At 41.6% G+C, this 57,671-nt stretch carries 31 protein-coding genes and 1 pseudogene; 17 read left to right on the top strand and 15 right to left on the bottom strand.

The window, feature by feature from the left end:
• Nucleotides 1-142: 142 nt before the first annotated feature.
• A complete protein-coding gene (locus IM500_RS10705) occupies nt 143-295 on the bottom strand; it encodes a hypothetical protein (protein ID WP_287738354.1) in 153 nt (50 codons plus the stop codon).
• A gap of 129 nt (nt 296-424) precedes the next feature.
• Here IM500_RS10705 and kdpA point away from each other — a divergent pair, with 129 nt between their 5' ends.
• From kdpA to kdpC, 6 genes and pseudogenes are all read left to right on the top strand, one after another.
• Entirely contained in the window at nt 425-2,170 is a 1,746-nt protein-coding gene (kdpA, locus tag IM500_RS10700; RefSeq protein WP_190722333.1) for a potassium-transporting ATPase subunit KdpA, read from the top strand.
• 15 nt (nt 2,171-2,185) lie between these two features.
• Nucleotides 2,186-4,345 (top strand): potassium-transporting ATPase subunit KdpB, encoded by a 2,160-nt coding sequence (gene kdpB, locus IM500_RS10695; protein ID WP_287738351.1) that lies wholly within the window; start codon nt 2,186-2,188, stop codon nt 4,343-4,345.
• Nucleotides 4,345-4,569: pseudogene (locus tag IM500_RS10690) on the top strand (HindVP family restriction endonuclease); the annotation flags it as partial. The gene kdpB and the pseudogene IM500_RS10690, both read left to right, overlap by 1 nt.
• A gap of 60 nt (nt 4,570-4,629) precedes the next feature.
• Nucleotides 4,630-5,562 carry a DNA cytosine methyltransferase gene (locus tag IM500_RS10685; protein ID WP_287738362.1) on the top strand — a complete coding sequence of 311 codons (933 nt, stop codon included), beginning with the start codon at nt 4,630-4,632 and terminating at the stop codon, nt 5,560-5,562.
• 40 nt (nt 5,563-5,602) lie between these two features.
• Nucleotides 5,603-5,809: a potassium-transporting ATPase subunit F gene (locus IM500_RS10680; protein ID WP_190722330.1), complete on the top strand. Its 207-nt coding sequence runs from the start codon at nt 5,603-5,605 to the stop codon at nt 5,807-5,809.
• A 2-nt stretch (nt 5,810-5,811) separates the two neighbouring features.
• Nucleotides 5,812-6,456, top strand: a complete 645-nt coding sequence (gene kdpC, locus IM500_RS10675) for a K(+)-transporting ATPase subunit C (RefSeq protein ID WP_287738348.1) — start codon at nt 5,812-5,814, stop codon at nt 6,454-6,456.
• A 132-nt stretch (nt 6,457-6,588) separates the two neighbouring features.
• On the opposite strand, the gene IM500_RS10670 is transcribed toward kdpC, so the two are convergent.
• Together IM500_RS10670 and IM500_RS10665 are read right to left on the bottom strand one after the other, a co-directional pair.
• Complete coding sequence (locus IM500_RS10670) at nt 6,589-7,272, bottom strand: YdcF family protein (protein ID WP_190722328.1); 684 nt, start codon at nt 7,270-7,272, stop codon at nt 6,589-6,591.
• Between the two features lie 3 nt (nt 7,273-7,275).
• On the bottom strand, nt 7,276-9,909 hold the full coding sequence (locus tag IM500_RS10665; protein WP_287738346.1) for a DNA gyrase/topoisomerase IV subunit A: 2,634 nt from the start codon (nt 9,907-9,909) through the stop codon (nt 7,276-7,278).
• Nucleotides 9,910-9,991: 82 nt separating this feature from the next.
• Here IM500_RS10665 and IM500_RS10660 point away from each other — a divergent pair, with 82 nt between their 5' ends.
• Complete coding sequence (locus IM500_RS10660) at nt 9,992-10,396, top strand: response regulator (protein ID WP_190722326.1); 405 nt, start codon at nt 9,992-9,994, stop codon at nt 10,394-10,396.
• 250 nt (nt 10,397-10,646) lie between these two features.
• On the opposite strand, the gene IM500_RS10655 is transcribed toward IM500_RS10660, so the two are convergent.
• Together IM500_RS10655 and dndC are read right to left on the bottom strand one after the other, a co-directional pair.
• Nucleotides 10,647-11,339: a M15 family metallopeptidase gene (locus IM500_RS10655; RefSeq protein WP_287738345.1), complete on the bottom strand. Its 693-nt coding sequence runs from the start codon at nt 11,337-11,339 to the stop codon at nt 10,647-10,649.
• A gap of 70 nt (nt 11,340-11,409) precedes the next feature.
• Nucleotides 11,410-12,999, bottom strand: a complete 1,590-nt coding sequence (gene dndC, locus IM500_RS10650; RefSeq protein ID WP_190722324.1) for a DNA phosphorothioation system sulfurtransferase DndC — start codon at nt 12,997-12,999, stop codon at nt 11,410-11,412.
• Between the two features lie 227 nt (nt 13,000-13,226).
• Between dndC and IM500_RS10645 the strand changes: the two genes are divergently transcribed.
• Nucleotides 13,227-14,435 carry a DNA sulfur modification protein DndB gene (locus IM500_RS10645; protein ID WP_052278590.1) on the top strand — a complete coding sequence of 403 codons (1,209 nt, stop codon included), beginning with the start codon at nt 13,227-13,229 and terminating at the stop codon, nt 14,433-14,435.
• Between the two features lie 158 nt (nt 14,436-14,593).
• On the opposite strand, the gene IM500_RS10640 is transcribed toward IM500_RS10645, so the two are convergent.
• On the bottom strand, nt 14,594-15,328 hold the full coding sequence (locus IM500_RS10640) for an SDR family oxidoreductase (protein ID WP_079206637.1): 735 nt from the start codon (nt 15,326-15,328) through the stop codon (nt 14,594-14,596).
• A gap of 38 nt (nt 15,329-15,366) precedes the next feature.
• A complete protein-coding gene (locus IM500_RS10635; protein WP_190722322.1) occupies nt 15,367-16,155 on the bottom strand; it encodes a class I SAM-dependent methyltransferase in 789 nt (262 codons plus the stop codon).
• Nucleotides 16,156-16,531: 376 nt separating this feature from the next.
• On the opposite strand from IM500_RS10635, the gene IM500_RS10630 reads away from it, so the two are divergent.
• Together IM500_RS10630 and IM500_RS10625 are read left to right on the top strand one after the other, a co-directional pair.
• The gene (locus IM500_RS10630; RefSeq protein ID WP_052278278.1) at nt 16,532-16,858 is read left to right on the top strand and encodes a mannose-binding lectin; all 327 of its coding nucleotides are present in this window, start codon (nt 16,532-16,534) and stop codon (nt 16,856-16,858) included.
• A 185-nt stretch (nt 16,859-17,043) separates the two neighbouring features.
• Nucleotides 17,044-17,202, top strand: coding sequence for a microviridin/marinostatin family tricyclic proteinase inhibitor (locus tag IM500_RS10625; RefSeq protein WP_002750786.1), 159 nt, complete (start codon nt 17,044-17,046; stop codon nt 17,200-17,202).
• A gap of 164 nt (nt 17,203-17,366) precedes the next feature.
• Here the strand turns inward: IM500_RS10625 and IM500_RS10620 are convergent, their stop codons facing one another.
• From IM500_RS10620 to IM500_RS10600, 5 genes are all read right to left on the bottom strand, one after another.
• Nucleotides 17,367-17,846 (bottom strand): hypothetical protein, encoded by a 480-nt coding sequence (locus IM500_RS10620; RefSeq protein ID WP_079207068.1) that lies wholly within the window; start codon nt 17,844-17,846, stop codon nt 17,367-17,369.
• Between the two features lie 277 nt (nt 17,847-18,123).
• The gene (locus IM500_RS10615) at nt 18,124-22,380 is read right to left on the bottom strand and encodes a non-ribosomal peptide synthetase (RefSeq protein ID WP_287738340.1); all 4,257 of its coding nucleotides are present in this window, start codon (nt 22,378-22,380) and stop codon (nt 18,124-18,126) included.
• Between the two features lie 165 nt (nt 22,381-22,545).
• Entirely contained in the window at nt 22,546-37,815 is a 15,270-nt protein-coding gene (locus IM500_RS10610) for a non-ribosomal peptide synthetase (protein WP_287738338.1), read from the bottom strand.
• Entirely contained in the window at nt 37,812-44,210 is a 6,399-nt protein-coding gene (locus tag IM500_RS10605; protein ID WP_199328817.1) for a non-ribosomal peptide synthetase, read from the bottom strand. The genes IM500_RS10610 and IM500_RS10605 overlap by 4 nt, the downstream gene beginning before the upstream one ends.
• Nucleotides 44,211-44,297: 87 nt before the next feature.
• Nucleotides 44,298-44,951, bottom strand: coding sequence for a sulfotransferase family 2 domain-containing protein (locus IM500_RS10600; protein WP_190722319.1), 654 nt, complete (start codon nt 44,949-44,951; stop codon nt 44,298-44,300).
• A 462-nt stretch (nt 44,952-45,413) separates the two neighbouring features.
• Here IM500_RS10600 and IM500_RS10595 point away from each other — a divergent pair, with 462 nt between their 5' ends.
• The 5 genes from IM500_RS10595 (at nt 45,414) to IM500_RS10575 (ending at nt 53,465) form a co-directional block, all read left to right on the top strand.
• Nucleotides 45,414-47,483, top strand: a complete 2,070-nt coding sequence (locus IM500_RS10595) for an ABC transporter ATP-binding protein/permease (protein ID WP_287738334.1) — start codon at nt 45,414-45,416, stop codon at nt 47,481-47,483.
• 61 nt (nt 47,484-47,544) lie between these two features.
• The gene (locus tag IM500_RS10590; protein ID WP_190722317.1) at nt 47,545-48,714 is read left to right on the top strand and encodes a DUF6014 family protein; all 1,170 of its coding nucleotides are present in this window, start codon (nt 47,545-47,547) and stop codon (nt 48,712-48,714) included.
• A 428-nt stretch (nt 48,715-49,142) separates the two neighbouring features.
• Nucleotides 49,143-51,155 carry a phospholipase effector Tle1 domain-containing protein gene (locus IM500_RS10585; RefSeq protein WP_190722316.1) on the top strand — a complete coding sequence of 671 codons (2,013 nt, stop codon included), beginning with the start codon at nt 49,143-49,145 and terminating at the stop codon, nt 51,153-51,155.
• Nucleotides 51,156-51,206: 51 nt separating this feature from the next.
• Nucleotides 51,207-51,692, top strand: a complete 486-nt coding sequence (locus tag IM500_RS10580; RefSeq protein ID WP_041804435.1) for a hypothetical protein — start codon at nt 51,207-51,209, stop codon at nt 51,690-51,692.
• Between the two features lie 111 nt (nt 51,693-51,803).
• A complete protein-coding gene (locus IM500_RS10575) occupies nt 51,804-53,465 on the top strand; it encodes a GUN4 domain-containing protein (RefSeq protein WP_287738332.1) in 1,662 nt (553 codons plus the stop codon).
• A gap of 600 nt (nt 53,466-54,065) precedes the next feature.
• Here the strand turns inward: IM500_RS10575 and IM500_RS10570 are convergent.
• Together IM500_RS10570 and IM500_RS10565 are read right to left on the bottom strand one after the other, a co-directional pair.
• Nucleotides 54,066-54,530 (bottom strand): helix-turn-helix domain-containing protein, encoded by a 465-nt coding sequence (locus tag IM500_RS10570; RefSeq protein ID WP_002799684.1) that lies wholly within the window; start codon nt 54,528-54,530, stop codon nt 54,066-54,068.
• Nucleotides 54,531-54,748: 218 nt separating this feature from the next.
• On the bottom strand, nt 54,749-55,498 hold the full coding sequence (locus tag IM500_RS10565; RefSeq protein WP_190722315.1) for an SIMPL domain-containing protein: 750 nt from the start codon (nt 55,496-55,498) through the stop codon (nt 54,749-54,751).
• A gap of 573 nt (nt 55,499-56,071) precedes the next feature.
• Between IM500_RS10565 and IM500_RS10560 the strand changes: the two genes are divergently transcribed.
• Entirely contained in the window at nt 56,072-56,377 is a 306-nt protein-coding gene (locus IM500_RS10560) for a DUF433 domain-containing protein (RefSeq protein ID WP_190722314.1), read from the top strand.
• Between the two features lie 2 nt (nt 56,378-56,379).
• Nucleotides 56,380-56,730 carry a DUF5615 family PIN-like protein gene (locus IM500_RS10555; RefSeq protein WP_190722313.1) on the top strand — a complete coding sequence of 117 codons (351 nt, stop codon included), beginning with the start codon at nt 56,380-56,382 and terminating at the stop codon, nt 56,728-56,730.
• Between the two features lie 491 nt (nt 56,731-57,221).
• Here the strand turns inward: IM500_RS10555 and IM500_RS10550 are convergent.
• Nucleotides 57,222-57,671: DUF5615 family PIN-like protein (locus IM500_RS10550; RefSeq protein ID WP_287738331.1), on the bottom strand; the 450-nt coding region annotated here is incomplete at its 5' end.

Below are 57,671 nucleotides of genomic sequence, written 5' to 3'. Positions count from 1 at the left end.
TTGTCAAATTTTATGTTAAGAAATATGTGACTAATGGATAGGCTTTTAGCGACGGGAGTGTCAATCAGCAATCTCTGATTACAAATTGCGATGGGGTTTGCATAATTATTCCCGTTTGTTCAGCCACTTGTGACCTAACATCTTAAGAGTCACTGATAATTGCTGATTGTCGGTATTGCCGCATAAGTGCGTAAAAGCTGATAGGACAACGAACGGAAAAAATATAGATTGTCAAGGTGCGACAAATCGCTATAATCGTTCCAGCAGAGGCGATAATAATCCCTCGATCATCCATTTGTTAATGATCGCTAATGATGAGACAAACTCGGTTTTCAGCAAGCGGTTTCGAGACAGCGAACCCGTGAGTTTCCCGGTTGATCGTTGATCGAGCCTCGACGGGCCTTTTTTTGGAGTTGATCGAACCATGTTGCAAGGATGGATTCAAATCGCGCTCACGATCCTGATAATCGTGGCGATCACCCCCTTTTTCGGGCGGTATATGGCTAGGGTGTTCATGGAACGGAGAACCCTACTCGACCCACTGTGCGATCGAGTCGAGAGTCTTCTTTACACCTTCGTCGGAGTGAAAGGGAAAGAGAATATGACTGGCTGGCAGTACGCCCGCGCCGTTCTCTACAGTAACGCGGTAATAGCAATTCTGGTTTTTTCCCTGATTGCCGGCCAAGGAGTCCTTCCCCTCAACCCGACGGGGATCCCCGCCCCTTCTTGGGACACCACCCTACATACGACGATTTCCTTTATCACCAACAGCGACCAACAGCATTATTCCGGAGAAACCACCCTCAGCTACGGGAGTCAGCTCTGGGGTCTCGGCTACCAGATGTTCACCTCGGCCGGAACCGGTCTAGCGGTGGGGATCGCCTTTATTCGGGGATTGACGGGGCGACCGTTGGGCAATTTCTACGTGGATCTGATCCGAGCGATCACCCGTATCCTCTTACCGATCTCGATCGTGGGGGCAATTGCCCTGATCATCGCCGGAGTCCCGGAAACCCTCGCGGGCCCGGCGATCTTGCCGACGCTAGAAAACCCCAACCTGAGTCAGGCGATCGCCCGCGGTCCGGTGGCCCACTTCGAGATTATTAAGGAATTGGGAGAAAACGGCGGTGGCTTTTTTGCCAGCAACTCGGCCCACCCCTTTGAAAACCCGAACGGATTCGTCAATCTGGTGCAGTTGGTAGCGATTCTCTCGATTCCCACCTCCCTGATCTATACCTACGGGGTTTTCGCCGATAATCTCAAGCAAGCTCGGTTAATCTATCTAATTCCCCTCGGTATCTTCATCGGCTTGACGATCATCACAGCGATCGGGGAATATAACGGCAACCAGGCGGTTAACTCCCTGCTAGGGGTGGAGCGAGCGGTTAACTTCGAGGGCAAAGAAGTACGCTTCGGTTGGGCGCAATCGGCCCTGTACGCGGTAACTACCACGGCCACCATGTGCGGTGCGGTGATCGCCATGCACGATTCCTTGATGCCGAACGGCGGCTTCGCCACCCTCTCGAATCTGTTCCTGCAAATCGTTTTCGGCGGCCAGGGAACCGGCACCGCCTACCTGTTTGCCTATCTGATCCTGGCGGTATTCGTCACCGGGCTAATGGTGGGGCGAACCCCCGAATTCCTCGGGCGCAAAATCGAGAAACGGGAAGTGGTGTTAGCGAGTTTTTTAATTCTGCTGGTTCACCCGATCGCCATCCTCATCCCTGGAGCGATCGCCCTTGCCTTTCCCGACTTTCAGGGCATCAGTAACCCCGGCTTTCACGGATTATCTCAAGTTATCTACGAGTACGCTTCCGCCGCTGCCAATAACGGGTCGGGATTCGAGGGACTAGGGGATTCCCAACCTGCGCCGCTTGCGATTGCGGCTGGTGCCAAACCGACGATTACCGCTCTCTGGTGGAATCTAAGCGCCTCCTTCAGTTTACTCGCCGGACGGTATATCCCGATCGCCGCCCTGCTCTTGTTAGCCGATGGGATGTCCCGCAAACAACCAGTTCCCGCCACCACCGGAACCCTCCGCACCGATACCGGACTCTTTACCAGCGTGACGGCGGGGGTGATTTTAATTCTCGGTGCGCTGACTTTCTTGCCGATATTAGCCCTCGGGCCGATCGCGGAAGCCTTTCAAATCACCCGGATGATCGGCTAGGAGTTTGGATAATTTATGAGAACGAACAAAGGAAATTCTAAATCCTCCCGCCCGTTGCGAGTGCCGAGAGGTCGCAGGGACGACCGCCGCCACACCCCCAAGGTAAACCGGACAGGTCTCTATCAACGCGCGATCCGGCAGTCCTTCCTCAAACTCGACCCGCGCATCGCCGTGCGTAACCCGGTCCTGTTCGTGGTCTGGTTAGGAACGATCGTCACGGCCCTGGTGACGATCGACCCGCATCTATTCGGCACGATCGCCGGGGATAGGGGACAACAACGGCTACTTAACGGCATCATCACCCTGATCCTCTTCTTCACGGTGCTGTTCGCCAACTTCGCCGAGGCGATCGCCGAGGGACGGGGAAAAGCCCAGGCCGATGCCCTGCGCTCCACCCGCAGCGACACGATCGCCCGAAAAATCCTGGCCGACGGATTGATCGAGTCGGTCAGTTCCACGGCCTTGGGTCGGGGCGATCGGGTAAAACTGGTGGCCGGGGACGTGATTCCCGCCGACGGGGAAGTGATCGAGGGAATCGGTTCGGTGGATGAATCGGCGATCACCGGAGAATCGGCCCCCGTCCTCAAACAACCCGGAACCGACATCGCCAGTTCCGTCACTGGCGGCACCAGGCTTCTCTCGGACGAGTTGACAGTGCGGATCACTCAAGATCCCGGCCAGGGTTTTATCGATCGCATGATCTCCCTCGTGGAAGGGGCCGAGCGCACGAAAACCCCCAACGAGATCGCGCTGACGGTACTTCTGGCCGTGTTAACCCAAGTCTTTCTAATTGTCGTGGCCACGATTCCGCCGATCGGGAACTATATCGCCGGTTTCCTGGAAACGAGCCTCGGGCCGGCGGTCGCGGATACCTTTCGGGCCGGTTCCAGTATCGCCATCTTGATCTCGCTCCTCGTCGCCCTCATTCCCACGACGATCGGCGGTTTATTGAGCGCGATCGGCATCGCCGGCATGGATCGTGTGGCTCAGTTTAACGTCATCGCCACCTCCGGGCGCGCGGTGGAAGCCTGCGGCGACGTGAATACCCTCCTTCTCGACAAAACGGGAACGATCACCCTCGGCAACCGACTGGCTGACGAATTTATCCCCGTGAACGGTCATAACCTCGAGGAATTAGCCCGCATCTGTCTAGCGGCCAGCCTTTTCGACGAAACCCCGGAAGGACGCTCGATCGTTGCCTTAGCCCGGAATTTGGGCGCGAACCTCGATATCGATGGCCAACCCGGCGAGGGAATCGAATTCTCCGCTCGTACCCGCATGAGCGGCACCGATAGGGCCGGCGAGGAATACCGTAAGGGAGCCGTAGACGCGATTAAAGGTTTCGTCCGTTCCCGCGGTGGTTCCGTTCCCGAGACCCTCGATGAGGCACAGGAAAGGGTTTCCCGTTTGGGGGGGACTCCCCTGGCCGTCTGTCGGGGTAACGATATCTACGGGGTGATCTATCTCAAGGACATCGTGAAGCCAGGATTAAAAGAGCGTTTCGACCAATTACGGCGCATGGGTGTGAGAACGATCATGCTCACCGGCGACAACCAGATCACGGCGGCGGTGATCGCGGCGGAGGCGGGGGTGGATGATTTTATCGCCGAGGCCACCCCAGAAGATAAGATCGAGGTGATCCGTCGCGAGCAAGCCAAGGGCAAGTTAGTTGCCATGACGGGAGACGGAACCAACGACGCACCCGCACTGGCCCAGGCTAATGTCGGTGTGGCGATGAACTCCGGAACCCAAGCGGCGAAGGAGGCGGCCAATATGGTGGATCTCGATTCCGACCCGACCAAGCTGATCGATTTAGTGACCATCGGCAAACAGTTACTCATTACCCGCGGCGCCCTAACCACGTTTTCGGTAGCCAACGATATCGCCAAGTATTTCGCCATTATCCCGACGATTTTCGCCGCTGCCGGGATCGGTGCTTTAAACATCATGGGTTTGAAAAGCGCTCAATCGGCGATCGTCTCAGCCCTGATCTACAATGCCCTGATTATCCCCGTTTTGATTCCCCTAGCACTTAAAGGCGTTCAATTTCGCCCGCTCACTGCTGACCAACTATTGCGGCGCAATATCCTCATCTACGGCGTGGGAGGCATGATTGCGCCGTTTATTGCTATTAAGATTATTGATGAGATAATTTCAGCGATCGGGTTGAGGTAATGGGAAAATCGGCAATATTTAAGCCTAGTTTATTCGGATTGAAGCACTTGAATCGGGATTTTAGCCAAAAAGAAACATGGGGTAAAAATCAATTTAACTCCTCATTTCCAGCTTCTTTGTGCGCTTACTTGGATGGGAAAGGACTGAAAAATGTCTATCTGAAACTTGACGAAAATTTAAAAATTCAACCTGCGGAGTTAAGTACAAAAGAGTTATACGGTCTAGCTCCCGATTCCGATAATTTATTTTATGCTTTCGAGAGTCAATTTAGAGGAGGGAGCAAAATGATCACAATCGATTTATTCGCTGGTTGTGGTGGTTTATCTTTAGGTTTCCAGAAAGCGGGGTTTACTATTGTGGCCGCATTTGATAATTGGATACCTGCTATAGATGTCTATAGAAATAACTTTAGTCATCCGATATTTAATGTCGATTTATCTAGAGAATCTAGCCAAGAAATATTTGCTCAATATAATCCTGAGATTATTGTCGGCAGCCCTCCTTGTCAAGACTTTTCCAGTGCTGGGAAGAGAGACGAGGGTTTAGGACGAGCGAATCTAACGCTCACATTCGCCGAAATTGTAACTGGAGTAAGTCCGCAATGGTTTGTTATGGAAAATGTGGATAGAATTGAGAAAAGTAAAATACTCACTCAAGCAAAACAAATTTTTAAAAGCCATGGTTATGGTTTAACTGAAAAAGTTATCAATTCTTGTTACTGCGGAGTTCCTCAAACTAGAAAAAGATATTTTCTGATCGGTAAAATGAAGGAAGAAGATGATTTTTTAATCGATGAGATCAATGAAAATCTATCAAGTCAACCTCTGACTGTATTTGACTATATGGGCAAAGAATTAGATATAGAATACTATTATAGACATCCTAGAAGCTATCAAAGAAGGGCGATATTCAGTATTTATGAACCTAGCCCTACTATTCGAGGAGTAAATCGACCAGTTCCCAAAACCTATCGACAACATCCCGGGGATGCTTGTCATCTTAAGGAAAAATTAAGACCGCTAACAACGAGGGAGCGAAGCTATATTCAAACTTTTCCTAAAGACTTTATTTTTACAGGAACAAAATCTAATCTAGAACAAATGATTGGCAATGCTGTTCCTATTAATTTGGCTAGATATGTAGGCCAATGTATTCTTAACTATGAATTGAAAAAGGAGAACAAGACAACCTATCGACAACTACAGCTATTTTCTTGATTTACTGGCAAAAACAAATCTCCAAAAAACTCTAATTCTTATGAAAGCAGCCCCTAGAAAATACCGATTTTTCTGGTATATTTTCTTAAATTTCTGTCTAACAATTCTTTTCTCCTCCATCGTTCAAGCTTCTACGGGAAGCACTATCGATAGGGGGCAAGCCTTCGCATTAACCCTTTTAGGATTAGTCGCTTTTGCTTTATTTATCTACCTATTCCTTGTCATCTTTATACCGGAGAGGTTTTAATCATGAGTTTTGCACGCGATGCCGGTAGAGCCATCCGTTCTACCCTAGTTCTCTGGGTAATTACTGCCCTGATCTATCCTTTCTCGATGATCGCCATCGGTCAAATTCTTTTTCCCTGGCAAGCGAACGGGAGTTTAATTACCAATAATCAAGGTCAAGTGGTGGGTTCGGCTCTAATTGGGCAACCTTTCACCAGCGATCGCTATTTTAATAGTCGTCCGAGTACCACCAACTACAGTACGGCCGATCCGAAAAACGATCCTAACAAAGTCCTGCAAACCGGAATTTCGGGGGCGAGTAACCTAGCTCCCAGTAACCCCCTGTTGATCGAGCGAATTAAAGGAAAACCCGATCCCGACCCGAAAAAAGCACTGGAGGGGGAGATTCCCCGATTAGAGAAGACGGGAATTAAACCCACCGCAGCTCTGGTGTACACCTCCGGATCGAGTCTCGATCCCCATATCACCCCGGAAGCCGCCAGAGCGCAGATCGAGCGGGTGGCGAGGGTGCGGGGATTACCGACGAATCAAGTGGAGATCCTCGTTACCAAAAACACCGATGATCGCTTTCTCGGCATCTTCGGCGAACCGGGGGTTAACCTGCTGAAACTGAATTTGGCTCTAGATGCGATCGCAAATTCCCGATAGGGTTTCTGATGCTAAATCCTGTTTAAAAGGTATAGGAAAGTGGGAAGAGAGAGTTTGCCTTTAAAAACCCCAAGTTAGTAGATTTACAAAAATGGGATGCAGCCGCTAAAAAACTAACTGGGAGATTATTGTTTAGCTGATCTTACCTTGAGATTCACATTGAAAACCTTCATCTTGCCAAGCTTCCAAATCAACGGAATTTAAGGGAATGACTTGCCAACAGGGGGGATGGATTAATTGTCCCACAAAAGCCCAAATTATACTTCTAGTCAGATCTAACCCAGTTTTTAGCTTTGATTCGTGATTACCGGGGATACCAATTTCTCGGACTGCATCGATTTCTACTGCTATACCGTGGGATTGCAAGTGAATTTCTGCTAACCATTTAGCGCGGGGTAAATGAGTAGGAGAGGTGACAACTTTTACTTTATGTACTCCCCATTGTTTTAAAATTGGCACGGCAAAGAAAAAATTGCCGAAGGTAGAATCAGCACACTTTTCTAACCAGACGTTAGTTTTTGGCGCTTTTGCCCGTTCAAATAGTAATAAAATACAGGGGTCTTTCGAGCCTTCGGAAATCAAAATCGGTATATTGGGGTATTGCAGGGCCAGATTAGCTGCATAAATTTCCCGACGAATGCTGCCCCCCAAAACTAAGATGGCATCAATGGGTTTTTGTTGATTAATTGGCAAGCGGACGGCTAAATTAATCGCTAGATTAAGGATAATAAACCCAAAAACCAGAATCAGAGTTAGTTTTAACCATCTTTGCCAATTTCGGTGTTTACGCACAAAATTTTTCGATTTTTTCCCCATTGTTTAGAGATGGTGTAACAATTGTGCTTTGATAATTTTTTCTGCGGGGTTGAGTTTGACTAATTGTGAACCTGTCCCGTCTTTACCCGTAACTGTCACAGTCTCTACCTCTAAGGGTAGTTTTCGATTCTGATTGGTACTTAATAACACTATACTCCCCTCCCGGGCCGCTACCATGGCCGCTAAACTATCCTGTTTGTTAACGAATTGTAAAGCGGGTGAACCAAGATCGCCTAATTGTGATAAGCGTAAATTCTCGATCGCCAGTCTTTTCCCGTAACCTAATCCCGAAATCAGCAGCAGATTTTGCCGATGAGGGAGAGAAACACAGCCGGCTAGATGTTCCCCGTAGCGCAACCGCAAAATTGCTAAACCCTGGGCAGATTTACCCATCATTGGCAATAATTCCTCGCGCACGGGATAACGCAACACCCGACCGCTACTGGTGGCGATCACTAAGTCCAGACCCTCGTGAGTAAAAACAGCGCCATACAGGCGATCGTCTTCTTTCAATTTCATGAGGGACAAACCCCGACTACCAACCCCCTCTAATTCATCGATGTGAAGCCGCTTTATTCGCCCCTGTTGACTCAGTAAAAGCAATTCTTGACTTTTTTGAGGTTCCGTCAAGAAAAATTGATTTAACACGGCTTCTGAATCTTTTTGGGCGGTTTTGGTCAGCAGACTGGAGATTAACACCGGTTGATTGTCTTTTGGAGGAACTTCCCGGGTAGCAATCGGGTAAGCTTTAGCATTATCGAGGATAACTAGGAAATTTTCCCGTTTTTCGATCGCCTGTTGATAGATAATTAAACCCCGGTCCGGCACTCGCTCTTCTGGTGTCGTCCAACTAATTTTATCTTCGGCATCAAGCAATAAAATCGCATTTTCTGGGGGTTCTTGGGGCGTAAATAGGCTTAAAATCGGTTCATTCTCACTCTCAGACTTTTTCTTAACTTTATTCTCCTGTTTTTTAACCACAGAATCCAATTTCTTCCCTGCTGTCTCCTGTCTCCTCTCTCCTGTCTCCTGTTTTTTAACAGCAGAATCCAATTTCTTCCCTGCTGTCTCCTGTCTCCTCTCTCCTGTCTCCTGTCTCCTGTCTCCTGTCTCCTGTCTCCTGTCCCCCGACTTCCCGGTGCGAATTTTTGTCCGTCTGCTATCGGCGAATTTTTTCTTTAAAGAGCGCAATTCTTTTTTCAGAGACTTGAGAAACTCCTGACGGTTATGGAGGAGGGTTTCCAGCTGTTGAATTTTTGTTTGTAATTCCGTCGCTTCCGTCTCTAATTTTTGTCTTTCCAAACCGGTTAGACGACGTAGGGGCATAGCCAAGATAGAATCAGCTTGAGCGTCACTAATGCCCAATTCTGCCTGAAAACGATACTTAGCCGTCGTCCCATCGGGAGCATTTTTGAGAATATCCACCACTCGATCGATATTCTGCAAAGCTAATAATAAACCCTCGACTAAGTGTAAGCGATCGCTGGCCTGTTGCAACTCATCGCCATACTGACGGGTGAGAGTCGTTTCTCGAAAGCGCAAGAATTCCTGTAAAACTTGTTTTAAAGATAACTGCCGGGGTTGATTATCGACCAAAGCGAGGATAATCGCCCCAAAATTAGTCTGTAGGGCCGTTTGTTGGTATAAAGCCGCCAAAACCTGCTGCGGTTGACTTTCCCGCTTTAATTCAATCACCACCCGAATGCCTTCGCGATTGCTTTCATCGCGGATATCGGCAATTCCCTCCAATTTCCCTAAATTGACTAATTCGGCGATTTTTTCGATCCATGCCGCCTTATTCACCTGAAAAGGCAACTCAGTAACCACAATTGCCGTCCTTTCCCTTCGGCGCTTGCCCTCAATGATAATTGTTTCAGTTTTCGCCACTCCGCGCACGGGAATAATCCCCCTACCGGTGCGATAAGCCTCCCGAATGCCGGTATCATCTAAAATCTCGCCTCCCGTGGGAAAATCGGGACCGGGGATAATTTCTACTAACTTTTCCTCGCTTAAATCGGGATTATCAATCAAAGCGATTAAACCTTCCACCACTTCCCCTAAATTATGGGGAGGAATATTAGTCGCCATCCCCACCGCAATACCTGAACAACCATTAAGAATCAGTATCGGTAACTGAGCGGGTAAAACAACGGGTTCCTGTTGAGAATTATCAAAATTACTGCTAAAATTAACGATAGCTTCGCTAATTCCCCCCAAAACCGCCTGATCACCGATGCCGGCCAAACGGGTTTCTGTATAACGCATGGCCGCCGGGGGGTCGTTATCGATCGAACCAAAGTTACCATGGCCCGATAAAAGTGGGTAACGACTGGAAAAATCCTGTACCATACGAACCAGTGCCTCGTACACTGACTGATCGCCGTGGGGATGATATTTACCCAAGACATCCCCCACCACCCGCGCACATTTACGAAAAGGGCGATCGGGAGTTAAACCCAGTTCGTGCATAGCGTATAATATGCGACGATGCACTGGTTTTAGTCCATCGCGTACATCCGGCAAGGCTCGCCCCACGATCACACTCATGGCATATTCTAGATAGGATCGTTCCATCTCTTGGTGTAAGGCCGTGGGTATAATTTGACCACTAGCTAAGAAATCCAGTTGTTTGGCCATGAGTCTCTCGTTTTCAATCTGTCTAGCTGTGAATCATAAGGCATTTTGTCCGTTTTAACCTTGTTTATCCCTGAGCATCCCTATGACGACTGTTTTGATTGTAGAAGACGACCCGATTAATTTTCGCGTTTTTGCCAAAATTTTGACCAAACGAGGTGGTCTAGAGGTTAAAGGGACCGAAGACGTGGAAGAAGTGCTTCGTATTGCTCGGGATAAGGAAGCGGACGTGATCTTAATGGATGTCTCCCTCTCCCATAGTGTCTATGAAGGGAAAGCGGTAGATGGCATTAAAATCAGCCAAATTCTCAAAGCTAACCCCGAAACCGCCGATTTACCCGTTATTCTCGTCACCGCTCACGCTATGGAGGGCGATCGAGAGAATTTTCTCAAGCAGAGTCAGGCCGATGGTTATATTTCTAAACCAGTGGTTGATCACCAAGCTTTTGTTAATCAAATTTTGGCGATCATCGATCGGGAGTCGGTGTAAGCTTTGAGTCTTCTTTCGTTAGTATATCAGTATTGATATAGGGTGGGCTGAATAAATCTTAAAACCTTATTGGGTAAGACTTTTAGACTTTTTGTCAATCAAAAAGTACCGGCGACGGAAGTGATTGGGGGGAAAATCCCTGGACTTTTCCTCTGAAAATTAGGTAATTGACCCCCTCAAAATCGGTAAAACTCTACACCCCACACCCCACACCCTGTCCCCACAAGAAACTTTTTGCCGCAAACCCTACTTAATCCTCCACTCTGCCATAGATGGCGTAGGCTCGATCGAGCGACCAGGCCCACATCTGATCCCCTAGGGAAAAATGCCACCATTCCCCCTTATGTCGGCTAAATCCCGCCTCCTCCATCACTTTAGCCAATAAAACTCGTTTTTGATGATAACCCTGTTCTTGCGGGCTTTTTGCGGCGATATAATAATCGGGATGCGATCGCTCACTGATCTCATCGATTTCTCCCCCCATGTCGATGGCTTGTCCCTTCTCGTTCACCAGGGTAATATCGATCGCCGCTCCGGTACTATGGGGAGGCGGAGTGGCGGCATTATCGCTGGGAACCGCCCAAATAGTGTAAACTTCTGTTAAAATCGCTTGACTTTCTGCCTCCGATAGTTTCTCTTTGGCTAATCCTTTTGTGTCTAGGAGAGTCTGAAAACTATAATCGACCATAAATTGTTGCACTTCGATCGGTCGATAGGCATCAAAAATCAGAATTTGCCAACCGGGTTGATAGACTTGCAGACGGTTTTGAGCGTCAATCAGAGCATTTAACACCCCTTGTCGCAAAAAATAGGGAGATTTACCCCGATAATTAGCCCCTAATTTCTCGTAAGCGTGGGGAGAAGGGATAACAAATTTATCTGCGGGTATAGGTACTAGGGGTTCCCCACATTCACGAATAGGAATTTTTTGGTAGGGTTTCATCTCGTCGTCGAGAAACAGTAATTTTATTGATAGTCCACTCGATCGCCAGTTTACGGGTAAAATAAACCCGTTATTCTTCCTCCTCAACGGTTGTAGGGAACTTCATACTGGCCCAAGTTAACTGTTTTTGCGGGTCTTTTTCCGGTTCACTAAAACTCTCTTTGAGTTGTTCTTTCACCTGAGCAATATTGCCACTTTGAGCAGCATTCTTTAGATCATAGACATAACGAGCATTTTCGATCGCTTCCTCTTTACTACGAGAACTAGATTCAAAGCATTTTTCTAGGTCTTTGTAAATACCCTTGCGAGAGATTTTGAGAAAATATTGACGTTCTGTATCGATAAGTTTAGCCAATAATTCTAGGTGCATGGAATCCTCGGCACAGATATCCGCGAGTATATCCCATTCTTCACTCCCCAAAAGATTATTATCCGCCCCCGGTCGCGGGTCTTGAAAAGTTTCTCCAGTCACTTGTTTATAAATCTTCGGTAATTGGTCATCAAATTCGTGCTTTTCTTCCCTCCAAATCCGGCGAATTTCGCTGAGTTCCTCCGTGGTAATTAGGGTAATATCTTTCATCTCCTCTGGGGCATTAGTACGCACGCTCTCCTGAGCTTCTAATACCCTTCTCAGCCAATATTCTCGCCATTGTTTAGTATAGGGTCCCGGTATGGGTTCGATCTTGTCTGAACCAAAAAGTTCAACCTTGCCATAAATACGGCGAAAATCTCGCCTTTCTCTGTCGTTTTTTAAGTCTAATTCGTTGCGAAGCTCTAAAAGTGGTTGTAACCATTCTTTTTCTTCGTCATTCTGTATCATTGCCTCCATCGATTTATCTTTATTCACCAACGTACAAACCCAACAACCAAAGCGCGAATCTCCACAGCTAGGAGTGGAAGTATCTACCACTAGGGGACATTCATTATCCGCAGTCGCTCCTCGATACATTGCTAATAATTCTTTGTTATCTCCTCCCCAGGGATTTTCCCACTGCATTAAGTACATCCATACTTCATCAGTACGCCAATCTTCTATGGGAGTATAAATCAAAGAGTTGATTAAACGTCCATTGGGGCTTAATCTGTCACGAACTCTACCTATTTCATGTTTTTTCATGGTGATTGCTCGCGCTTGACTTTCAGCCTTCCTAATTCCTAGCACAACAATAGTTTCACAATGAACTCTGACTAAATTGCGAATAAAGTTATTGACAGGCTGAATTTTCATGCGATCAGTACACCAACGAAAGCCGTGCCTTGGAGCAGGATATCCTTTTCCTATCAAACAAACCCAGAAAGTAGCGTCAACTTCAGGATGCAGTAGATGCGATTTAACAGGCATTTGTTGCTGTTTTGCCGCTTCTGTAAGCTGTCTAATACATCTGCGTACCCAAGTAGAAACAATTGGGTTTTCAACAAAAGTATCGGTAGTGATGACATGAATGGTTTTGTGTCGCTTCTCTAATGGTAAGGCAGCGATCGCATTCCAGATTAACTGCAATATACTTGTACTATCTTTTCCCCATGATACTCCCACAACCCAAGGAATAGTATCTGCACAGTATAATTCCTGTATTTCTTGAGTTAAATAATTTAACTCCTCGACAAACTCCGCAATAGTACGGATAGGCGACTTATCTGATTTGAGGGTATCTGTCATAAAAAGTCCGTATTTCTCTCGATACTGAGTGTCTCAAGGATGACTACAGAGTTTCGCCTAAAGATGAAGTATGACGGGATTTGGCATCATCCTTGGGCGATCAGCTGCTGTTCCTTGTTCCCTATTCTGGCGTTCCCTATTCCCCAAAACGAAAACTTCGTGCCTCATCATTAAGATAACTGCTATAATATATGATTATTGAGTGTTTTTTGGTATTTTTTTCTATTATGTCTGATATTGCAGCTCATTCTTCAGATTTGACTCAACAACTGAATCAGGTACTGGAATACTACTTTTCTGAGCATTACAGAGAGAAATGCTATCTTGGGCTAGTTTTCCAACAAGGAAAACGAAAAATGGTTCAAATAAACGTTCCCGCTCATGATTTACCAACCTTGCTCCAAGCAAAGCCATCTACAGGGAACGATCCCGATTCAGGAAAAAATCGCCCAGAGGTTCAAGGACATACAGAGGAAGTTAAAGAATATATCCTTAAGCGGATTAAACAAGATAAACCATGGATTTTAGGAACTCTAACAGCTAATGTTGATCCAGAAAAAATTAAGCTGATCGATCTTGCTCGTGGGCTATGCTTGGTTGTAATTGGGCGTGGAATCAAATTAGATATTACAGATGGTCAACATCGTAAACGCGCTATTCACGAATTGATTACAAATTCTGAGGGGGAACTAATCGGTGATAATGATTTTCCTATTACTTTGGTCTTGGAAGGGGATTTTAGACAATGCCAAACTGATTTTAGAGATATGGCTCAAACAAGACCTTTAGATAAATCATTACTCCTTTCCTTTGGTGAATTTGAAGGACGGGTGGGTATTACTAAAAATTTACTCTATCAAGTGTCTATGTTTGATGGTAAAACAGAAGCTATCAAAGATCAAACTTCGTTAAAAAAGAAACTTATTTATACATTTAACTATGTGGCTAAATTAGTAAGTTTAGCATTTGATAACGACATTAGTTCTGATTTAACAGAGATAAGCGTTGAAGAATCATCTGAGGTTTTATCTAAATGTTTAAATCAGTTTTTTCATGAGTGTTCTCAAACTAGAGAAATAGCGGAGAATAGCACAGATAAATTAACCGTTGATCAGTTAACTCAATTTCAGACAAGTTGTATTTTAGGACGTAGTGTAGGCTTAGAAATATTAGGATACTTGTTGCACGATATTTATGATGAAAATAACAACAGTTTTGATAGTGCTAAAATTTCATTGTTGGCTGGATTAGACTGGGCAACTGGTAGTGATCTTTGGAGTGGAAATGTCGTTAAAATAGATCCTAACCCTAAAAAGCCAGCAAATCCTTACAGAATATCTGCGAGCATGAATATGGTAAAACTGGCAGTTTACAACGTAAAAAATCGGCTAGGATGGGTAGAAAAATCTACAAGTTCTATGTTAGATTTTCAATGATCGAGCGCGGCTGACAAGCGATCGCAAAAAAATCGAACTTATGTACTATGATCAACCCTTAATGCAACTTTAAAAACCCACTTCCCACTCCCTCCTATACCCTTTAAACAGGATTTAGTATCACTTTCCCGGGTTGAGGGTTTAAGTCCAGTTAGGGATTAAAGAGTAACTCCACCGTCCACGGGTAAAACCACCCCTGTCATATAGGGGTTGATAATCAAACTCAATACTGCTAGGGCGACTTCTTCGGGTTGCCCTAAATGTTCGACAGGTAGAGCAGAAACCGCCCATTTGCTCAGGTCGGAGCGTTCCGAATCACCTTGACTGGTCCAGATGCTTGTATCTTCTATTAATCCGGGGGCAACAACGTTAACGCGAATAGGAGCGAGTTCTAGGGCGAGGGCGCGTCCAAATACGGCTACGGCACTATTAGCGGCGGCTATGACGGAAATTCCGCCCATTTTGGAATATTTGAACATAGTGACGCTGGATGTCAGGGTAATAGAACCGTCCTTGGCCAAAGTTTTCAGGGAGCCACGCACTGCTAAAAAGGTTGCCCAGAATTTCTCCATACCTCCCCGGGCCGTTTCTGTGGTCATTTCGGTTAATAAGGCTCGCGGCATATTTCTGTCTCCCAGAGAGGTGACTACTAAATGGTCAAAGTTGCCAATTTCTGCAAAAAAGGCATTAACAGAATCTTCTTCTAAAAAATTAACAGTTTTGGCTTCAATCTCCCCGGAAATTAGGGCAACAGCGGCAGCTAATTTCTCTTGAGAAGCATGGGAAAGCACCACTTTTGCCCCCAGGGAGAGCAATTTTTCGGCAATCGCTAGGTCAATCCCGGAGCTTGCACCAATAATAACGACTTTTTTACCCGATAAGGAATCAAACATTTTTTTGTCTCCAAAAATTCAAGAAAAACTTACAACTATTACAGTATATTGACTGGCTTTTGGGCGGCAACTAACCAATAAGTTATGGCCGAGGAACTTAGCAAATTATCCAGAGCCTTAATGTTTAAATTATAGGTTTCTTCGTCTAATTTTCCCGATTGCAATTCCTCTGTTAACCAAGACTTAAGATGGCGAAAATGTCTGAACCAGCACTCCTCCGTCACCTCGACAAATTGAACATCTTTAAACCCTGCCTGTTGATAAAGATTTTGATACTCTGCCCTATCTTTGACCGTGTTTGCTTGGGGAACTGTCCAATCCCCTAAAAGTTCCGTTGTGGCAAAACTCAGATCTGAGAGAATTAAGGTTCCCCCCGGCTTTAATACTCGCCAAGCTTCTTGCAAGAATTGCCGCCTAGTATTAAAATAAAAAGCCGCTTCTACACAAATAATTTGCTCAAAAGAATGATCGGCAAAATCCATCTCTACCGCATCCATTAACAGAAATTTACCCTCGGGAAAATTCAAGAGACTTCTGGCAATTTGTGTCGGAGAAATGTTAATCCCCACAATTGCTGTCAATGGGTAATATTTGAGAAGATAATGGGTAGTTGCTCCCAAACCACAGCCAACATCAAGAATTGTTCCCTGTTTGTTGGGAATAAATTCTAAAAGTTTCTCCATCAGAGTAGAGGATGCTTCCTGTTGATCTTGAGTATGGGAGAGCCAATAACCGACATTAAAAAACTCTCTTTCACCATAAAACTCTCGAATCGAAGGACTACAAATTAAATCATCGAATCTACTAATCCATTCATTTTTATCCATTGTTAAACTCACTTAACTGTTTCGGCAAAAACTACATTAGTTTAACACGATTTGGCTTAGTAGAGCGGGAAGTACCCACTTTCCGCACTTCTTAACATTCAATTAATAATTTTTACTAATATATTGCTTACAATCCTTTGCCAGTAAAGATTATAGCTACAATCATGGATTTTGATCAAGGTGAAGAATTGTCAATTTTTTTCTCAGAAAAAATCAATTATTGAAAATGTTCTTAATAGTAGTTTGTACAATGAAGGTTTTTCGTCAAAACATCTTGGGGAATGTAAAAATATATAAAAGTATATGAAGATGTGCGGAATGTCGGCCGTTAAGGCACTATGCTGAATCATACTGTTTTTTAAAACACAGAGTTGTCATGCCTAATTTTTCGCACACTTGTAGCAGTATCAACTACGACCCTAACAGCACAATCCTGAGTGCTGAGTGCCAAGCTCGCGATGGAGAATGGCTCCCTACCGAACTGAGGCTTAGTGACCATATCGGTAATATAGATGGGGAATTGCAGTTCGGGGATCAAAACTTCCAAGAAACCTGCCAAGATTGTCACCTTGAGTTCGGGGATGGAGAGCAATCCGTATGGTTGGTGTGTACTTGTCAAACAATGGATGGGGAATGGAAACCTACGCAAATACTGTTAGACAGTCAGATCGATAATAACGATAGCCAACTGGAAATCGGATAGGGTAGGAGAGGACGCAAGAAATCCACGATTCCGCTATCTGTTGGCTAGGAAACCTACACTTACCCGCAAGAAAAGTGTAGGTAGTTCACCAAGTATTTGACTTGAGTAAGACGGCAATATATGTTACTATCGCAAGGTAATCGCAGCTATCTTGAAAAAGCTGCCACTCAAAACTAGGAATGACCATGAATTATCCTAATAGCGAACAGAGTAAAGCAATCCCCTTCTTTGCTCGTTTTTTGTCTGCGGACCAAGACGAGGCTCCGACTCCCGATTCCCCCCCCGATTCTGAACCGGCTCCCGTTTGGACTTGGAAATGGCCTTCTGACTGGGAAGATAGTTAATTAATTTAAAGATTGCTTTCAGTAATTCAGACAGAAATAAACTACCGCCATAAGTCAAGCAGGAGTAAGATTTATGGCGGTTTTTTGTTGTATTTAGGGTTTGCTGAAAAAGTCAATTTGCCGGTGAGGGCAGCGGGGGGAGAAAGTGCTTAGTCAAGTCACAACTACTCTTCAGCAATTTCGACTTCTTTCGGAGCAATGGGTTCTTCGGCAGCAATTTCTACTTCAATAGCCTTTTTAAGGTTAAGTTTTAGAACTTGAGAAATTGGCAAACCTTCCACCTCATTGATGAGATATTCTTGAGTTTCTGTTTCACGACGTTTGAGATAGACCGTTTTAAGCAGTGCCTCAATGCCATAACCCGTAACAATGTCACCAATAATGGTAGAGATGCCTAAGACCCCAAGTCCACCAATTAGTCCCAGCGGACCGCCTAACCCAAAAAGTGCGTAAATCGCAGGATAGGCAGTACCACCAGATGCGGCAACAGCAATAATGAAAATAATGCCGGGGAGTCCCAGAGAAGCAAGTTTTTGAACAACTTCATCCAGAGAAATTCCCCAGGAGACAAGTTTTTTGTTGATTTCTGTGGGATTAATTCCGAGAAAATCATTGGGAATGGCCGTTTCAGTAGTTTCCGTCATTGATGAGACTCCTAAAATCACTAAGTTGGATTGGTTGGTCGGGATTTCACTCATATAAAATCCATGGTAAGGCAAAAGAATACAAATCGGCTGTCTAGCAATCAGATGCCTTGCAGCATTTTACATTAGTCTTACCGTTCACACAACTTGTAGAAAATCGTCAGTTCTTAGATTAAATCCTGTTTAAAAGATAGATGAGATTGGGGAGAAACAATTGATAACTGGGTTTTTCAAGTTGGATTGGGAGTTAACCATAGTCTTAAAAACGGGTTTGGTATCAAATCTCAAGGCAAACTTTTAACTCTTCGGCTAAAATCTGGACATGGGGTTCTACCATAATCGAGACATGATTTCCTAGGACGAAATGAATCTCAACTGGCTCTGTAGAAAATTCACTCCAGCCTAAAGAGGAATCCTCGCAATCTCCAGCTATTAAATCTTTATTTGGATCATCAGCTAATTCCTCCCTGGCCCGTATAATCGTAATTTTACCAGGATAAATCTGTTTAGGGAGATAATCAATCAGACATAAACAGCTAGTTTTATAGGCTTGGACAATTTTTTCAAGCTGCCTAGTTTCCGCATTGGGAGGAAGCATATTAGCCAGTTTAAAAAAGTTTAAGGCGTATCTTAATTGTTCCTCCACTGTTAAGAGTTGAAGAGTTTTATAGGAAATATCGATGGTTTTATCTAAATAAACTTCGATACCTTTGCTGACTTCAGCTAACCATCGCGCATGATCCCAATTAATATAATCAAGCAAAATTTGTTTGTCTTTATAAGTGGGTGCTGAAGAATCAATGATTGCTAGTAATGCCACTTGTTGACCCTGATTAACCAACTGTTGAGCCATTTCAAAAGCCACATTACCACCGTAGGAATGTCCTCCCAAAAAGTAGGGGCCTTGGGGTTGTAAATCTTGCATGGCTTTAAGATAAATACTGGCTATATCCTCAATACGAGTGATTTCTCCAAACTGTTGATAGAGATCATTTTCAAAACTGTAGAAAGGTTGATCTTTTCCTAAACAACGTCCTAAATGGTAAAAATAAAATGGTCGTCCCCCGGCGCCTGGAACACAGAAGAAAGGAGGCTTTGAACCCTGGGGTTGAATGGGAACCACACAAGACTGGTTAGAGGAATCTGCATCGGTTTGGATAATGGTCGCTAACTGTTCAATAGTTGGGTTTTGAAATATTGTAGTTACGGCAATTTCTTTGCCTAACTGTTCTTGAATTTGGGTGATTAAATAAGGAGCTAAAAGGGAATGACCACCGAGGTCAAAAAAGTTATCATGCACGCTAATTTTGTCAATCTTTAGCACTTTTGACCAGATTTGCACGAGGTTTAATTCTAACTGATTACGCGCTTCAATAAATCTGTCTGAATCACTGGTATTACTAGGAGCTTTTAACGCACGACGATCAATTTTTCCGTTAGCTGTTAAAGGGAAAGACTCCAGTAGCACAAAAGCACCAGGAACCATATAACCGGGCAATTTATGGCTAAGAAATTGACGCAAATCGCCACTTGTTAGCTTTACTCTTAGCTTAGGTACAATATAGGCAACTAACTGTTTTTCCCCGGGATTGTCTTCACGAACAATCACACAGGAAGACTGTACCGCCTGATTTTGACTAAGTACAGCCTCAATTTCTCCCAATTCAATACGGAAGCCGCGAATTTTTACTTGATTGTCAATCCGTCCTACATATTCAATATTACCATCGGGTAAATAACGGGCTAAGTCTCCCGTTTTATATAATTTTGACGGCTCATTGCCCCCCTTATTAAGGAGGGTTGGGGGTATCACTTCATCCTTCTCAAAAGGATTAGGAATAAATTTTTCTTGGGTTAATTCGGGACGGTTAAGATAACCTTTGGCTAATCCTGCACCAGCAATATGTAATTCTCCTACTACACCAATCGGGACAGGTTGGAGATAGTTATCTAAAATGTAAACCTGTGTGTTGGAGATTGGACAACCAATGGGAATTGACTTTATTGTTGCCTCTAGTTGTTTAGGAATAGGATAGCAACAGGTAAAAGTTGTACTTTCTGTTGGTCCATATCCATTAATAATTTGCGTCAATGGCAAAGTTTCCAGTGCTTTATGAACATGAGCAACTGAAAGTGCTTCTCCACCAATTAGTAGCTGTTTAATTCCTGATAAAGCTTGGGAATTATCGTCAATAATCTTATTGAACAAAGCAGCCGTTAGCCATAAAATAGTAATGCCATGTTTGTCTATTGCATTTCTTAAACTTGTAGCGGTAGGAATATCTTCCGTAAAAATCACACATCTCGCACCATGTAATAAAGCACCCCAAATCTCAAAGGTAGAAGCGTCAAAAGCAATGGGAGCCATTTGTAAAAATCTTTGTGTTGCATCCAGATGTGCGTAATTTACGCCAAACAAAAGACGGTTAACGCTACGATGAATAACCTCAACACCTTTAGGTTTACCTGTAGAACCAGAAGTATAAATAACGTAGGCTAAATTATCCGCAGAAACTGTGCTGTTCAGATTCTCCGGACTTGCCTGATTAATTTGTTGCCAATCTTTATCTAAACAGATAACAATAGTCTGATGATTTGGCAAGGAATTCTGTAAAGATTCGCAGGTTAATATTATTTTAACTTGGGTATCTTGGAGCATGAAGCTAATGCGTTCTTGGGGATAATCTGGGTCAATAGGAACATAAGCTCCACCGACTTTAAGAATAGCCAATAATCCCACAATCATGTCTAAGGAACGCTCTAGACAAATCCCCACTAATTCCTCTGGTTTTACTCCTAATTTTTGCAGGTAATGGGCTAATTGATTAGCACGACAATTTAATTCATTGTAGGTTAATTTTTGCTCTGAACATACCACTGCTACCGCATCGGGTGTGCGTTTTACCTGTTCTTCAAATAATTGATGAATACATTTATCAGAGGGATAATCTGTGTGAGTTTCGTTCCACAATGATAACAATTGATAACGTTCTTCATCACTTAACATCGATAACTCAAAAATTCCCATATTGGGATTAGCTGCAATCGCAGTTAAGAGATTCTGAAAATGTTGCCCCATTTGGTTAATAGTGGGGGCAGCAAACAAATCCGTACTATAACACCAAACCGCTTCTAAACGATCAGAAACTTCCCAAAAATTTACCTCTAAATCAAATCGCGCTTTAATCTCAACAGATAAAGGCAAACTCTCCATCTTTAAGCCAGATAAACTTGCCTCAGATTGGGGAGTATTTTGCAGTGAGAACATCACCTGTATCAAAGGATTGTGACTTAAATCTCGGTTTAATTGTAATTTTTCTACTAACATTTCAAAAGGCAAATCTTGATGGGCATAAGCTGATAAAGTTGTTTGCTTTACTCGTTCTAATAACTCCAGAAAACTCGGATTTCCCGACATATCACCCCTTAAAGCCAAAGTATTGGCAAAAAAGCCCATTAATTTCTCAATTGCCGAACTATTACGATTAGCGATGGGAGAACCTACCAAAACATCTAATTGACCACTATAACGAGAAATTAGGACAAAAAAAGCCGCCAGTAAAGTCATAAATAGTGTTGCTCCTGACTCCTGACTTAACCTTTTGAGGCGTTGCGTTAAGTCTTGATTCAGGCGAAAAACCTGCCCATCACCCCGGAAACTAGGAATTGGAGGACGGGGATAATCCGTCGGCAATTCTAAAATAGTAGGTGCATCTTGTAACTGTTTTTGCCAGTAATTAAGTTGACGCTCCAAAACTTCACCGGTGAGCCATTGACGTTGCCATACAGAAAAATCGGCGTATTGAATCGATAATTTAGCGAGAGGGGAAGGCAAACCCTGGACAAAGGCCGCATAAAGTTGAGATAATTCATCAAAGAAGATGCTCAAAGACCAACCATCGTAAATAATATGGTGCATCTTCAACAGCAATACATACTCTTGAGAACCCAGTTTAAGTAACTTAAATTGGACTAATGATTCCTTGGCTAGATTAAAGGGTTTTAAGGAGAAAGCAATCGCTATTTCTTGCAGATGTTCTGTTTGTTCATTCTTTGATAAATTTTGTAAATCTTCCAGGGGTAAACTTACGGTTGAAGGGGGAGCAATGCGCTGAATTGGTTGCCCTTCTACCATGGTAAAAGTGGTTCTTAAAATTTCGTGACGGCGAATCAGTTCACTGAGACTTCGTTCTAAAGCCAACAGATTGAGGGAGCCTTCTAACCGCAAAGCTTCCAACAGATTATAGGAATGACTATCGGGAGAAAGTTGCTGCAGAAACCAGAGTCGTTGTTGAGCAAAAGAGAGGGGTAAATCCTGATCCCGTGACACGGGAATAATCTCTAAATCAACAGTATTAGTTGGGATTTTTGCCGCTCTTAAAAAGTCCAAAATTTCAGTTTTTTTGGCGGCGATTTCTTCTTTAATTTCTGGGGTCATAACCCCTTTGGGAGCCTGAAAACGAAGTTTTTCGCCTTCCAGCCATAGTTTAATCTCTAAACCCTTCAAATACGCTAAAAAATCTCCTACTTTCACTTACCAATTGCCTCCAAAGTTGTTGTTAAATTAGCTCTAAATCACGAAGTTTGCCCTGAGGATGTAAAAGTACATCAGATTGCCATTGACTAGGATCAATATTTGTCCTTTGCCGTTTTAACTGTCTTGCTAAACTATTGATATCAGCTAAAACTTTAACTGTTTTTATAATTCACCATCCTCATAATCTTCTAAGGTTTCAGTCATAGCTGTTTCTCCCGGTGCAACGGTAAGAACTTCAATAATTTGGGCTAAATTAGCGATAGTTGGGTATTCCAGCAGATTTTGTAAAGACAATTCCACCGAGAAAAGATCGCGGGAACGGGAAATAACCTGAGTTGCTAACAAAGAATGTCCTCCCAATTCAAAGAAATTATCCTTAATTCCAATACGTTCGACTCCCAAAACTTCACTCCAAATTTGAGACATTTGAGTTTCAATCGGGGTACGAGGTGCGAGAAATCCCGTAGCTAAATTGCGTGTAGCTGTATCGGGTGTAGGCAAAGCCAGCCGATCTACTTTACCATTAGGAGTCAAAGGTAGGGTATTAAGCAAAACAAAAGCCTGGGGAACCATATAACTAGGTAGCTTTTGTTGGACAAATTCCCGCACCTGTGGTATCAGCTTCTGGACTAATTTACCATATAGGGGATTATTCGTATAATCAGTCCAGGATTTGGGAATAATCGTCTCATCATCCCAAAAATTGGGGTATGGTTGTTGATCAACTTTACTTATTATCGGTTCTAGGATGGCATTCTGGCGACAGAAAACCACATCGAAAGAACCATCTTGACTACCTTCCCACCAACTGAGATGAACAGTGTAACCTAACTGTTCTCCCAGTTGCCACATTTGCTCAGGATTAATCCCTATCCCGCTATTTTTTGCTAACAATTGCCGCAATTCTCCCACCGTTGTTACCCCAGGAGGATTTTCTAAACAGTCTAAAATTTGTAGCGCCTTTTGTAATCGTTGATTGGGTACATCTCTGATACCTAAATATTCTGGTTGTTCCAGTTTTAGTTTATCTTGTAGTTGCGCTAAAGAAAACCGATCCCGCTGCCAATTTAGCCAAGGAATTGTCGTTTTTTGCCCATCAGTATCCAGATGTAAAGTAACATCATAGCGGAATTGGGTTAACTCATTGTCAGCCTGACCCCGTTTCGGGGCAATTTCTACCCAAGAAATTCGCGGAAAACGTTGTTTAAGCGCGATAAAGAACTGAGGTGCAATTAACAATTCTTCTTCGGTAGCTACACTTTGATTCACCTGTTTTTGCCATTCTTCAAGGGTTTTATTAGCTTCAGTGCGAGCTAACTGTACCGCCGCATGGTAAGGCTCTAGTAAGGACAAACTACGGATATCACCTAGGAAAATCTTACCCCGATCTGCAATCGTGTTGACTGCTCCTGCGATAACTTGTAATAGATAATCCACACTAGGGAAATACTGAACAACAGAGTTAATTACTACTCGATCAAAAGTAGCTTGGGGAATGCCGGTAAAATCATCTGCTGTTCGGTGTAATAATCTTACTTTGCCCTCTAAACCCTCAATTGTGCCACATAAATGTTCTAGGTTATTAATAGTAGCAGCGGAATAATCGGCTCCCCAATATTCCTGACAATGTTTCGCCACACGGAATAGCAATAAGCCACTTCCGCAACCAATTTCTAACACTCGTTGCGGTGGTTGATCTGCCAAAATTCGGCTCACTGTCTGATCTACCCATTCCTGCATTTCTGCTGCGGGAATAGCTTGTCCCGTATAACTACTATTCCAACCACTAATATTAAAAGTGGGGTCCTCGGTTTGAGGTTGGGGTTTACTGTAGGATTCTTCGTAAATCTTTTGCCAATCACTAACATATTCACTCTGCCATTGAGCAAGCTGTTGGGGCAATACTTGACCCTTGAGAGCCGGAACTAAGTAGGCTACCAAATTAGTATTAAGCTGGTCATGATCATGATCACTTGCCTGATCAGCGCGAGCTATCACAACCGCTTCTTGTACTAGGGGATGTTGGCTCAAAACTGCTTCAATTTCCCCTAATTCAAGGCGGAAACCCCTTACTTTAACCTGATTGTCAATTCGTCCCAGATATTCAATTTTTCCATCAGGTAAATAACGAGCTAAATCTCCTGTTTTATACAAGCGTTTGCCTTTTAACTGTTCCTTATTTTCTAAATAGATAAATTTCTCTGCTGTCAATTCTAGGCGATTCAAATAACCTCTGGCTACTCCTGCTCCTCCGATATGTAATTCCCCGGGTACACCGATAGGAACCGGTTGTAAATGCGAGTCTAAAATATAAACCTGCACATGAGGAATTGGCCGACCAATAGTTATTTTTTCATCAACCGGCGTACATTTAGCTACCGTTGCACAAACACTTCCTTCGGTGGGTCCATAACCATTAAAGAAATTTCGTCCCTGGGACCATTTTTTCACCAATTCAGGAGAACAAGCTTCCCCGGCGACAATAATAGTTTGCAGAGAGGAAAGATTTTCCCAAGGTAGTACCGCTAAAGCTGATGGCGGTAGAGTAATATGAGTAATCTTATTCTCCCGTAATTGCTTGATTAAGGGTAAACCGGGCATTAAATTTTCTTTACTTGCCAAATAAAGTCTCGCTCCCGCTCCCAAAGCCATGAGAACTTCTGAAATACAGGCATCAAAACTAAAAGAAGCAAATTGAAGCACTCGACTCTGAGAAGACACAGCAAAAGTCTGAATTTGCGCCAAAGCTAAGTTACATAACCCTTGATGTTCAACCATCACCCCTTTAGGTTTACCCGTAGAACCAGAAGTATAAATCACATTAGCTAAATTAGAAGCTGTTACCTTCCCCGTCAAATTATCCCGGTTCATTGGTTTAATTTCTTGCCAAGTTTCAGCTAAAAAGATGGTTTTGCCTCGATGATTTGGGAGTTTATCAATCAGTAAACTTTGGGTTAGTAATAAGGGTACTTGACTATCCTCTAACATAAATTGTAAGCGTTCTTGAGGATATTCTGGGTCAAGGGGTAGATAGGCAGCACCGGCTTTAAGGATGCCTATTAATGCCACAATCATGTCTAAAGAGCGCTCTACACATAAACCGACTATTACCTCGGTTTCTACACCTAAAGAGCGTAAATAGTGAGCTAGTTGATTGGCCCGACTATTTAATTCTGCATAGGTCAACTGTTGATTTTCAAAGACTACTGCTACTGCATCAGGGGTACGCGCTGCTTGTTCCTCAATTAATTGATGAATACACTTGTTATAGGAGTAATCAGCTTTTGTCTCATTCCACTCCTCTAATAGTTGATACTCTTCCTCTGGGGTTAATAAGGGTAGTGAAGCTACTGATTGACGGGGATTTTCCACAATTGCCGCCAACAAAGTCTTAAAATGATTCATCATACGGACAATAGTTTCAGCATCAAATAAATCCCTGTTATAAGAGCAAAAACCGCCCAATCCTTCCGGTGCATCCCAGAGGTAAAGTTCTAGGTCAACCCTAACTGAATCAAGTCCTGATGGTATCTCCTCAATGTTTACTCCGGGTAAATCCCAGGGAGAACTAGGAGCATTCTGAAGGGCAAAAACTATCTGTGTTAAAGGATTACGATCTAAATGACGCTCAATTTGTAATTTTTCGACTAACATCTCGAAGGGTAAATCTTGATGGTCGTAAGCATCTTGAGTAGTTTGTCTGACCTGCGCGAGAAAATCCTCAAAGGTCGGGTCTTGAGATAAATCAAATCTTAACACTAAACTATTGACAAAAAAGCCGATTAACCCTTCAATTTCGGTGCGATTACGGTTAGCAATTGGTGAACCAATTACCACATCTGTTTGTTGACTATAACGAGATAGTAACACAGCAAAACCCGCTAGTAATGTCATAAAAATAGTGCTACCGGACTCTTGACTGAGTTTTTTCAGTTGTTGCGTTAGTTGACTATCTAGTTGCAGTCGCTCCGTCCCACCGCGAAAACTTTGGATTGCTGGCCGGGGACGGTCTGTGGGAAGTTGGTGTAGTAGGGGAACCCCGGTTAATTGTTGCTTCCAGTAGCTTAATTGACGGTCTAATACTTCATTAGTTAACCATTGACGCTGCCACAGGGCAAAGTCAGCATACTGTATCGATAAAGTAGGTAAATCTGCTTTTGTACCGGTGCAGAAACTTCGATAATAGACCGATAATTCGTCGATTAAAACACCTATTGACCAACCATCCGCTGCAATATGATGAATAGCTAATAATAGTACATATTCCTCTGTCTTGACTTGCCATAATTTGACTCGTAATACTGACCCTGATTCGAGATCAAAGGGTTCGGAGGCTGCTGCTAATAACAGGTTTTTTACCTGTTGCTCAGAATGACTGAGGTTTTGCAGATTGACAACTGGTAAGGTGAAGGTTACATTGGGAGCGATCGCTTGTATTGGTTTGTTATCTTTGAGCTTAAACTGAGTCCGTAGGGGTTCATGGCGTTGAATAATTGCCTGGAAAGCTTTTTCTAAGGCTTTAATATTGATATTTCCCCGCAAACGCATCGTTAAATCAATAGTATAAGCCCCACTTTCCCCTTCTAATTGATTCACAAACCAGAGACGTTCCTGGGACCAGGATAGGGGAATATCATCCTCTCGATTAACGGGTACAATTGATGGTAGCTTTAACCCTAAACCTGTTTGCAGTTCTTTTAAAATTACCGCACTTAACTGAGCAATGGTTGGAGATTCAAACAGATAACGCAAGGGTAAAACAATCTCAAAGGTTTCCTGTAATCGAGAAATAACTTGAGTTGCCAACAGAGAATGTCCACCTAATTCAAAGAAATTATCCTCAATACTGACTCGTTTTAATTTCAGTACCTCACCCCAAATCTGCGCCATTTTTTCTTCAATGGGGTTACGGGGAGCTATATATTCACCTTGGCTCTGTAAATCGGGAACAGGTAAAGCGCGGCGGTCGATTTTGCCATTGGGAGTTAAGGGGAAAGCATCAAGAAGAACAAACGCCGTTGGGACCATATAGTCGGGTAACAAATTCTTGAGATTAGCTTTCAAAGATTTACCTAAGTTTGCAGAGTAACTATTTTGACTCTCATCATAATTAGGAAATAGGCGTTGATAGAATGGTCGTTGTCGGAAATTATTTTTATAGTGATAGGAAACATATTCAAAGTCAATAATTTCTCCACTCTTTTTGACCAGATGACCTTTAATCGCATAATCTGGGTTTAAATTATTTTCGCACAGTGTCCGCTCACAAACTGCTTTAATGACATCTCCACGCTCAACCTGAATTGACGGTTCAAATACTGGAAAATAAACGGGTAGCCAGCAATGTTCATGTTTGAGAGTATCGATTTCTTCACCAGCAATAGTCTGCAAAGTGAGCCAAACTAAAAATCCATCCATTCGCCCATTTTTTTGGATTTCAAAGTTTACCTCATGGGAAAATTCTGGACTAATATGTTCGTTAAAGTTTAAGTCTTCTAAAACATCTACAGTGGATAGAACATTGGCTTGAGGAAATTTCTTAAAACAAACCCTTAAGTCGAAGGGATAGCCGACTTGCTCAAATATTTTTTGCGTGTAATAAGCAGGAGTTTGAGAAAATTGGGGATGATGTAATATTTGATCAGGAACAGTGACAACGGCCATTTTAGTAATGCTTCTTTCAGGAATCATCAAACCATTTGGTTTAAGAAATCGTCGGGCGTTATTAATAATAATAGCTGCACCTTCAGAGCCACCAATTGCTCCTACAATTTCTGAAACACAGACATCGGCGAGTTCGGGTATTTCTACTAAATTCGCATCACCATGAATTATGGTTATCTTATCTGCTAATCCCAATTTTTTAATCTGAGCTAATGCTTCGTGACAAGTTTCCTGATTTCTTTCAATTGCATAAATTTTCTTAGCTCCTCCTTCTACACAAAATCTGGATAGGATTGCATCCTTACCTGTGCCAATCTCAACAACTATTTTATCTTTGACCAGTTGATTAATAGCAACTTTATAACTATCGTTACGTCGGTGGTCATTGGTCATTGCATAATACAGCAAGTCGTCATAAACATAGTATTCAGCTATGGATGGCCATAGTTCTACTTGGTCTGTTGATCTGTTTTCTAGTTTCTTGGCTGATGTGAGATTTTTCTGTTGTGGTACAACATAAGTGACTGGAGGTTTTTTCTTCGGTTGATTTTCCTGTTGCGGTACGACGTAAGCAACTAAACGTTTATCCCCTGGATTGTCTTCACGAACAATCACACAAGAAGACTGTACTGCCTCATTTTGGTTGAGTACGGCCTCAATTTCTCCTAATTCAATACGGAAGCCACGCAGTTTTACCTGATTGTCAATCCGTCCTAAATATTCGATTTTACCATCGGGTAAATAACGGGCTAAGTCTCCCGTTTTATATAATTTTGACGGCTCATTGCCCCCCTTATTAAGGGGGGTTGGGGGGATCACTTCATCCTTCTCAAAAGGATTAGGGATAAATTTTTCTTGGGTTAATTCGGGACGATTGAGATAACCCCGCGCTAATCCCATACCACCAATATGTAATTCTCCCGGAACACCAATCGGGACAGGTTGTAAATGGGAGTCTAAGATATAAATTTGGGTGTTAGCAATGGGACGACCAATAGTTACTTTCAGGGTTTCATCTGTCCATTTTTCTACCGTGGCACAAACGCTGGTTTCTGTCGGTCCATAAGCATTAAAGAAATTTCTACCCGTAGCCCATTGTTTGATCAATTCTTCTGAACAAGCTTCTCCTGCCACAATAATTGTTTGTAACTCTGGGATTTCTTCTAGGGGCAAAGCCGCTAAGGCTGAGGGTGGTAAAGTAACATGAGTAATACCATAATCTTTTAATCGCCCCATTAATGGCAACCCAGGCATTAAAGCGTCTTTTGTGTCTAAATAAAGGGTTGCACCTGCTCCTATTGCCATGATAATTTCCCAGATAGAAGCATCAAAATTGAGGGAAGCAAACTGGAGAATGCGAGAGTTTGACTGTAAGTTAAACGTTTTAATTTGCGCTTGAGCTAGGTTAAATAGTCCCCGATGTTCCACCATTACCCCTTTAGGTTTTCCGGTAGAACCAGAGGTATAAATGAGATTAGCTAAATTATTGGCTGTTACTACTCCTGTTAGGTTATCTTGGCTGTTTTGGTTAATTTCTTCTGTGAATCTGTCTAACAAGATTAGCCGCGCTTGATGTTCGGGTAGTTTATCGATTAATCCCTCTTGAGTTAGCAATAATGACAGTTGAGCATCAGCGATGGCAAATTGTAGCCGTTCACTGGGATAATCTGGGTCGAGAGGTAGATATGCACCACCCGCTTTTAATATCCCCAATAATCCGACAATCATCTCTAAGGAACGCTCAAGGGAAATACCGACTAAAGTATCAGCTTTTACGCCTAATTTCCGCAAATAATGAGCTAGTTGATTAGCACGACAATTTAACTCATTGTAGGTTAATTGTTGCTGGGAACAGACCACCGCTACCGCGTCGGGTGTGCGTTTTACCTGTTCCTCAAATAACTGATGAATACACTTATACTCAGTATAGTAAACTTGAGTATTGTTCCACTCAATTAATAACTGATTAGTCTCACTTTCTGTCAGTAAGGGTAATTGGGAAATCCGCGCTTGAGGATTGGCCGCAATTCCCCCTAATAAGTTGAGAAAATGCCCTGATAATCGCTCAATAGTGCTACTTTCAAACAAATCAGTATTATATTCCCAGACACCTTTTAAGCCATCATCGGTGTTAACCATAGCTAAGGTTAAATCAAACTTAGCTGTGGTATTTTCCGGTGGCAAATCTGTCACCGTTAATCCCGTCATTGCAATCTCAGACTTAGGTGTATTTTGCAGGACAAAAGCGACGTGAAATAGGGGAGTATGGCTCAAATCCCGTTCCGGTTGCAACGCTTCGACTAACATTTCAAAGGGTAAGTCTTGATGCGCGTAAGCATCCATTGTCACTTCCCGAACACGGGTTAATAACTGACTAAAACTCGGATTATCTGATAAATCCGTCCGCATCACTAAAGTATTAACAAAGAAGCCGATTAAACCCTCAATTTCACCGCGATTACGATTAGCAATGGGAGTTCCTACCAAAATATCACTTGACCCTGTATAACGATACAGTAAAGCATCAAAAGCAGCCAACAGCGTCATAAATAATGTCACCCCTTGTTGGCGACTCAATTCAGTCAAAGCTTGGCTAAGTTTGGGGGAAAGGGAAAATTCTTGCTGAGTACCGACAAAGCTTTGCACCGCAGGCCGAGGGTGGTCTGTGGGAAGCGATAATAAAGGGGGTGCAGCTGTTAGTTGATTTTGCCAGTAATTTAATTGAGTTTGCAGGACATCCCCTTGTAACCATTGTTTTTGCCAGAGTGCAAAATCTGCATACTGAATCGGTAAAGGAGCTAAATTTGCGGGATGATTTTGAGTGTAAGCATTATATAAGCTGGTCAGTTCGTGAATAAATACTTCTATTGACCAACCATCACTAATAATGTGGTGCATACACACTAATAAGAAATGTTCCGTCTCGGATAGCACCACTAAAGTGATTCTGATTAAGGATTCTTTGGCTAAATCAAAGGGTTGAGTGGCTTGTTTTTGCTTTAATTGCTCTGTTTTTTCTGCTTGCTCTTGGATGGGTAAATCTTGTAAATCAACGACCGATATTGTCTCCCTTGTTGTTTGAATAATCTGAGTCGGTTGTCCATCAATCGTGACAAAATTAGTCCGTAATACTTCATGGCGATCACAGATTTCTCGTAAACTTTGTTCTAAGGCCTTTTGATTGAGGTTGCCTCGGAAATGCAACACCATCGGTATATTGTATAAAGCGCTATTTGGTTGCAATTGATCTAAAAACCATAAACGCTGTTGAGCAAAAGATAGAGGTAGTTCTGTATCCTTAGTTCTCGGTAAAATGGGGGGTACTGTTAGCGTGAGATTTTGCTGCTGTAATTGTCCAATAAGATGCGCTAATTCGGCTACCGTAGCTGCACCAAATAAACTCCGCAAAGGTAGTTCTATTTTAAATAAACTCCGAATCCGAGAAACTAATTGAGTTGCGAGGAGAGAATGGCCGCCAATTTCAAAGAAATTATCATAAATTCCCACTTGCTCTATTTTGAGTATTTCTGTCCAAATTTGCACCAACATCTCCTCAATTCCATTGCGTGGTGCTACATATTGATCCTGGCGATTTCCTATTTTATCTGGTGCGGGTAAAGCGCGACGATCTACCTTACGATTAGTAGTAAGGGGTAAAGATTCCAGAAAAACAAAAGCTTGAGGAACCATATACAAAGGCAATTTACTGGACAGAAACTGACGCAGTTCACTAATCATCGGTATCCGTTCGTAATGAGCTACTATGTAGGCGACTAAATATTTATCCCCCGGGGTATCTTCCCGAATAATCACACAAGATGTTTGTACATCAATATTTTGGTTAAGTACCGCTTCAATTTCTCCTAACTCAATACGGAATCCGCGAATTTTAACCTGATTGTCAATCCGGCCAAAACATTCAATATTACCATCGGGTAAATAACGCGCTAAATCTCCCGTTTTATACAAACGATTGAACGGTGAATGAGCAAAGGGATTGTCAATAAATTTTTCAGCAGTTAATTCGGGACGATTCAGATAACCCCGCGCTAAACGAACACCGCATAAATGCAATTCTCCCTTCACGCCAATGGGTACAGGTTGCAGATTTTGATCCAAGATATATGCTTTTGTGTTAGCAATGGGACGACCAATCAGCACTGAATTGATTTTTTCTGACTGATAATCTAGCAAGTCATGAACTATGGCGGTTACAGACGCTTCTGTAGGTCCATATACATTAATACATTCAACCCGTTTTCCGACCATTTGTCGCCAAATATTGACGGTTTCTGGTAACACTGCATCCCCTCCCACGGCGACGACCCGCAGACTGGATGGTACAGTAGCTAATGATTGGGAAACGGCGAGCGCCCATTCATGCCAATAGGCAGGGGTAATATTTAAAACGGTGAGGCTTTCTTGTTCGATAAAATCGGCAAAATCAGTCAAAGTTGGGAACATTTGCCCTGGTCTTAAGACCACTGTGCCACCTTTTAACCAGGTGGGGAAAATTTCTTCCGCAGCGACATCAAAGCCAAAGGAAGCAAACTGTAAAACGCGATCAGATTCTGTTAAACCGAATACTTCACTAATGCCCCAACTATGATTAACTAAGGCCGCGTGGGTTAACATCACTCCTTTAGGTTTACCGGTTGAACCAGATGTATATAATAGGCATAGTAAATTTTCTGGAACCACTTCACTGAAGGGATTTTCTGGACTTTGAACTGTCAAAATCTCGGCTAATTTATCTAAGACAATTACCCCCACATCTTCTGCTGGTAAAGAATCGAGTAAACTTTCTTGAGTTAGCAGTAGAGAAATTTGGGCATCTTCTGCCATATAAGTCAACCGTTGCTGGGGATAATCTGGATCTAAAGGTATATAGGCTCCTCCAGCTTTGAGAACTGCTAATAATCCGACAATAACTAACAGCGACCGCTCTAGATAAATGCCAACTAAAACTTCTGAATTTACCCCCAAAGATTGGAGATAATGGGCTAATTGATTCGCCTGAATATTTAAGTCTTGATAGGTTAATTCTTGACCTTCAAAGACCACTGCTACTGCAGCCGGTGTTCGTGCCGCTTGTTCTTCAAATAAATGATGAACACAATGATGGAAAGGATAGTCTTTTTCGGTAGCATTCCATTCTTCTAATAATTCTTTTGCCTCGACTTCAGTTAATAGTGGTAGTTGGAAAATTGGCTGCTGCGGGTTAACAACCAATGCTTCTAGCAAGGTGATAAAATTCCCTGTTAATCGCTCAATGGTACTGCGATCAAATAAATCGGTATTATATTCCCATACCCCTTGTAATCCTGAACCGGTATTCTCCATCGCCAGGGTTAGATCAAATTTGGCGGTGTCATTTTCTGTGGTGAGGGGAGTGGCGGTTAATCCTGTTAGTTCTAAGGGAGACGGGGGACTATTTTGCAGCAGAAAATCCACTTGAAATAAAGGCGCGTGACTTAAATCTCGTTCAGGTTGTAGGACTTCTACTAACATTTCAAAGGGCAAATCCTGATGAGCATAGGCATCCATTGCCATTTCCCGTACTCGACCCAATAACTGATTAAAATTGGGCTTACCTGACAAGTCAATTCGCAAGACCAAAGTATTGACAAAAAAGCCGATTAAACCTTCAATTTCACTGCGATTACGGTTAGCAATGGGAGTACCAATTAAGATGTCTTCCTGTTCTGTATAACGGTAAAGTAAGACAGCATAAGCGGTTAACAGGGTCATAAATAAGGTGACACCCTGTTCCTGGGTTAATTGGGTCAGTTTTTCGGTTAATTCCCAAGAAAGGCTAAAGGGTAAATGTCCCCCAGCAAAACTTTGTTGATTGGGTCGAGGTCTATCTGTTGGTAAAGATAGGAGGGCCGGTGCGCCGGCTAACTGTTTTTGCCAGTAATCTAGTTGCTGTTGCAATACCTCTCCCTGCAGCCATTGTCTTTGCCAAAGGGTAAAATCTCCATACTGGATAGATAGGGGATTTAGAGGCGAAGATAAACCCTGAATATAGGCATTATAGAGGGCGGTTAGTTCCTGAAGAAATACCCCCATTGACCAGCCATCACTGACAATGTGGTGCATACAGACTAATAAGAGATGTTCCGTTTCAGATAACACCACTAAAGTGATTCTGATTAAGGGTTCACCGGCTAAGTCAAAGGGTTGAATCGCTTGATTTTGTGCTAACTCTTGAGACGCAATTACTTGTTCACTACCAGATAAATGCTGTAAATCAACAACCGTAACTGTCCAGTTTCGTGCTTGTATAACTTGGGTAGGGATACCATCAACGGTAATAAAGTTGGTGCGTAAAGCCTCATGGCGATCGCAAATTTCTCCTAAACTCTGGATTAAGATTTCTGAGTTTAAAGTTCCTTCTAAACGCAAGGCTAGGGGGATATTATAAAAAGAACTATTCGACTCAAATTCAGCCAAAAACCAGAGACGAGTCTGAGCAAAAGATAAGGGTAGTTCTGCTGCTTTGTCCCTGGGTAAAATCGGCAGTTCAGTTAGTTGTTCTCCTTCGGAAAGCCGTTTTATTCCCTGTGCTAATTCGGCGATTGTCGGTGCAACAAATAACTCGCGTAAGGGCATTTCTACCTGAAAAGCCTCACGGATGCGCGAAATTAGTTGCGTTGCTAATAATGAATGTCCACCCAACTCAAAGAAGTTGTCGTGAATCCCCACCTGTGCAACTTTTAACACTTTTCCCCAAATCGAGGATAATATCTCCTCAATGGGGTTACGCGGCGCAATGTATTGCGCTTGGCTTTGGAATTCGGGAGCCGGTAAAGCACGATGATCAATCTTACCATTGGGCGTTAAGGGTAGGGATTCCAAAATGACAAAGGCACTAGGAATCATATACTCTGGTAACTTAGCTTTCAGGAATTGCCGCAGTTCAGTAACATTAAGCGAATTTTCCTCCTTTTGGGTGGAAACAATCTCTACTTGGGGAATAATATAGGCGACTAAACGTTTCTGATTTATCTCATCTTCTTGGGCAATAACAACAGCCGTTTTTACTGCATTGTGCTGACTAAGAACGGTTTCAATTTCTCCCAATTCAATGCGAAAACCCCGAATTTTTACTTGATTGTCAATCCGTCCTAAATATTCGATTTTACCATCGGGTAAATACCGACATAAATCTCCCGTTTTATATAATTTTGACGGCTCATTGCCCCCCTTATTAAGGGGCGTTGGGGGGATCACTTCATCCTTCTCAAAAGGATTAGGGATAAATTTCTCTTGAGTTAATTCTGGACGATTGAGATAACCCCTGGCTAACCCGACACCGCCAATATGTAATTCTCCAGCTACCCCCACAGGAACAGGTTGTAAGAAAGCATCAAGAATATAAACCTGAGTATTACTGATGGGTCGCCCAATGGGAACATTGGTTATAGTTGGTGAAGTAAATTCGGAGAAAGTCGCCGCAATGGTTGCTTCCGTTGGTCCGTAAGCATTTAATAGTCGAGGAAGAGGGGAATATTGGCCTGTAACTGTTTGCCATTGCTGTACTTTTGCCGGTTGAATGGCTTCCCCACCAATGACAATTAGTTTAATCTTTGAGAGAATTGGCAGGGTATCAGGGGTTAATTCAGAGGCTAATTGATGCCAATAAGCAGTAGGAATACCCAAAACTGTTAATTGCCATTTTTGACAACATTGCCAAAAATCCTCACTAGAGCGCAACATTTCTTCTGTTCGTAATACCAAGGTCGCACCCGATAACAAACTAACAAAAATTTCTTCAACGGAAGCATCAAAGCAGATAGAGGAAAATTGCAGAATTTGATCCTCTGAGGTAATACCATACTCTCGAATAGTAGTCAGGATATAGTTGACTACTGAGCGATGTCCAATCATTACCCCTTTGGGTTGACCTGTGGAGCCGGAGGTGTAGATAATATAGGCTAAATTGTGCTGCTCAACTGCTACCAAAGGGTTAACTGTACTCTGTTTGGCAATTGTTGACCAGTCTTGGTCTAAACAGATAGTTGTTCCTTGAAATGCTGGTAATTGTTCCAGAAGTTGTGATTGAGTCAGGAGAATACTAAGTTGAGTATCTTCAAGAATATAGGTAATTCGCTCTTTTGGATAATTAATATCTAAAGGAACGTAAGCTCCCCCTGCTTTAAGTATTCCCAGGATTCCGATAACCATCTCTAGGGAACGTTCAACAAAAATCCCGACTAAACTATCGGATTTTACCCCTAAAGATTGTAGGTAATGTGCCAATTGATTAGCACGATTATTTAATTCTTGATAGGTGAAAAATTCATCTTCTAATTTAACTGCGATCACCTGTGGATTCTGTTTTACTTGTTGTTCAAACAACTGATGCAGACATAAATCATTTTTGTAGTCAGTTTCAGTCTGATTCCAATCAAATAATAACTGATTGCGCTCACTTTCTGTCAGTAATGGTAATTGGCTAACGGTTTGTTCTGGATTAGCAATAATCCCAGTTAATAGGTTAACAAAATGCCCTGATAATCGCTCAATTGTGCTTTTGTCAAACAGATCTGTATTATATTCCCAAATCGCAGTTAATCCAGCTTCTTTTACCTGTATAGATAAACTTAAGTCAAACTTAGATGTCTTAAATTCTAAAGGCTGACGAGTGGCTTTTATTCCTTCTAAATCTATGCTATCTACAATTTCATTATCTAAACCAAACATCACCTGAAATAAAGGAGTATAACTCATATTTCTTTCAGGTTGTAGGGCCTCTACTAACATCTCAAAAGGTAAATCTTGATGGTCGTAAGCATCCGTTGCTGTTTCTCGTACCTGTTTTAATAACTCGCTAAAACTGGGATTTCTGGCTAAATCTGTTCTTAAGACTAAGGTATTGACAAAAAAGCCGATTAACCCAGCTAATTCACTACGAGTACGGTTAGCGATGGGAGTACCGACTAAAATATCTGTTTGTCCTGTGTAACGATAGAGTAAGGTCTGAAATGCGGTTAACAGGGTCATAAATAAGGTGACACCTTTTTCCCGACTCAGCTTATTTAACCCTTGACTAAGTTCTGGAGAAAGGATACATTTTATGCGATCTCCCTGAAAACTTTGTTGTAGAGGACGGGGATAATCCGTAGGTAGATGTAATAAAGCGGGTGCTGCTGCTAACTGTTTTTGCCAGTAATTTAACTGATTTTCTCGGATTTCTCCCTGTAAATATTCCCTTTGCCAAATTGCAAAATCTGCGTACTGGATTGGTAACTCTTGTAAAAGAGGTTCTAAACCTTTAGTATAGGCATTATAAAGGGTTGTCAATTCCTCAATAAATACCCCCATTGACCAACCATCAGAGACAATATGGTGCAGACAAATCAGCAAAAAATGTTCTGTGTCTGATAACTTAAGTAGGGTGGCTCTAATTAGGGAGTCATTGGCTAAATCAAAAGGTTGATGGCTGTGAATTTCTAGCCATTTTTTTATTTCCTGCTCTTCTCGATATTTTGGGCTGTCTTTCCCATTGACAAGCGTTAATTGCCAATTACTTTCTGGTTTAATTACTTGTACAGGATTTCCCTCAATAGTGGCGAAATTTGTGCGGAGGGACTCATGGCGCTGAATAATTTCTTGTAGGCTTTTTTCGAGGACATCTACCTGGAGATTTCCTGCTAAATGCAAGGCCAAGGAAATATTATAAAAGGGACTGTTTGGTTCTAATTGATCTAAGAACCATAAACGCTGTTGGGCATAAGATAGGGGTAATTCTTCAAAATTCATTTTCTTTTTCTTGGTAAAATTGCTGGAACGATGGTATCGGATTTTTCCTGTTTTAACTGTTCAATCCCTTGGGCTAATTCTGCTAGTGTGGCCGAGTTGAATAACTGACGTAGGGGAAGTTCAACTTTCAAGCGATCGCGGATCTGTGCTACTAATTTAGTGGCTAGTAGGGAATGGCCTCCCAGTTCAAAGAAGTTATCATTTATACCCACTTTCTCGACTTTTAGCACTTCTGACCAAACAGTTACTAATATATCCTCGATCGGGTTACGCGGAGCAACATATTTTTCTGATGGTTCACTACTAGATTCTGGTGGTGGTAAAGCTCGATGATCTATTTTTCCATTAGCAGTAAGGGGTAAGGCATCTAAAATAACGAAAGCATTAGGTATCATATAACCGGGTAATTTAGCTTTCAGAAATTGCCGTATTTCGTTAATGGTAATTATTTTTTCCGATTGTGGCACAATGTAGGCCACAAGACGCTTATCTCCTGTTGCATCATCCCTCACTATTACTACTGTTTCCCAAATCTGGGGATGAGATGCTAATAATGCTTCGATTTCCCCTAACTCAATCCGAAAACCCCGAATCTTAACCTGATTGTCAATGCGCCCTAAATATTCTAATTCTCCCTTAGGTAAATAACGGGCTAAATCTCCCGTTTTATATAATTTTGACGGCTCATTGCCCCCCTTATTAAGGGGGGTTGGGGGGATCACTTCATCCTTCTCAAAAGGACTAGGAATAAACCTTTCTGTTGTTAATTCAGGACGATTGAGATAACCTTTTGTTACTCCGGCACCCCCCACATACATCTCCCCGGGTACACCAACCGGTACAAGTTGTAAATATTGGTCTAGTAAATATACCTGTAAGTCGGGAATGGGACGACCAATCACACTAGCTGTACTATCCAAGTCGGTCATACTTAATGGTCGATAGGTGACATGAACGGTAGTTTCCGTAATTCCGTACATATTAACTAATTGGGGGCATTGGTCGCCATGGCGCTGAAACCAAGGTTGTAAGCTGTTAATTTCTAAAGCTTCTCCTCCAAAAATAACCAAACGTAAGCTTAAATCGTTATCTGTTGTCGATGAACGATCCCCCCTAACCCCCCTTGATAAGGGGGGAAAACTTCCTTTTAAGGATTCTTCAGCTTGAATTAACTGACGGAAAGCGGTAGGAGTTTGATTAAGAATTGTTACTTTTTCTTGACATAATAGCTGATAAAATGCTTCGGGGGAACGGGTCACTAAGTAGGGGACAACTACCAAGCGTCCACCATATAACAAAGCTCCCCACATTTCCCACACCGAAAAGTCAAAAGCGTAGGAATGAAATAGAGTCCAGACATCTTGACTACTAAAATTATACCAAGCATCTGTAGCGGCAAATAATCGCACGACATTGGAGTGATTGACTAACACCCCTTTCGGTTTACCTGTGGAACCGGAAGTGTAAATAACATAAGCTAAGTTATCTGGAGTGACGGTGTTTTCTGGATTTGAATGGCTGTTTTCGGCAATTTTTTCCCAGTCGGTATCTAAATAAATAATCGAAGCTTGATGTTGAGGTAGAGTTTCTCCTAGCTTTTGTTGCGTTAACAGCACTGATAATTGAGCATCTTCTAACATGAAGCTTAACCGTTCAATCGGATATTCTGGGTCAAGAGGAACATAAGCACCACCCGCTTTTAATATCCCCAATAACCCCACAATCATCTCTAAAGAACGCTCAAGACAAATCCCCACTAATTGATCAGGTTTTACTCCCAAAGATTGCAAATAATGCGCTAACTGATTAGCTCGATGATTTAACTCATTATAGGTTAATTTTTCATCTTTAAATACTACAGCTACAGCATCAGGAGTCCGTTTTACCTGCTCTTCAAATAACTGATGAATACACTGAGTATAACTGTATAGTGTATCAGTATTATTCCATTCTAATAACAGTTGATAACGCTCTTTTTTTGTTAGTAATGGCAAGGTTCCTACCGACTCTTGCGGATTAGTAACAATTGTCTCTAATAATGTCTGAAAATGACCAGTCATGCGAGCAATTGTGTTTTGATCAAATAAATCTGTATTATATTGCCAAAATCCTTGGAGAGAGTTGCCTTCTTCTGTATTTGTTTCCCACATTTGTAAGGTGAGATCAAACTTGGCGTTAACATTATCTAGAGGTAGATGCGATATTTTTAACTCAGGATTTTCTAATTCCTCCATTGCCACATTTTGTAAAACAAACATGACCTGAAACAAAGGACTGTGACTAAGACTGCGCTCTATTTGCAAAGTTTCGATAATCTGCTCAAAAGGAACGTCTTGGTTAGCATAAGCATTCGTACAAACAGAACGCACTTGTCTTAATAATTCTTCAAAACTGGGATTACCTTCTAAGCGAGTTCGCATCACTAGGGTATTGACAAAAAAGCCAATTAATCCTTCTAATTCTTGATAGTTGCGATTAGCAATCGGTGTTCCTACCAGAATATCATCCTGACCACTATAGCGGAATAATAGAGTAACATAAGCCGCCATCAACGTCATAAATAGGGTAGTTGCTGATTTGTGGCTGAGTTCTTTTAGAGATGCTGTCAGTTTGGCATCTAACTGGAAGGAAAAACATCCACCTCGGAAAGTTTGCACAGAGGGACGGGGTCTGTCCGTAGGTAATTCTAGCAAAGGAGGGGCTGCGGCTAACTGTTGTTTCCAGTAATTAATTTGGTTTTGGATGGTGATAAAACCTTGAGTTTCTCCTTGTAACCATTGTCGTTGCCAAATTGTAAAATCGGCATATTGAATCGGCAATTCTGAGAGAACAGAACCATCATCAAGCAAAAATCCTTGATATAAACTTGACAATTCTTTGAGCAATACTCCCATTGACCAACCATCACTAATAATGTGGTGCATGGTCAATAACAAAGCTGATGATTCTGATTTAAGTTGCACTAAGGTGACTCTTAGCAATATTCCCTTAGTCAGGTCAAAAGGTTGTAATTGATCCTCAGTTGCTAAAAGTTGTAATTGTTGTGACTGTTCTTGTCCTGATAATCCTTGTAGGTCCACAACCGAAATTTTCAGAGTTGCGCGGGGAGCAATTACCTGTACTGGAGTTTCTGCTACTTCCTTAAAATTAGTGCGTAGAATTTCGTGACGACGGACAATTTCGTTAAGACTAAGTTCTAAAATTTCTATATTTATGCGTCCCTGAAGATGAACCGCTTTAAACATATTGTAAAAAGAGCTGTCTGGTTCTAATTGCGCTAAAATCCATAGTCGCTGTTGAGCAAAAGAAACCGGGAAAGTCTGAGGTTCGGCGGGATTTTTTCGACTAATTTGAGGAATATTATTGTTATTTTTCGGATAGCCAAAAGACTCTGCTAGTTGCCAAGTTACATTACCTAAAAAGTCAGTGTTGTAGTAATCTTTCCATTGCTCAATGGTGTTAGGATTAATGCTTTGATGTTGATGAAATTTTACATCTCCTAGCATTCTAGATTCGGCATAAATACCGTCAGTCATGCGATGCTTTTTCTCTTGGTAGGGTTGCAGCATATCAGGATTAAATTCTACTCCTAAAAACTGACATAAACTCTCTAGGGTTTTCTGTGGCTGCTTAACGATGTCTTCAAATTTAACTTGATACTGACGTTGGGGAGAAACTTGTTGTAGAAATTCGCAGATATTTTGATGGCTAATCAGCCAAATGAGTTCGGCAAGTTCTCGATTATTGAAAGGATTTTGATAGGGAAATATTTGCTCAATTTTAGCTTCTTCATAAGAGTGAATCATTCCTAAAGGATGACGCACCAGATGAATATATAGAGGGTTATCAAAATTTATTTCTGCTCGTTTTAGAGTTTCTAAATCTAGAGAATAGGATGGAGTTTTATCCACTAAGATTTTATCTCCCAACCATCCCTGTAGAAGACGGTAAAACTGTTTGCTAGTCAGATTTTTCTCTTCTAATTCTTCCATAATTGCGATCGCTTTTTCAGCATTACACCCCTTAATTTCCATGATGGTGCGAATTGTTCCTTCCATCCAGAAGTTGTAACGGCCAGAAAATTTCGCCTTTCTTTCCCTAAGAATATTAAACCCTAGTAGTTCCAATTCTGGAGGTGCAAAAAGCTGTGGATTTCCTCCTAAGATAACGCGGAGTAAGGTGGAACCGCTACGATAAGGAGAAAGGATAAATATAGCTGGTGGATTTTTGCTATTGTCATCATCTATTGGGCTGCTAAGAGCAGGAATTAGGGAGCGCATTTGTAACACTTTAGCTTCAGCAATGCGCTCTTGTGGTAGGTTGTTAATTTCGGTTCTTTCTTTACCTAGTATTTTGGTAACTGCTTTTGGATAATGTTCCTCTATATATCCGGCTAATTCCTTAACAGTCTTTTTGTCAAATAAAACAATAAAGTGAATAATTTCGTTTAGTTGTGCTTGCAGTTTATTAATTAGAATTGCTCCCCGAATTGAATCACCACCAAGCTCAAAAAAATCGTCATCTCTCCCCACTCTGTCAAGTTTAAGGACTTCTGCGAATAGAGAAGCAATCACTTTTTCTAGAGGAGTACGAGGAGCAATAAATTCTGTGTCTAACTGAGTCCGTTGACGCTGGTTTTGAGAATTAATTGTTCGCAGAATTAGTTGAGCATCATATAAGTTATTTCCAATCTCTTCAAAAAACTCTGATCGAATAATTCTCTTAACTGTTTTAGATGAATTTTTAGTAGCTATTTTATGTTCATCACCGAGAGGAGTGAAATTAACTTTAGACGCAATATAACTAGGAAAATTAAATAAATATCTCTCCTCTTTTTCCTGCTGAAATTCTTGACCAACAGTCCTTAAAAAATCCCAAATTGGTTGATTTTTGGGGGTAGGTTTATAAATAAGTTTGAGTTGTTCTAACCCTTTTTGTTGAGCAATTGTACCCAAATAAGCTAACATTTTATGTTCTACACCGCGACCCAATACTCGACAACTGAGCAAAAATGTATCGACAATCAGGGATTTTTCTTGAGCAGTAAATAATAGCAAACCAACTAAACCATAATCCCCAAAACGATCTTTTACTTTAACCACTCGACAGTCTAATTCCCCTAGACCACAAAGTTTTTGAATTTGCGATTCTGAGCGTCGGATAGTTGTTAAGTTAAATTGGTTAGTACGTTGAGTAAGTTGGGCAACTCGCGTCAATTCCTCCGTTTGCATCGGGGAAATCTCTATTTCTAAGTTGAGTTGGCCGAGAAAATCCTCAAAAGAAAGGGAATATTTTTGTAAATTCTGACGCTGAATATTCTGTTGATAAAGATTAGTTCTTTGTCGGTCTTCTTGAGTGGTTTTGAGGTGATCAAAAGCCCAAATATGTTCTAAAAATTTTGGAATATGATCGCAATTTTCAGGAAGTTGTAATGTCAAAACTTCTGGACAGTTTGCTCTAACTTCCGCACACTCAACTGGATTATCATCAATAAAAATAAAGCTATCTAATCCTAGTTGTAATTCCTCCGCTAAGGACTGCAAATTCTGAGATTTTTCTTGCCAGTTAATGCGCCAATTTACTAAATGATTTTCCTTAAGTAACATATCGGGATGTCCTTCAAAAACGGCAAAGACATCCTCTGGTTGATTCTTACTACATAAACAGATTAACTTTCCTGCTGCTTGCTGTGCGATGATAAATTCTTGTAAAGCTCGAAATGGAGCATCAATTTTCACTCCCTTAACTCCATCTTCTCCACAAACCCCATGCCATAATGTATTGTCGCAGTCAAGGACAATCACTTTGTAAGGAGAGTTTATCAAGGCTAAGATTTTTCGCGCTAATATTGTCCCCAAAGCCGCAAAAAAAGCCAAGGTATAGGGAATATTTCCTAGTTCTTCTCCATAAGGATCATAATACTCTTGTACAGGATAAGTCTTGAGTAATGCTTGACTTTTAATTAGATATATGCTAGGGATATTCTGGAGATCACGGTCTAATTGTTCTTGTAATTTCTCATGTAAACTATTGAACGTTGTATCATGGGTTGGAGAGGGGGGACAGACACAGACTAAATAGGGAATTGGCGAGCGCATTGTCGCCGTTTTCAAGGCATTACCAAAGTCTCTAAGGGTTTGCTCTAAGGTCAATTCGGCCTTGTTTTTACTTCCTTCCCAGTCTTCAAACCTAACCAGAATCACATTAACCCCATTTTGATTAGTCGCTAAAAGACTAGCAGGATTGAGTAATTCTTGAAAGACTTGATTGTACTGAGCAAATTCTATTGAATAAGGAAATCCTATTTTTTTGAGCCAATATGACAGGGAATCCTCCACTGGTTCACTGGTAAATGTAGCTGTAATAACGATTTTATGATTAGCAAGTGCTTTCATTATTGGCATGGGTTACTCTGTTGGCAGCGACAATAAGAAGTCTATCTGATTTTATCTTCAAACGGTTTTCCTAGTTAATCCAATATATCAAAATTTATAGCCAAATTTCTCTATATCTCTGCTAAAGGATTTTGCGATAATCTCAATAGTATCATCATCGTAATATTCACGGTAGTTGCCATGTTTTGAGGAATTAATATGAGGTAAAGTCGCATTTCTACCAAGTTTTTCACATAGGACACTGAAGTCGTTATTAAGATTTTCAAAACGGCAGATAAAATCTACTAAAATTTTCCCTTCATGATCTGTAATCCAATCCAACTGAGGCATAAACATTTTAGGGATGTCATAATACAAAGGAGCTTTATTCCCGTAGGTCAACTTAACCCACTCTTTAAATTTTATTGGTTTTGTCCTTAAATTTGTCTGATTGGTTTCAACACGATAATGAAAGTGAGAAATAACTTTGTCCCAAGGATTTCTAACACTTGTAAATTTATATACTCGCTCCCACCTTTGTTTGCCCATTTCGTCAATTTTTTCTAAAGCAGTTTTATGCTCAAAAGGTAAATTTAGAGATTTCTCAATACTTCTGCCACCTGTCTTATTAATATGAATAAAGACAACATTGCCAGAATAGCGTTGACGCAAAAGTTTAACTTGTTCACCGACATAATAGGGAATATATAGTATATCTGTAAACTCTATTTTCTGATTAGCAAAGGCTGGTATTACTGGCATGAGTTAGTCTGTTAAAGGCGACAGAAAGACAAAGTTGAGAAAAGCAAAAAAAGAAGCTAAGGCGAGCAAGTCAGACAAGCAGGTCATAGCCGTCCCTTGTGTCCTGACATCCTATCATAGGAAAGGAAATTTGTCATGGAAGAGAAAATAAAATTTGTCATGGTCAACGAAATTCGGTAATATGTGGTAGTCTGAGAAGCGCTCACTAGCTTTAGCTATCAAAACGATGGTTACTTGTAGTAAGATAACGAGGGTTAAAAAAGCAGTAGCAGGGGGGCTGAGAAAGCCATCGCTCTATGCTGACAGATAAAGCGACGGGAGTATGTTACCACAACTCAAACACAATAACCTTAAAATTGTCGGGGAGCTTTATATTTTCGCCAATTGCCTTCTACTCCGCCAATCCAACCAAAATCTAAAATCATTCCAGCAAAATGTCCACAACTCAAATATAAATGCTATATGTCCGCCAAAGTCCCTCAAGATCGATCGACGACTAATATTATCTCCGATGTCAGCAAATTTTGGCACAGTGTCAAGCTGATCGCTGCTCCCTATTGGTATCCTACTGAATCGGGGGGAAGGACTTTTGCCGATGTGATGAAAGCTTGGGCAATGCTCATCCTACTAATCGGGGCAATCCTAGGAGTTGTGGGATTAAATGCTTTCAATAGCTTTGTTAGTAATTACTTAGTTGATGTCATTCTTGAAAAAAATGATTTTGATAAATTTGTCAAAACTTTGGTAGTTTTCGCGGTTGGACTGCTCTTTGTCACCCTTTTAGTTGGCTTGCTTAAATTTCTCAGGAAAAGAATCGCCCTAGATTGGTATGCTTGGCTCAATGACTGGATTCTCAACAAATATTTGCATAATCGCGCCTATTACAGAATTAATTTTAAATCCGATATCGACAACCCAGATCAGCGTTTATCCCAGGAAATTGAGCCGATTACCAGTAAAGCTCTCTCCTTTTTTGCAGTTGCCCTGGAAAATGTCCTAGATATGATCACTTTTTTAGTGATTCTCTGGTCAATTTCTTCCTCTGTCGCCATTATCTTAGTCGTTTGGACAATTCTCGGTAACGTCATTGCTATCTATTTTAACCAAGCCTTAAATAAAATTACTCAAGAAGAATTAGAACTTAAGGCTAACTACAATTATGCTCTAACTCATATTCGTAATCATGCGGAGTCAATCGCTTTCTTTGAGGGAGAAAATCAGGAATTAAATATTATTCAGCGGCGATTTAATAAACTCTTAGACAGCGCTAAACGTAAAATTGATTGGGAGAGAGGCACAGAAATTTTTAGTCGGGGCTATCAGGCGGCAATTCAAGTATTTACTTTTGTCATTTTGGGTCCTTTGTATATCAATAGTGAGGGCATTAGTTTCGGACAGGTCGGGCAAGCCTGTTTAGCGGCTAATTTGTTTGCTACGGCGCTGGCGGAATTAATTAGTGAATTTGGCACTTCGGCACAATTTAGCAGTTATGTTGAACGTCTATCGCAATTTTCCCAAGCCTTAGAAGAAGTCATTAAACAACCAGAAAATTTAAGCACGATTACAACTATCGAAGAAACCCAATTTTCCTTTGAAGATGTCACCTTGCAAACCCCCGATTATGAACAGGTAATTGTCGAAAACCTCTCCCTTTCTGTTCAGCCTGGACAAGGTTTATTAATTGTCGGGCCGAGTGGTCGGGGTAAAAGTTCTTTGCTACGCGCTATCGCCGGTTTATGGAATGCAGGCACAGGCCGATTAGTGCGTCCCCCCCTAGAAGAAGTATTGTTTCTGCCCCAACGTCCCTATATAATTTTAGGAACCTTGCGAGAACAGTTACTTTATCCCAATCGCAATCAAGAAACCAATGAGATAAAATTGAGGGAAGTTTTACAAGCAGTCAATCTCCAAAATTTACTAAATCGAGTCAATAGCTTTGATACAGAAGAGCCTTGGGAAAACATTTTGTCCCTGGGAGAACAACAACGTTTGGCTTTTGCTAGGGTATTGATTACCCGTCCCAGTTTTACTATCCTCGATGAAGCCACAAGTGCTTTGGACTTAAACAATGAGGAAAATTTATATCGGCAATTGCAGAAAACTCACACAACTTTTATTAGTGTCGGACATCGGGAAAGTCTCTTTAACTATCATCAATGGGTTTTAGAACTCTCTAGTAATTCCCATTGGCAACTTCTTACAGTAGAGGAATATCGCCGACAAAAAGTGAAAGAAATTATTAATATTTCTGTCGATAATTCTCAAGATAGGCTCGAAGATTTACCGAATCAGGAAACCGAGGTCAATCCTAAAATCAATTCTGCCAAGGAACCACCCCCCGAATCGCCAACGACAACAATCTTAACAGAAGTCGAAGAGGGACTTTCCCATGCACAAATGAAGGAATTAAGCGACTATTCCCTTAGTAGCATCAGAAGCAAAGCCAGTCAGGGAAAATCAATTACGGGGAAAGATGGACTGACCTATCGCTATGACAAAGACCCTAAAATCTTAAAATGGCTAAGAGTTTAGCCGATGAGAGACGGGTCAAAAAACAACGTTAAACTATTACACCAACTTAGCTACCCAAAAAATGAATCAAACCCTGGTTAATCAACAACAGTTGTTCCAAGAAATCGTCCAAGATATCGAGCAAAATAAAATTGCAATCGCGGCGAAAAAACTCCGTCAACAGGAAGCAGATAGCTGTGAAGTTCCGGCTCAGTGGCTCTGGAAAACAGCAGCGGCTTTAGAAACCAACGACTGGAGCATTTTATCAGAAGATTTCATTAATCTGAATTTTATCGGTAAAAATGGTTATTTTCTGATGATTGCTCCCTATCGCATCAATCGTCAGGGAGAACGACAACTCACGTTGAGTGCAATTTACGGAAAAATTCACCAAAATAGTCAACCTTCTATCGAACAACTAGAAAGCTTGACTCGTGAAAAATTTGGCAGTCTAAGACAACCGATTCCCAGAAATTTATCCTTTACTGAAATTGCTAGTTGTGGCACGGTTAAAGGTGAAAAGGGGGAGGCTTTTATCGTTCCCCATAGGTGGACTTTTCCCAATAGTGTTCAAGGACCAGCTTTAAATAATGCCAGTGAGCAAAAACGACGCTTTTCCGGTTCTAGCTACGAATGTATCCGAAAAATTTTTGAGCCAGAAACGGCCGATTTGCTATTAAGACCCCTAGAGGATCAAATTAATGGTGAACGCTATCGCCATCTCGATACCCAATTCCATGAAGCGGGTCATGCTAGTGGGTTGGGATTTGACTTAAAACTCAAAAATAAACTGTTTCAAAACTATACCTATGCCGGAGTCGAGGAGTGGCGCTCAGATAGTTTAGGCTTTGAATTTGCCGATTGTGCTTTACCTGCCGAAGAAGCGGGAAAATTAGTCGCTGTTAATTTCTGCATTCGCTTTGGTTTAGATGCTCACCGTTTAGGGGGTTTAGAAAAAGATGTGGATGTCCACGCTAGTTTGATCAGTTTGGAATATCTCTTGCAAAATGATGCTATTTATCTCACAAAAAATGGTCAATTGTCCCTGCGTAATGTTAGTTATCCAGGCTTACTAAAAGCGGTGGAAATGCACCGAACAAAAGCCTTATCTCTAACGCGAAGGGAGTTAAATCTAAATAGTCCAACAGGTCTTTTTGCTCTGTATAAAGTAGAGATTCATCCCGCAACCCAATTAATTTTTCAGGGACTAATTGTAGAGCGCTGCCGCGGAATTTGGTCAGAGTTACAATAAGTACCTAGGGTTTGCTGTTAACCGGCCCAGGGAGGGATGTCAATCAGCCATGAGCATCCCTCCAAATCCTATTGATGGCGATAGGGATTGGGGTCAACTCCTCTGAGTTTCTCGCCACAGCAAGTGCCGGCTCTGGAATATTAGTCGTTGACTCCTAAGTAGCTGTTTGCAATTAAATAGAAGATAGGTTTTGCACTCGATCCCCCCTGCCCCCCTTAATAAGGGGGGTGCCGACAGGCGGGGGGATCTTAGAGTTTTTTACGCCCATCTACTTACACATTTATTTATATATATATCGCTAGATAACTAAAATGTGTTAAGCTAGGCGGTAGGATTCTGGGAAATCATGACAGATAAATCAATCTCTTATTAGTCAGAGTCCCTGAACCCCTGATTACCCCTTTCTCCCCCGGTCGATGACAAAACCAATGGCTGAACAACGCTCTGTACTAAAATTTAATGGCATCGATGATCATATTGATCTATCCCACGGATTTCTTGACATCGATCAGAGTATTACCATTACATTTTGGGCAAAAGGGGAAAATAATTTAGCTACAGAAACGACTCTTTTAGAAGCTGTTAATCGGGAAAATAACCGGGTTCTACATATTACCCTGCCTTGGGGCGATCCCGTGAAACCTGCGATTTTTTGGGATGCGGGTAATGAAGAAGGTTTCGATCGAATTGAAAAAAAAGTCAAGCTTAAGGATTATAGCGATTGGACTCATTGGGCCTTTGTCAAAAATGCGACCACAGGCCGAATGTTGATCTATCGCAATGGTATCATTTGGCATCGTGGCAACGGTCATAACCGTGCCTTAACGGGGATTGAAAAAATCATCTTGGGAGCCTCTGTTAATCTCTCTCATTATTGGCAAGGTTGTCTTGCAGAACTTTCTGTTTGGAATCAAGCGCGTAGCCAAGAAGAAATCCAAAAAGCGATGTATCAATCTCCCTTAGTTGATGACCTTGGCTTAGTTACTTATTTATCACTCAATGGCAGTGCCGAGGATCAAACAAGTTATAGCAATCATGGTATTCTTTATGGGACAACCTGGCAACTAGATAGTCTTCCCTCCAAACCGACCTCGATCCCTAAATCAAAAGTTCAGACTAGCAGTAAAGCTAGAAGGAGTGCGAAAAGGATAACAATGGTCAACGAAATTTTTAACTCCCTTGAAGAAGAAGAAGTGGTTGAACAGGATGCTCCAGCCGAACATCAAGAACCTTCCCTGGAAGAGAATCCAGAATCAATTATAATTGCCGCAGAAGCTGCTCTTGCCAGCAATGAAATGGAGGAGATTACTAAAACGGCAATTTCTCAACCAGATATCCTGACTTATTCAAACCAGAAAAAACGGTTAGTTATTTGTTGTGATGGTTCTTGGGAAGACTCTACCAGTTCTTACCCCACCAATGTGGTTAAATTTGCCGAATCTATTAAGTATATTGCCGAGGATCAAACCCCCCAAATCGTCTTTTTGTCAGGTTCTGGCACCCCCGAAGATAACGAATTTATTAAAAGTTTAGGCAATGAAACTTTTGGCTGGGGCCTTGATCGAATGATTCAAGATGCCTATCGTTTTCTTGTCCTTAACTACAATCCCAAAACCGAGGATGAAATTTATTTGTTAGGTTTTAGTCGAGGCGCATATATCGTTCGTTGTTTGGCTAGTTTTATCGATAAATGTGGAATCCTAAAACGCTCTAAGATTAAAGAAATTCCCCTGGCTTATCAACTCTATCGAGACCACACCGTTAGTTCTGATAGTGCCAAAGCTCAACAATTCCGTGCCGCTAATGCTAAAAAAATTGAGACAGAAAAGGAAGATTTTCAAGATCGTATTCCAGTCAAGATGTTAGGTTGTTGGGATACAGTTGGCAATTTTGGTATTCCTGATTTAACTCCTTGGTTTCCCCTGGCTAAGTTTTATCATAAAAAATATGAATTTAGTAATACAAAATTAAGTCCGATTATCCAGAATGCTTTTCATGCTGTTGCCATTGATGAAAAACGTAAAAACTTCCCTTCCACTCCGATCAAAGCCAATCCAGAAAATCCCGAACAAGTTGTCAAAGAAGTTTTATTTGTGGGTGAACATACCTGTCTAGGTGGTGGCAAAAAAGAATATCAAGGACTTTCCGATTACCCGTTACAATGGATGATTAATCAAGCCAAAAAATTGGGATTAGAGTTTGACTCAACCACCTCTGAATCTGAGGAATTCCAAATTAAACTAGACCCGACCATCAAGTTCGATAATACTGTTAAAGGATTGTCGTCCTTAGGAGGTGAGCAATGGCGATATTTCAATACAAAAGTTGTCACTGTTCATCACAGTGTGGTAAAACGATTAAAGGCTTTTTCAGATTATCGTCCCAAAAGTCTTGAACCTTTTCTTCAAGCTTTACTTGACGACGATCAACAGACAGATTAACCTTGCTTTAGAATTAAACTAATCCTTCGCTAGAAATTTGAGGTGATTTTTATGGAACTCGATAACATTATCAAAAAAGTGGCAGGTACTTATTTAGCTTCGGCTATTATTGCTGTCATCGTGCTAATTCTGACCCTCGGACAACCCTTTGTAGTTTTTCTGGGTATTGGAGCGATGGGGTTGGTTACTGTGCTAGGAGATGCGATTGCTCAGTACGGAATTGAAGCGGTTCTGAATGCTTTTTACACTGAGCGAAGTAAAAAAGAATCCCTGGAAACACTTTTGGCAGAAATTGATGCTTTACCTCTGACTGATGACCTGAAATTAAAAACCAAAAAACACTTGACTGACCATCAAGAACAGACAGTAAAGCAGCAAGAAACGGTAACTGAGCCAACTCCTGAAAGTCCTCAAACAGTTGTTATTGAAAATGAACCAGTTATTGAAAATGAACCAGTTATTGAAAATGAACCAGTTATTGAAAATGAACCAGTTATTGAAAATGAACCGGTTGTTGTTGAAGTTGAAAATGTTTAATTAGGTATTGCTCCCTCTTGCAATAGCTGGGGGCAGCGGATGATTATTGCTAAGTATTGAGGAATTTTTTGGTCTAAGATAGCTATGCTAAATAGGAACTCTCAACATCTGATGACCTATAAAAAAATTGCCATTTATGAGCAAAGCTATCAACTTCCTGTTTTTAAAAATAGATACTTAAAAAATTTTCAGAAAATCATCAAGGAACGTCGGAAATTAATTCAAGAAGGAGTTCGCTACCATTACTATTTTGGTAAGATTATTAAACGAAAAGAAAAAATTACTCAACAAGAAATCTTGATCGAGACTCAGTTATTAATTAAAGACTATAATTTATTAATTAATGGACTAGAAATCTATCAAGACGGATATTATCGTTTTTTACTCCAACTCAGTGACAATCTCAAAATTTTATTTTCCCAAAAATATCAAGAATTGAAAATCTTAGACTACGAGAGAATAAAGTTAGAAATTAAAAATAATAATAATCAAAATATTCTCAATCAACTCAAGCTGGAAAAACAGGAAAATTTTCGGGCAATTTTGCTACTGGGAAAAACATCTTTTTTGATGTTGAGAAAAACTAAATTACTAGGGGAAGGAGTTCAGAAATTAGCCGAGGATACTCAAAAGCAGAAAAAAATTGTGCAAGCAATTATTCAAGAACTCAAAATTTATGAGGAATTAAATCATTATCAACTCAAATCTCAACGAGTTCGCCAAGAAATTGCGGATCTTGCCCAAAATGCGATTAATTTTGAAAACTACTTACAGGACTATTTTGCTCCTTTTCAATTATTAATAGAAGAAGTGATTAAGGTGGATGAAGAATTTTATGCAACAGTTGGAGAAATTAAGTATTTGGTAGATAATATTTTTCCACCTCAGCCTGCTCTCTTAGAAACGTCAGATTCAGCCATAAATTCTGAGTTTTTGCTAAATTTTCTGGCGACTGGTTACGAGAAAGAAGCAAGGTTAAAAGAGGCTTTTTCCTCTGATCAATTTAATGATTACTTATTCAATGAAAGTGAATGGTCAGAACAATTTATTTCCCTAGAAAAAACCATCAATAAATTATCTCATCATTTAGCAGAACAAGAGGCTTGTCAAAAAGACACTATCCCCAAAACTCCCCTAGCAATAGTTGTCTCTCAATTCACTCAAAACAATCTTGACAAATCTTCTACTTCTAAAAATCCCCAGACTTCCCCAAATATCTTAACTCAAGAATCGGCTGATATTGATTATAATCAATTACAAGATTTGCTAAGAAAGCAACAGTGGCAAGCGGCCGATCGCCAAACAACCAAGCTACTATTGAAAATCTTGCGTAAGACCTACTGGAATGAGGTTTATCCTCAAGATATTGCTCAATTACCTTGTTCGGATCTGAAAAAAATTGATCAACTTTGGCTTCATTATAGTAATGGTCATTTCGGTTTTAGTATTCAGCAAGCCATTTTCTCTAGTCTCGGTGGTTTAGTGGATTATGAAACCCAAAAGAAACTTGGCGATCGCCTAGGTTGGCGGAAGGAAGGTCAATGGCTCAATTATGAGCAACTAAACTTTGAATTAGAGCCGAATTCTCCCCTCGGTCATTTACCCGTTCATTGGTTGATTTTTGAAGAAAATCTTTGTTACCCATCTGCGGAAGCTTCTGACAATCAAAACTCCCTGGCTTTCTGGAGAGTTGGCAATTGGTTATTGTGGCAACTTCACCTCGTTTTAAGCAAAATTCAAGCCTGTGGAATTATTCCTCTGTCTGACTTTTAAAGCGATTATAGCGTTTCCCAATCTCATGAGGTACACCAAAATCTTAACTCCTGAATCCCGAATCCTGAATCCTGAATCCTGAATCCTGACGACCGGCTACTGACTCCTCAAAACCTAAGACTCTGTACCTCACAACTATGGGAATTGCTATATCTAAGCTGTTGACTATCTAAATTACTCGTTAATTAACAGGGATCAGGGAGAGGCAGTTTGAGCATTGATACTAAAATTCCCAATACATACGCAGTTTAAATGCAGTACAGCTTATCATCCTAAATCCTGTTTTAAAAAGCAGATAACAATCAATCCTAAGTTAGCCAATGATAGTTAGTCAAGTTTTTAATTTCATTAGTCATTGTTTCTTCCATTGCTTCAATCGTTTCAAAATGCTCATTAACCAGGGGTTCATCTACTAGAGACCATAATCTCTCGGCTGGCTGTAATTCTGGGGAATAAGCAAAGTAGAAAATCGAGCATGATTCCCTCGGCAACTTAAAGTTTTTGACTTCTATCTGAGAATCGGGAAATTTATCTCTTAATTATTGGACTTTTACTGGTAAATTCTGCTTAAATTTTTCTGGTTTAACTGGGTCTCCCTTTTTATGTTTTGGTCTCGGTTTTTGACAAGAATATCTGCACTTTTTTTAAGTAATCCCATCCCCTTTGATTCCAAACTTTTTCTCGTCCCGTTTCCTTTTCTATCCATCTAGCCACCTTCGGACCTGTCCAGATTCCTCCATCGGCAGGACGTTTTTTCAGTTCTTCTTTTAATTTTTGCAATTGTTCTTCCTTCAATAAAGGTTCTTTTCCTCTCCGATGTTCCCCACTTTTTTTCTTGAGATTTTTAACTCCTTCTTCCCCTAACTCATTATATCTTTTGAGAATTCTAAAACTATATTGATAATCTAATCCTACAGCTACTGCAGCATTTTTGATTGTCCATCCTAACGATATTTTCCACAATAAGTGCCATCTTCTTGTTTCTACTGAGTCTTGACTTCTTCTGTATCTATCTTTCAGTTCCTCTGAACTTAGATGTTCGGCTAAGTAAGCTTTCTTGGGCATTTTATCTCATTGTTTTTATTTACCCTATTATAACAGGATTTAGGCTCAAACGGTAAGTCTGCCAAAGGAAGCGTCAAAAGCGCAAAATCTGCGAGATTAGTTTTGGAAACGCTAATCTCAGCGAAGCCGATTAGCTTAGTTCCTATCGCTCTCATCGTCAAGTCTAGCTCTAGCACAGAGGCTCCCCTGTCTGGAAGCAGTAAGGATTGTTTTGTAATTCACTCGATCCCAAACGTCACCGAAACGACCGCGGTAATATCTTTGTCGATCGAGGAGGTGTCGTAAATTCCCGAATCGCTCACGTCAGTGGAATTGCGCGAGGTGATCTGAAAAACTCCCGTTTTGGCATCGCGCACCCTTCCCACCCGACTGCCGGTACTACTGGCGATCGCCTCGGCTCTCGCTCTCGCATCCTTGGTCGCCGCAGCCACCATTTCCACCCGCAGCTTATCGAGTTGGGTGTAAAGGTATTGGGGGGGTTCAGAGACGAGGCTAATTCCCTCCTCGATCAATTCCGTTACCTGCCTAGAAAGTTCCGTGTAACGGGCCACATCCCCCGCTCGGATATCGAAGCGTTGGCTGAGGCGATAGGCGAGAATTTGCCCAGTTTCCTGGCCGTTAGCTGTTACTTCGGGAATCGCCATCGTCTCGATCGCGTTGGTGGTGATTGCGTCGTCAGGAACTTGTTTTTCTTTGAGATAAGCTCGTATCCGCTCGGTTTGTCGAATCAGATCGCGATAGGCTTCGCGGGCGGTGGGTTGTTGACTGGAAACCGATAAACGCCAGAGAATATAATCGGATGTAATCGCCTTTTTTGCCGAACCAGTCACGACAAAAACATCGCTGGCCCGTTTCACCGCTAAGAGGGAGCGCGCCGCTATCCAGGAACTCAAGACGAGAGCGATCGATAGCACCGACAAACCCGCGAATAGCTGCGGGAAACGTCGGAATATAGAACTGTCTTTCATCGTCACTCCTCCTCAAAATTCGACGTTTCTATCCTATGCTAGTAGCGAGCGAGTTGAAATTATTATTTACAAAAATAAATTTTTCTTGCGTCAGGTTGATGCGTTTTTACAGATCGACTATCTTGGCCATAAATCACCTAAAAAGAGGCTTTATGCCTCATTTTTGCAACACTCCCCAAGATATCTGAGATTGCGGTCGCTTTCGCTCAAAACTTGACTGGATAAGCTTTCCTCTGATTCTTCTCTATTTGAGGGACATTTTAAAACTGCGATCACGGAAATCTCCTTGAGAATAGCAATTCTAAATTTGCCCTGTAGCAAGGCTTTTGGGGGTTAGTTCGCATAATACGGGATAAAATTCAATGGGATTGCGAATTTCATTTCACGAGTCTTCAGGCTTTTGACGTGATAGTACATCCAAAGTTGCCCAAAAATCCCCCTTTAAAATGTTCTTTAAATCACTAAAAGACTTGCTGTGTCTAAAAATGATAATTGCTAAATTAAAAATGTTAGCTTTATTTTCAACCGTTATTGTGATATAATGAAAAGGCAAATTTATTAATAATTTTGATAATGACTACGACAACAATTGAAATTGGAACTTTAATTGATCGTTCTCCTGAAATTCGAGGAGGAAGACCAACAATTGCCGGGACAGCAGTTACAGTGCGTCGCCTTGTTTCTTGGTATAAATTAGGGCTGACTCCTGAAGAAATTTTAAACCGGATGGGACATCCCCATTTAGATTTAGCAAAAGTTTATGCTGCTTTAACTTACTATCATGCCAACAGGGAAGAAATTGAAACTGATTTAGCTCAGGAAGAAGCCGAGGTGAAACAATTTGAACAGGAGTGGCTTCAATCTAAGTTAAATAAATAGTCATGCTGACATTATATTTAGATGAAGACTCGATGGATCAAAGCCTTGTAGCAGCTTTAAGAGCTAGAGTAGTCGATGTGATAACGGCTACAGAAGCAGGGATGTTGGGGCGCTCCGATTCAGAACAATTAGACTATGCTACTGGTCAAGGACGGGTATTATACACTTTTAATCGAGGCGATTTTTACCGCCTACACACTCAGTATTTAACGGAAGGTAAATCTCATCGAGGAATCATACTCGCTCCTCAACAACGTTACTCAATTGGAGAACAATTAAGCCAAATTTTGGAATTAATTTCTGGGAAAACAAGTGAACAGATGGAGAATAATGTAGAATTTATTAAAGGGTAAGCCCTGCCCAATTTACAAATCTTAAAGCTTAAATCCTATTCGCCGCTCTTTTGCCATTTCTTGCGCTTTTTTTAAGCTCATAAAATCTCTGCTTATTTAGGGTTTGCTGAAAAAGTCTGTTGGTGGGGTTAGGAGTCGGTCGTCAGTAGCCGGTCGTTTCAGGCTTTGTTGCCCTCTTTTTTTGTACCAGTTTATGTACTAAAAGAAGGATAATGCCAGGTTTTTGAAGGTCTTAATCCTATATTCGCAGCATGAACATCGGATTTTAACAGGTCAAAAGCCTTATTTTAAAAGGGTTTTACCATTATTCAGCCAGCCCTATTTACACACACAGAAACGGCGTGAAAAATGCCGACTACAGATAAAGCCTCCAGAAGAGGAGTTCGTCCAACAGCCCTTGGTTTCGTGAAGATGATCTCCATTGTCAACCCACCACAGCATGACCCACTCTCTGTTGACGACGGGTTTGACTCCCAATATGCCCAAAGGAATCAAATTTTTGGCTTCAAATAAACAAGTCGGTTGGTCCAATGCTGCTTTTCTTGCAGTTCCCATAAGGCTAAAAGCGAACGGATCAAAAGACCGAAATTGCTAGGGGGAATAGACTGATAATCGATAAAAATAACGCCGCTATGACTTTTCCGAGCTTCCCCCCATTCCCACAAAAGCGGGGGAATAGTGTTCTGGTCGTAAGTTACTAGGGTTAATCCGGCTTCAGCCGCCGCTTTTAAGACGATTTCATCCGAATAACCCAAATATCTACCTTTTTGCCAAGTGATTAGGGGAAAAATCGAGATTTCTGGAAGTTTATAACTAATTTGTTCGGCAACCGTCGGAGAAATATGTTCATCCAATAACTGAACTTCCCCCATACATATATACCATAATAGCCCAAAACCCTTATCCATCAATGGATGTACCCCCTTAACTTTTCTTAATGT

Origin of the sequence: Microcystis sp. M179S2 (genome assembly GCF_020245805.1) — a bacterium.
GTDB lineage: Bacteria > Cyanobacteriota > Cyanobacteriia > Cyanobacteriales > Microcystaceae > Microcystis > Microcystis aeruginosa.
Note: the sequence above shows the minus strand (reverse complement) of the source record. Positions and strands in the feature narration are given on the sequence as shown.

Bases quoted from the DNA above. Each gene is read 5' to 3' on its own strand.
- IM500_RS10705 (WP_287738354.1), bottom strand. From the start codon at position 295: ATGGATGATCGAGGGATTATTATCGCCTCTGCTGGAACGATTATAGCG.
- kdpA (WP_190722333.1), top strand. From the start codon at position 425: ATGTTGCAAGGATGGATTCAAATCGCGCTCACGATCCTGATAATCGTG.
- kdpB (WP_287738351.1), top strand. From the start codon at position 2,186: ATGAGAACGAACAAAGGAAATTCTAAATCCTCCCGCCCGTTGCGAGTG.
- IM500_RS10685 (WP_287738362.1), top strand. From the start codon at position 4,630: ATGATCACAATCGATTTATTCGCTGGTTGTGGTGGTTTATCTTTAGGT.
- IM500_RS10680 (WP_190722330.1), top strand. From the start codon at position 5,603: ATGAAAGCAGCCCCTAGAAAATACCGATTTTTCTGGTATATTTTCTTA.
- kdpC (WP_287738348.1), top strand. From the start codon at position 5,812: ATGAGTTTTGCACGCGATGCCGGTAGAGCCATCCGTTCTACCCTAGTT.
- IM500_RS10670 (WP_190722328.1), bottom strand. From the start codon at position 7,272: ATGGGGAAAAAATCGAAAAATTTTGTGCGTAAACACCGAAATTGGCAA.
- IM500_RS10665 (WP_287738346.1), bottom strand. From the start codon at position 9,909: ATGGCCAAACAACTGGATTTCTTAGCTAGTGGTCAAATTATACCCACG.
- IM500_RS10660 (WP_190722326.1), top strand. From the start codon at position 9,992: ATGACGACTGTTTTGATTGTAGAAGACGACCCGATTAATTTTCGCGTT.
- IM500_RS10655 (WP_287738345.1), bottom strand. From the start codon at position 11,339: ATGAAACCCTACCAAAAAATTCCTATTCGTGAATGTGGGGAACCCCTA.
- dndC (WP_190722324.1), bottom strand. From the start codon at position 12,999: ATGACAGATACCCTCAAATCAGATAAGTCGCCTATCCGTACTATTGCG.
- IM500_RS10645 (WP_052278590.1), top strand. From the start codon at position 13,227: ATGTCTGATATTGCAGCTCATTCTTCAGATTTGACTCAACAACTGAAT.
- IM500_RS10640 (WP_079206637.1), bottom strand. From the start codon at position 15,328: ATGTTTGATTCCTTATCGGGTAAAAAAGTCGTTATTATTGGTGCAAGC.
- IM500_RS10635 (WP_190722322.1), bottom strand. From the start codon at position 16,155: ATGGATAAAAATGAATGGATTAGTAGATTCGATGATTTAATTTGTAGT.
- IM500_RS10630 (WP_052278278.1), top strand. From the start codon at position 16,532: ATGCCTAATTTTTCGCACACTTGTAGCAGTATCAACTACGACCCTAAC.
- IM500_RS10625 (WP_002750786.1), top strand. From the start codon at position 17,044: ATGAATTATCCTAATAGCGAACAGAGTAAAGCAATCCCCTTCTTTGCT.
- IM500_RS10620 (WP_079207068.1), bottom strand. From the start codon at position 17,846: ATGACGGAAACTACTGAAACGGCCATTCCCAATGATTTTCTCGGAATT.
- IM500_RS10610 (WP_287738338.1), bottom strand. From the start codon at position 37,815: ATGAATTTTGAAGAATTACCCCTATCTTATGCCCAACAGCGTTTATGG.
- IM500_RS10605 (WP_199328817.1), bottom strand. From the start codon at position 44,210: ATGAAAGCACTTGCTAATCATAAAATCGTTATTACAGCTACATTTACC.
- IM500_RS10600 (WP_190722319.1), bottom strand. From the start codon at position 44,951: ATGCCAGTAATACCAGCCTTTGCTAATCAGAAAATAGAGTTTACAGAT.
- IM500_RS10595 (WP_287738334.1), top strand. From the start codon at position 45,414: ATGTCCGCCAAAGTCCCTCAAGATCGATCGACGACTAATATTATCTCC.
- IM500_RS10590 (WP_190722317.1), top strand. From the start codon at position 47,545: ATGAATCAAACCCTGGTTAATCAACAACAGTTGTTCCAAGAAATCGTC.
- IM500_RS10585 (WP_190722316.1), top strand. From the start codon at position 49,143: ATGGCTGAACAACGCTCTGTACTAAAATTTAATGGCATCGATGATCAT.
- IM500_RS10580 (WP_041804435.1), top strand. From the start codon at position 51,207: ATGGAACTCGATAACATTATCAAAAAAGTGGCAGGTACTTATTTAGCT.
- IM500_RS10575 (WP_287738332.1), top strand. From the start codon at position 51,804: ATGACCTATAAAAAAATTGCCATTTATGAGCAAAGCTATCAACTTCCT.
- IM500_RS10570 (WP_002799684.1), bottom strand. From the start codon at position 54,530: ATGCCCAAGAAAGCTTACTTAGCCGAACATCTAAGTTCAGAGGAACTG.
- IM500_RS10565 (WP_190722315.1), bottom strand. From the start codon at position 55,498: ATGAAAGACAGTTCTATATTCCGACGTTTCCCGCAGCTATTCGCGGGT.
- IM500_RS10560 (WP_190722314.1), top strand. From the start codon at position 56,072: ATGACTACGACAACAATTGAAATTGGAACTTTAATTGATCGTTCTCCT.
- IM500_RS10555 (WP_190722313.1), top strand. From the start codon at position 56,380: ATGCTGACATTATATTTAGATGAAGACTCGATGGATCAAAGCCTTGTA.